Source organism: Agromyces sp. NPDC055658, assembly GCF_053618155.1.
Genome location: NZ_JBSHHD010000001.1, coordinates 110,994 through 166,767 on the forward strand (window position 1 = coordinate 110,994; position 55,774 = coordinate 166,767).

Annotated in this window: 54 protein-coding genes (2 of these 54 only partly in view); 32 read left to right on the forward strand and 22 right to left on the reverse strand. The window is 72.4% G+C overall.

Translation table 11 applies throughout. The features are described from left to right. From ACWGPE_RS00530 to ACWGPE_RS00545, 4 genes are all read left to right on the forward strand, one after another. On the forward strand, positions 1-887 hold the 3' portion of the coding sequence (locus tag ACWGPE_RS00530; protein ID WP_231429136.1) for a glycine C-acetyltransferase. Its footprint begins 298 nt before the window's first position; 887 of the gene's 1,185 nt are visible here — the last part of the coding sequence; its start codon lies beyond the left edge, outside the window; its stop codon occupies positions 885-887. A gap of 116 nt (positions 888-1,003) precedes the next feature. After that, a complete protein-coding gene (locus tag ACWGPE_RS00535; protein ID WP_231429135.1) occupies positions 1,004-1,435 on the forward strand; it encodes an SRPBCC family protein in 432 nt (143 codons plus the stop codon). A gap of 71 nt (positions 1,436-1,506) precedes the next feature. Beyond that, complete coding sequence (locus ACWGPE_RS00540; protein WP_231429134.1) at positions 1,507-2,583, forward strand: LacI family DNA-binding transcriptional regulator; 1,077 nt, start codon at positions 1,507-1,509, stop codon at positions 2,581-2,583. 33 nt (positions 2,584-2,616) lie between these two features. Continuing rightward, a complete protein-coding gene (locus ACWGPE_RS00545) occupies positions 2,617-3,846 on the forward strand; it encodes an amidohydrolase (protein ID WP_452047884.1) in 1,230 nt (409 codons plus the stop codon). 118 nt (positions 3,847-3,964) lie between these two features. On the opposite strand, the gene ACWGPE_RS00550 is transcribed toward ACWGPE_RS00545, so the two are convergent. From ACWGPE_RS00550 to ACWGPE_RS00570, 5 genes are all read right to left on the reverse strand, one after another. After that, on the reverse strand, positions 3,965-5,386 hold the full coding sequence (locus ACWGPE_RS00550) for an MATE family efflux transporter (RefSeq protein WP_452047885.1): 1,422 nt from the start codon (positions 5,384-5,386) through the stop codon (positions 3,965-3,967). A gap of 113 nt (positions 5,387-5,499) precedes the next feature. After that, entirely contained in the window at positions 5,500-6,420 is a 921-nt protein-coding gene (locus ACWGPE_RS00555; RefSeq protein ID WP_275505969.1) for an alpha/beta hydrolase, read from the reverse strand. A gap of 143 nt (positions 6,421-6,563) precedes the next feature. Continuing rightward, a complete protein-coding gene (locus ACWGPE_RS00560) occupies positions 6,564-7,220 on the reverse strand; it encodes a response regulator transcription factor (protein WP_275505970.1) in 657 nt (218 codons plus the stop codon). Beyond that, the gene (locus ACWGPE_RS00565) at positions 7,208-8,938 is read right to left on the reverse strand and encodes a sensor histidine kinase (RefSeq protein WP_231429129.1); all 1,731 of its coding nucleotides are present in this window, start codon (positions 8,936-8,938) and stop codon (positions 7,208-7,210) included. The genes ACWGPE_RS00560 and ACWGPE_RS00565 overlap by 13 nt, the downstream gene beginning before the upstream one ends. A 126-nt stretch (positions 8,939-9,064) precedes the next feature. After that, the gene (locus tag ACWGPE_RS00570) at positions 9,065-9,436 is read right to left on the reverse strand and encodes a YccF domain-containing protein (RefSeq protein ID WP_231429128.1); all 372 of its coding nucleotides are present in this window, start codon (positions 9,434-9,436) and stop codon (positions 9,065-9,067) included. Positions 9,437-9,483: 47 nt separating this feature from the next. Between ACWGPE_RS00570 and ACWGPE_RS00575 the strand changes: the two genes are divergently transcribed. The 3 genes from ACWGPE_RS00575 to ACWGPE_RS00585 all read left to right on the forward strand — a co-directional run bounded on the left by ACWGPE_RS00575 (position 9,484) and on the right by ACWGPE_RS00585 (position 13,089). Beyond that, complete coding sequence (locus tag ACWGPE_RS00575; RefSeq protein ID WP_452047886.1) at positions 9,484-11,538, forward strand: M13 family metallopeptidase; 2,055 nt, start codon at positions 9,484-9,486, stop codon at positions 11,536-11,538. Positions 11,539-11,636: 98 nt separating this feature from the next. Further along, the gene (locus ACWGPE_RS00580; RefSeq protein WP_452047887.1) at positions 11,637-12,542 is read left to right on the forward strand and encodes a serine hydrolase; all 906 of its coding nucleotides are present in this window, start codon (positions 11,637-11,639) and stop codon (positions 12,540-12,542) included. A gap of 13 nt (positions 12,543-12,555) precedes the next feature. After that, entirely contained in the window at positions 12,556-13,089 is a 534-nt protein-coding gene (locus ACWGPE_RS00585; protein WP_452047888.1) for a GNAT family N-acetyltransferase, read from the forward strand. Here the strand turns inward: ACWGPE_RS00585 and ACWGPE_RS00590 are convergent. Both ACWGPE_RS00590 and ACWGPE_RS00595 read right to left on the reverse strand, forming a co-directional pair. Continuing rightward, a complete protein-coding gene (locus ACWGPE_RS00590) occupies positions 13,062-14,624 on the reverse strand; it encodes an alpha/beta fold hydrolase (RefSeq protein ID WP_452047889.1) in 1,563 nt (520 codons plus the stop codon). The genes ACWGPE_RS00585 and ACWGPE_RS00590 overlap by 28 nt on opposite strands. A 73-nt stretch (positions 14,625-14,697) precedes the next feature. Then, a complete protein-coding gene (locus tag ACWGPE_RS00595; protein ID WP_231429122.1) occupies positions 14,698-15,105 on the reverse strand; it encodes an NUDIX domain-containing protein in 408 nt (135 codons plus the stop codon). Positions 15,106-15,195: 90 nt separating this feature from the next. Here ACWGPE_RS00595 and ACWGPE_RS00600 point away from each other — a divergent pair, with 90 nt between their 5' ends. Next, positions 15,196-16,581, forward strand: a complete 1,386-nt coding sequence (locus ACWGPE_RS00600) for a glycine--tRNA ligase (protein WP_231429121.1) — start codon at positions 15,196-15,198, stop codon at positions 16,579-16,581. Positions 16,582-16,588: 7 nt separating this feature from the next. Then, complete coding sequence (locus ACWGPE_RS00605) at positions 16,589-17,299, forward strand: GNAT family N-acetyltransferase (protein ID WP_275505976.1); 711 nt, start codon at positions 16,589-16,591, stop codon at positions 17,297-17,299. Positions 17,300-17,424: 125 nt separating this feature from the next. On the opposite strand, the gene ACWGPE_RS00610 is transcribed toward ACWGPE_RS00605, so the two are convergent. Then, complete coding sequence (locus tag ACWGPE_RS00610; protein WP_231429119.1) at positions 17,425-18,462, reverse strand: LacI family DNA-binding transcriptional regulator; 1,038 nt, start codon at positions 18,460-18,462, stop codon at positions 17,425-17,427. Between the two features lie 217 nt (positions 18,463-18,679). Between ACWGPE_RS00610 and ACWGPE_RS00615 the strand changes: the two genes are divergently transcribed. The 5 genes from ACWGPE_RS00615 (at position 18,680) to ACWGPE_RS00635 (ending at position 28,178) form a co-directional block, all read left to right on the forward strand. Then, positions 18,680-19,966 (forward strand): ABC transporter substrate-binding protein, encoded by a 1,287-nt coding sequence (locus ACWGPE_RS00615; RefSeq protein WP_231429118.1) that lies wholly within the window; start codon positions 18,680-18,682, stop codon positions 19,964-19,966. 98 nt (positions 19,967-20,064) lie between these two features. Next, complete coding sequence (locus ACWGPE_RS00620) at positions 20,065-21,066, forward strand: carbohydrate ABC transporter permease (protein WP_452047890.1); 1,002 nt, start codon at positions 20,065-20,067, stop codon at positions 21,064-21,066. Beyond that, positions 21,063-21,977 (forward strand): carbohydrate ABC transporter permease, encoded by a 915-nt coding sequence (locus tag ACWGPE_RS00625; RefSeq protein WP_275505978.1) that lies wholly within the window; start codon positions 21,063-21,065, stop codon positions 21,975-21,977. The genes ACWGPE_RS00620 and ACWGPE_RS00625 overlap by 4 nt, the downstream gene beginning before the upstream one ends. Continuing rightward, entirely contained in the window at positions 21,974-23,749 is a 1,776-nt protein-coding gene (locus ACWGPE_RS00630) for a glycoside hydrolase family 35 protein (protein WP_452047891.1), read from the forward strand. Before ACWGPE_RS00625 ends, ACWGPE_RS00630 begins: the two co-directional genes overlap by 4 nt. Positions 23,750-23,810: 61 nt before the next feature. Then, a complete protein-coding gene (locus ACWGPE_RS00635; protein WP_452047892.1) occupies positions 23,811-28,178 on the forward strand; it encodes an endo-alpha-N-acetylgalactosaminidase family protein in 4,368 nt (1,455 codons plus the stop codon). Between the two features lie 405 nt (positions 28,179-28,583). Here the strand turns inward: ACWGPE_RS00635 and ACWGPE_RS00640 are convergent, their stop codons facing one another. Then, positions 28,584-29,396, reverse strand: a complete 813-nt coding sequence (locus tag ACWGPE_RS00640; protein ID WP_275505981.1) for a helix-turn-helix domain-containing protein — start codon at positions 29,394-29,396, stop codon at positions 28,584-28,586. 66 nt (positions 29,397-29,462) lie between these two features. On the opposite strand from ACWGPE_RS00640, the gene ACWGPE_RS00645 reads away from it, so the two are divergent. Next, entirely contained in the window at positions 29,463-30,314 is an 852-nt protein-coding gene (locus ACWGPE_RS00645) for a phytanoyl-CoA dioxygenase family protein (protein ID WP_231429112.1), read from the forward strand. A gap of 238 nt (positions 30,315-30,552) precedes the next feature. Then, the gene (locus ACWGPE_RS00650; protein WP_452047893.1) at positions 30,553-31,656 is read left to right on the forward strand and encodes a phospholipase D-like domain-containing protein; all 1,104 of its coding nucleotides are present in this window, start codon (positions 30,553-30,555) and stop codon (positions 31,654-31,656) included. Between the two features lie 24 nt (positions 31,657-31,680). On the opposite strand, the gene ACWGPE_RS00655 is transcribed toward ACWGPE_RS00650, so the two are convergent. Together ACWGPE_RS00655 and ACWGPE_RS00660 are read right to left on the reverse strand one after the other, a co-directional pair. After that, complete coding sequence (locus ACWGPE_RS00655) at positions 31,681-33,072, reverse strand: glutamyl-tRNA reductase (protein WP_376929937.1); 1,392 nt, start codon at positions 33,070-33,072, stop codon at positions 31,681-31,683. A gap of 64 nt (positions 33,073-33,136) precedes the next feature. Further along, positions 33,137-33,859, reverse strand: coding sequence for a hypothetical protein (locus ACWGPE_RS00660; RefSeq protein WP_452047894.1), 723 nt, complete (start codon positions 33,857-33,859; stop codon positions 33,137-33,139). Between the two features lie 338 nt (positions 33,860-34,197). On the opposite strand from ACWGPE_RS00660, the gene hemE reads away from it, so the two are divergent. Further along, on the forward strand, positions 34,198-35,355 hold the full coding sequence (hemE, locus tag ACWGPE_RS00665; RefSeq protein WP_231429108.1) for a uroporphyrinogen decarboxylase: 1,158 nt from the start codon (positions 34,198-34,200) through the stop codon (positions 35,353-35,355). Then, the gene (gene hemG / locus ACWGPE_RS00670) at positions 35,352-36,944 is read left to right on the forward strand and encodes a protoporphyrinogen oxidase (RefSeq protein ID WP_452047895.1); all 1,593 of its coding nucleotides are present in this window, start codon (positions 35,352-35,354) and stop codon (positions 36,942-36,944) included. Before hemE ends, hemG begins: the two co-directional genes overlap by 4 nt. Before the next feature lie 9 nt (positions 36,945-36,953). On the opposite strand, the gene ACWGPE_RS00675 is transcribed toward hemG, so the two are convergent. The 3 genes from ACWGPE_RS00675 to ACWGPE_RS00685 form a co-directional block, all read right to left on the reverse strand. Next, positions 36,954-37,514, reverse strand: coding sequence for a GNAT family N-acetyltransferase (locus ACWGPE_RS00675; RefSeq protein WP_231429106.1), 561 nt, complete (start codon positions 37,512-37,514; stop codon positions 36,954-36,956). A 93-nt stretch (positions 37,515-37,607) separates the two neighbouring features. Beyond that, positions 37,608-38,117, reverse strand: a complete 510-nt coding sequence (locus ACWGPE_RS00680; RefSeq protein WP_231429105.1) for an RNA polymerase sigma factor — start codon at positions 38,115-38,117, stop codon at positions 37,608-37,610. Continuing rightward, positions 38,114-38,653, reverse strand: coding sequence for a hypothetical protein (locus tag ACWGPE_RS00685; protein WP_452047896.1), 540 nt, complete (start codon positions 38,651-38,653; stop codon positions 38,114-38,116). The genes ACWGPE_RS00680 and ACWGPE_RS00685 overlap by 4 nt, the downstream gene beginning before the upstream one ends. A 328-nt stretch (positions 38,654-38,981) precedes the next feature. Between ACWGPE_RS00685 and ACWGPE_RS00690 the strand changes: the two genes are divergently transcribed. The 4 genes from ACWGPE_RS00690 to ACWGPE_RS00705 are packed head-to-tail and all read left to right on the forward strand — an operon-like array spanning position 38,982 to position 40,940. Continuing rightward, complete coding sequence (locus ACWGPE_RS00690; RefSeq protein WP_231429103.1) at positions 38,982-39,440, forward strand: hypothetical protein; 459 nt, start codon at positions 38,982-38,984, stop codon at positions 39,438-39,440. Between the two features lie 18 nt (positions 39,441-39,458). After that, the gene (locus tag ACWGPE_RS00695) at positions 39,459-39,866 is read left to right on the forward strand and encodes a phage holin family protein (RefSeq protein ID WP_231429102.1); all 408 of its coding nucleotides are present in this window, start codon (positions 39,459-39,461) and stop codon (positions 39,864-39,866) included. Beyond that, the gene (locus ACWGPE_RS00700; RefSeq protein WP_231429101.1) at positions 39,850-40,158 is read left to right on the forward strand and encodes a DUF3618 domain-containing protein; all 309 of its coding nucleotides are present in this window, start codon (positions 39,850-39,852) and stop codon (positions 40,156-40,158) included. Before ACWGPE_RS00695 ends, ACWGPE_RS00700 begins: the two co-directional genes overlap by 17 nt. Before the next feature lie 26 nt (positions 40,159-40,184). Next, complete coding sequence (locus ACWGPE_RS00705; protein WP_376929932.1) at positions 40,185-40,940, forward strand: GntR family transcriptional regulator; 756 nt, start codon at positions 40,185-40,187, stop codon at positions 40,938-40,940. On the opposite strand, the gene ACWGPE_RS00710 is transcribed toward ACWGPE_RS00705, so the two are convergent. From ACWGPE_RS00710 to idi, 7 genes are read right to left on the reverse strand one after another with little or no spacing between them, the layout of a single operon-like run. Continuing rightward, positions 40,930-41,817, reverse strand: a complete 888-nt coding sequence (locus ACWGPE_RS00710; RefSeq protein WP_452047897.1) for a prenyltransferase — start codon at positions 41,815-41,817, stop codon at positions 40,930-40,932. The genes ACWGPE_RS00705 and ACWGPE_RS00710 overlap by 11 nt on opposite strands. Continuing rightward, the gene (locus ACWGPE_RS00715) at positions 41,807-42,112 is read right to left on the reverse strand and encodes a lycopene cyclase domain-containing protein (RefSeq protein WP_231429098.1); all 306 of its coding nucleotides are present in this window, start codon (positions 42,110-42,112) and stop codon (positions 41,807-41,809) included. Before ACWGPE_RS00715 ends, ACWGPE_RS00710 begins: the two co-directional genes overlap by 11 nt. Then, on the reverse strand, positions 42,109-42,444 hold the full coding sequence (locus tag ACWGPE_RS00720; RefSeq protein ID WP_275505995.1) for a lycopene cyclase domain-containing protein: 336 nt from the start codon (positions 42,442-42,444) through the stop codon (positions 42,109-42,111). The genes ACWGPE_RS00715 and ACWGPE_RS00720 overlap by 4 nt, the downstream gene beginning before the upstream one ends. Beyond that, positions 42,441-44,006 carry a phytoene desaturase family protein gene (gene crtI, locus ACWGPE_RS00725; protein WP_452047898.1) on the reverse strand — a complete coding sequence of 522 codons (1,566 nt, stop codon included), beginning with the start codon at positions 44,004-44,006 and terminating at the stop codon, positions 42,441-42,443. Before crtI ends, ACWGPE_RS00720 begins: the two co-directional genes overlap by 4 nt. Beyond that, positions 44,003-44,929 (reverse strand): phytoene/squalene synthase family protein, encoded by a 927-nt coding sequence (locus tag ACWGPE_RS00730; protein ID WP_231429095.1) that lies wholly within the window; start codon positions 44,927-44,929, stop codon positions 44,003-44,005. Before ACWGPE_RS00730 ends, crtI begins: the two co-directional genes overlap by 4 nt. Beyond that, on the reverse strand, positions 44,926-45,990 hold the full coding sequence (locus tag ACWGPE_RS00735) for a polyprenyl synthetase family protein (protein ID WP_452047899.1): 1,065 nt from the start codon (positions 45,988-45,990) through the stop codon (positions 44,926-44,928). Before ACWGPE_RS00735 ends, ACWGPE_RS00730 begins: the two co-directional genes overlap by 4 nt. Then, complete coding sequence (gene idi, locus ACWGPE_RS00740; protein ID WP_231432206.1) at positions 45,987-46,544, reverse strand: isopentenyl-diphosphate Delta-isomerase; 558 nt, start codon at positions 46,542-46,544, stop codon at positions 45,987-45,989. Before idi ends, ACWGPE_RS00735 begins: the two co-directional genes overlap by 4 nt. 82 nt (positions 46,545-46,626) lie before the next feature. On the opposite strand from idi, the gene ACWGPE_RS00745 reads away from it, so the two are divergent. Next, positions 46,627-47,208 carry a MarR family winged helix-turn-helix transcriptional regulator gene (locus ACWGPE_RS00745; protein WP_376929927.1) on the forward strand — a complete coding sequence of 194 codons (582 nt, stop codon included), beginning with the start codon at positions 46,627-46,629 and terminating at the stop codon, positions 47,206-47,208. Here the strand turns inward: ACWGPE_RS00745 and ACWGPE_RS00750 are convergent. Next, a complete protein-coding gene (locus tag ACWGPE_RS00750) occupies positions 47,199-47,657 on the reverse strand; it encodes a pyrimidine dimer DNA glycosylase/endonuclease V (protein ID WP_275506000.1) in 459 nt (152 codons plus the stop codon). The genes ACWGPE_RS00745 and ACWGPE_RS00750 overlap by 10 nt on opposite strands. A 74-nt stretch (positions 47,658-47,731) precedes the next feature. Here ACWGPE_RS00750 and hemQ point away from each other — a divergent pair, with 74 nt between their 5' ends. From hemQ to ACWGPE_RS00795, 9 genes are all read left to right on the forward strand, one after another. Continuing rightward, positions 47,732-48,469, forward strand: coding sequence for a hydrogen peroxide-dependent heme synthase (gene hemQ / locus ACWGPE_RS00755; protein WP_231429091.1), 738 nt, complete (start codon positions 47,732-47,734; stop codon positions 48,467-48,469). Further along, entirely contained in the window at positions 48,469-49,548 is a 1,080-nt protein-coding gene (locus tag ACWGPE_RS00760; RefSeq protein WP_452047900.1) for a ferrochelatase, read from the forward strand. Before hemQ ends, ACWGPE_RS00760 begins: the two co-directional genes overlap by 1 nt. Beyond that, on the forward strand, positions 49,545-50,504 hold the full coding sequence (gene hemC / locus ACWGPE_RS00765; protein WP_231429089.1) for a hydroxymethylbilane synthase: 960 nt from the start codon (positions 49,545-49,547) through the stop codon (positions 50,502-50,504). Before ACWGPE_RS00760 ends, hemC begins: the two co-directional genes overlap by 4 nt. Before the next feature lie 14 nt (positions 50,505-50,518). Beyond that, positions 50,519-51,319 carry a uroporphyrinogen-III synthase gene (locus ACWGPE_RS00770; protein WP_231432205.1) on the forward strand — a complete coding sequence of 267 codons (801 nt, stop codon included), beginning with the start codon at positions 50,519-50,521 and terminating at the stop codon, positions 51,317-51,319. Between the two features lie 46 nt (positions 51,320-51,365). Next, a complete protein-coding gene (locus tag ACWGPE_RS00775) occupies positions 51,366-52,361 on the forward strand; it encodes a DMT family transporter (RefSeq protein ID WP_231429088.1) in 996 nt (331 codons plus the stop codon). A gap of 150 nt (positions 52,362-52,511) precedes the next feature. Beyond that, on the forward strand, positions 52,512-53,510 hold the full coding sequence (gene hemB / locus ACWGPE_RS00780) for a porphobilinogen synthase (protein ID WP_231429087.1): 999 nt from the start codon (positions 52,512-52,514) through the stop codon (positions 53,508-53,510). Next, on the forward strand, positions 53,507-54,838 hold the full coding sequence (hemL, locus tag ACWGPE_RS00785; RefSeq protein ID WP_275506005.1) for a glutamate-1-semialdehyde 2,1-aminomutase: 1,332 nt from the start codon (positions 53,507-53,509) through the stop codon (positions 54,836-54,838). The genes hemB and hemL overlap by 4 nt, the downstream gene beginning before the upstream one ends. 109 nt (positions 54,839-54,947) lie before the next feature. Then, positions 54,948-55,328 carry a hypothetical protein gene (locus ACWGPE_RS00790; RefSeq protein WP_231429085.1) on the forward strand — a complete coding sequence of 127 codons (381 nt, stop codon included), beginning with the start codon at positions 54,948-54,950 and terminating at the stop codon, positions 55,326-55,328. Positions 55,329-55,556: 228 nt separating this feature from the next. Beyond that, positions 55,557-55,774 carry the 5' portion of a serine/threonine-protein kinase gene (locus tag ACWGPE_RS00795; RefSeq protein WP_231429084.1) on the forward strand. 922 nt of this gene lie beyond the right edge of the window, so 218 of the gene's 1,140 nt are visible here — the first part of the coding sequence; its start codon is at positions 55,557-55,559; its stop codon lies beyond the right edge, outside the window.

The following is a 55,774-nucleotide window of genomic DNA, read 5'->3' on the forward strand; positions in this document are numbered from 1 at the left end:
GCTACGACGACACAATCCTCTTCTCGTCGTGCTTCGACGCGAACGGCGGGGTCTTCGAGACCCTGTTCGGTCCCGACGACGCGATCATCTCCGACGAGCTCAACCACGCGTCGATCATCGACGGCATCCGGCTCTCGAAGGCGCAGCGGTTCCGGTACAAGAACCGCGACCTCGCCGACCTCGAGGCCCGCCTGGTCGAGGCATCCGGTGCCCGCCGCACGGTGATCGTGACCGACGGCGTCTTCTCGATGGACGGCTACATCGCACCGCTGCGGGAGATCTGCGACCTCGCCGACCGGTACGGCGCGCTCGTCTTCGTCGACGACTCGCACGCCGTCGGCTTCGTCGGCGCAGGCGGTCGCGGCACGCCCGAGTACTGCGGCGTCGAGGGCCGGGTCGACATCACGACCGGCACCTTCGGCAAGGCGCTCGGCGGCGCGTCGGGCGGCTACGTCGCGGCCCGCCAGGAGATCGTCGACCTGCTGCGCCAGCGCGCCCGCCCGTACCTGTTCTCGAACACGCTCGCGCCCGCGATCGTCGCCGGCACGCTCGAGGCGCTGTCGCTGCTCGCCTCCTCGGGCGAGCTGCGCACGCGGCTGAACGCGAACGCGGCCCTCTTCCGCGAGCTCATGGATGCCGCGGGGTTCGAGCTGCTGCCGGGCGAGCACCCGATCGTGCCCGTCATGTTCGGCGACGCCGCGCTCACCGCGCGCATCGCCGACGCGCTGCAGGAGCGCGGCGTGTTCGTCACGGCCTTCTCGTACCCGGTCGTGCCGAAGGGCGCGGCGCGCATCCGCGTGCAGCTCTCGGCGGCGCACTCCGACGACGAGATCCGCCGCTGCGTGGCCGCGTTCGCCGAGGCGCGCGACGCCGTCGCGGCGGGCTGAGGCCGGCGCCGCCGGTGTCGCGTATCTGCAAGACCGGCGCGATCGGCCCGGCGTAGCCTGAATCCCGAACCATGAGCGGAGATCGCCGTTCGGCGACGAAGCGAGGGGAGACGATGATGGCTGGGCACTTCGATGCGGTCTCGAGCATCACGATCGACGCGCCGCGCGAGCGCGTCTGGGCGGTGGTGACCGACCCGGCCGCGGCGCGTGAGTTCATGTTCGGCACCGAGCTCGTGACCGATTGGTCGGTGGGCGGCCCGATCCGCTGGCGCGGAGTCTGGGAGGGGAAGCCCTACGAGGACCACGGCGTCGTGCTCGAGTTCGCACCGCCCGAGCGCCTCGTGCACACCCACTTCAGCCCGCTGAGCGGCGAGGCCGATGCGCCCGAGCACCACCACACCTTGACCTGGGCGCTGCGAGATGCCGGCGGGGCGACCGAGCTGACGCTCACCCAGGACAACAATCCGACGGCCGAGGCCGCGCAGCACTCGAAGGCGATGTGGGACACGCTCGTCGCGAAGGTGAAGGAACTCTCGGAGCAGGCCTGACGCCGCCGTCGCGACGCGGTGCGGCGGCGGGCCCGGACGTCTTCGAATCGATTCGGCCTAGAATCGGGCGCATGCAGCCCGAACCCGCAGCCCCGGCCGCCTCCCGGCCGACGCTCGCCGACGTCGCCGCGAAGGCCGGCGTCTCCGCGTCGACGGCCTCGCTCGCATTCAGCGGGTCCGGCCCCGTCTCGGACGCGACGAAGCAGCGCGTGCTCGACGCGGCCGCCGCGCTGGGCTACGGCGGGCCCGACCCGCGCGCCCGCTCGCTGCGGCAGGGGCGGTCGGGCATCGTCGGCGTCGTGCTCGAGGAGCGGGTGCGAGCGGCGTTCCTCGACCCGGTGAAGATCCAGATGCTCGACGGCATCACCGAGGGCATCGCCCCGCTCGGCGCCGGCCTGCTGCTGCTCACCGACACCGGCGAACCCGGCGAGAACGCCGTCAACATCGAGAGCGCCCCCGTCGATGCGGTCGTGCTCATCGGGTGCAGCCCGCGACTCGCGGTGTCGATCGAGGCGCTCCGGCGCCGAGGCATCCCCGCCGTCGCCATCGAGGGCGACACCGGCGAGGGCCTGCCCGAGATCTCGATCGACAACCACCAGGCCACCCGGCGGGGCGCCGACTACCTGCGCAAGCTCGGGCACACGCGCGTCGCACTCGTGACGCTGCCCTTCGACGCGGCGCGAACGCGCGGGCCGCTCACCCCCGAGCTCGAGCAGTCGGGCACCGCGGCGACCGCACGCGACCGGCTCGCGGGGGCCCGCGAGATCTTCCCCGACATCACCGGCCAGGTCGCCGGGGCGAGCTCGATCGAAGAGGGCCTCGAGGCCGCCCGCGCGCTGCTCGCCGACCCCGCGACGCGTCCGACTGCGATCATCGCGCAGAGCGACCTGCTCGCGGCCGGCGTGATCCGCGCCGCCGAGGAGCTCGGCATCGCCGTGCCGGCCGAGCTCAGCGTCATCGGGTTCGACGGCATCCGCGTCGACGGGCTGCAGCACGACCTGACGACGCTCTCGCAGCCGTCGGTCGCGAAGGGGCGGGCCGCCGGCGAGGCGGTCGTGAGCCTGCTCGCGGGCGAGTCGCCCGAGTCGGTCTGCTTCACGAGCACCCTGCACGTCGGCGACACGACCGCCCCGCCGCCCGCCCGCTGAGGGCAGAGCGAGGGCCGGTCGTAGGCTGACCGCATGAGCCTCGACCTCGCAGCGATCTACCGCGACCTGCACGCCAACCCCGAACTCTCGTTCCAGGAGCACCGCACCGCCGCCATCGTCGCGGAGACCCTGACCGGGCTCGGCTTCGACGTCGTGACGGGGCTCGGCAACACCGGCGTCGCGGGCGTGCTCGCGAACGGCGCCGGCCCGACGGTGCTGCTGCGCGCCGACATGGATGCGCTGCCCGTGCTCGAGGACACCGGACTGCCATACGCCAGCACCGCACGCGGGACGGACGCCGACGGCAACGACGTGCCGGTGATGCACGCATGCGGCCACGACGTGCACGTGACGTGCCTGCTCGGTGCGGCCGAACGGATGGCCGCCGAGCGCTCCCGGTGGTCGGGCACGCTCGTCGTCGTCTTCCAGCCCGCCGAAGAGCTCGGCGGCGGTGCCGAGTCGATGGTCGCCGACGGCCTCTTCGACCGCGTGCCCCGGCCCGACATCGTGCTCGGCCAGCACGTCGCCCCGCTGCCCGCGGGATTCGCGGGCGTGCACGCCGGCGTCGCGATGGCGGCGGCCGACGAGCTGACGGTGCGCGTGCACGGCGTCGGCGGCCACGGCTCGCGCCCCGAGGCGACGATCGACCCGGTGCTGCTCGCCGCGGCGATCACCGTGCGGCTGCAGGGGGTCGTCGCCCGTGAGATCGCCGCGACCGATGCCGCCGTCGTCACCGTCGGGCAGTTGCACGCCGGCACGAAGCACAACATCATCCCGTCCGAGGCGATGCTCGGCATCAACGTGCGCAGCTTCGACGAGTCGGTGCGCACGAAGGTGCTCACCGCGATCGAGCGCATCGCGACGGGCGAAGCGGCCGCCTCGGGCGCCCCTCGTGACCCCGACTTCGACTACGGCGCGCGGTTCCCGGCCACCGTCAACGACGCGGATGCCTCGGAGCGCACCGCCGCGGCGCTGCGCCGTGCGCTCGGCGAGGGGCGGGTGTTCGACCCGGGCGTCGTCTCGGGCAGCGAGGACGTCGGCGTCTTCGCGACCGTCGCGGGCGTGCCGCTCGTCTACTGGTTCCTCGGCGGGTTCGACCCGTCGCTGTTCGACCCTGCCGCGCTCGCCGCGGGGCGACTGCCCGAGAACCTGCCTTCGAACCACTCGCCGAAGTTCGCGCCGGTCATCGACCCGACCCTCGAGAGCGGCGTCGCGGCCCTCGTCGCCGCCGCGCGCGAGTGGCTCGGTGCGTCGGTCGGGTAGACCCGCGGTCGTCTCGATGCGCCTGAAGTGAGTCGTCGCGCCTGAAGCGAGTTGCAACCTCGTTCTCGCGCGAGAACCTCCTTCAGCGGGGCAGCGGGCGTGACCGGCCCGGTCGAGGTCAGGCGGGCGCGCCCGTGACCATCCACCGCTCGCCGCGCGCCCGGAGCCCGAGGGTCACCGCGCGCGCCGCCAGGTAGCCGATGGCGAACGCCGCCATGAGCCAGGCGGGCCCCGCGGCACCCGGCGGGGCCACCGACACGACGCCGAGGGCGAGCGGTACGAACACGGCGAGGTTCACAAGGCCCGTCCAGGCGAGGTAGCGGGCGTCGCCGGCGCCGATGAGCACGCCGTCGAGCACGAAGACGAGGCCGCCGAGCGGTGCCGACAGGCCGAGCACGACGAGCGCCGGCGGCAGCAGGGCGGCCACCTCGGCCGAGCTCGTGAACAGCCCGGGCAGCACCCAGGCGAGCGCGATGAGCAGCGCCCCGATGGCCGCACCCGACCCGATGCCCCACTCGATGCAGCGTCGCAGCACGCGCCGGACGGCCGTGACGTCGCCGGCGCCGAGCCCTCGCCCGACGAGGGCCTGTGCGGCGATCGCGAGCGCGTCGAGCGCGAAACCGAGCGTGAAGTAGATCGTCATCGCGACCTGGAACGCGGCGAGCTCGTTCGACCCGAGCGAGGTCGCCGCCCAGGTGGCGAGCAGCAGCGCGACGCGTAGGCTCGCGGTGCGCACGAACAGCCAGCCGCCCGACTTCGCCCCGCGCAGCACCCCGGCGTGGTGGGGCCACGGGCTCGCCCCCGCCCGGCGCGCGTGCGTCGCGACGACGACGAGGTAGACGACGACCATGCCCCACTGCGCGATCACCGTGCCGACGGCCGAGCCCGCGATGCCCCACCCCGCGACGTAGATGAACACGTAGTTGAGCGCGATGTTGACGGCGAAGCCGATGCCCGCGACCCAGAGCGGGGTCTTCGTGTCCTGCAGGCCGCGCAGGAGTCCGGTCGCCGCGAACACGATCAGCATCGCCGGCAGGCCGCCCATCGAGATCGACAGGTACGTGGATGCCTCGGCCGTGACCTCGCTCGTCGCCCCGAACAGCCCCACGAGCCACGGTGCCGCGAACCACCCGCCGACGGCGAGCACGATGCCGATGCCGAGGGCGAGCCAGAGCCCGTCGATGCCCGACGCGACCGCGCCGCGCAGGTCGCCGGCGCCGAGCCTGCGGGCGACCGCGGGCGTCGTGGCGTAGGCGAGGAACACCATCAGCCCGATGATCGTCTGCAGCACCGCGCTCGCGAGCCCGAGCCCGGCGAGGGGCTCCGCACCGAGGTGGCCGACCATCGCCGTGTCGGCCAGCAGGAACAGCGGTTCGGCGATGAGCGCGCCGAGCGCGGGAATCGCGAGGCGGAGGATGTCGCGGTCGACGGCGCGCCCCGCCGACCGTGCGGCCGCGGAGCTCGCGGCGGGGTCGGTCGGGTCGGTCGACGAGCCCGTGGTGCCGGCGGTGCCCGGTTCGGAGGCGTCGGAGCGATTCATGTGCCCTCGAGCCTACGTCGGGCCGGTGACACGACCGGATGCCGGCCGGGGCGCTCCGGCATCCGGTCGTCTTCGGGAACCGGCGCGGCGCTCGGGCTGCGCACCGGCCCGGCTCACGCGGCGGTGCGCACGCTCCGCTCCTCGCCTCGCTCGATGCGGTCGACCGCGGCGACGCCGCCGCCGACGAAGGCCGTGACGGCGTCGAGCGTGCGGTCGGCCCCGAGCAGCCTGACGTGACCGGATCCGCTGGACAGCAGCATCCTCGACCGGTCGCCGTGCGCTGCGTGCAGCAGCTCGCTCTGCGCGGCGTCGATCTCGCGGTCTTCACGGTCGTGCAGCAGCAGCAGCTCGACCGACGCCGGCAGCGGTGCGGCGAGCGTGTCGAAACGACGCCACGGGTCGGACGCGTCGGGGAAGACCCGCCGGGTGTAGCGCTCGCGCTGGATCGCGGCGGCCTGCTCGCTGAGACCGACGCCGTGCGCGAAGGCGTCGAACAGGTAGCGGCCCGACGACATCGGCGCGAGCCCGACGACACCGCGCGTCGAGACGCCGTCGCGCACCGCGGTCATCGTCGTGAGCGCGCCGAGCGAATGGCCGATGATCGCCTCGAAGCGGCCGTACTTGAGGTGCAGCCGGTTGATCGCCTCCACCCACGAACGGATGTCGGTGCGCCGGCCCGCCGCGTCGCCGTGCGCCGGTGCGTCGAATGCGACGAGGTGGAAGCCCGCGGCGCGCAGCTCGCGGATGATCGGCGCGAACTGCGAGGCGCGGCCGCGCCAGCCGTGCACCAGCAGCACGGTGCGGGGGCCCGTGCCCCATTCGTAGAGCACGCCGTCGCCGTGCGGCAGCGGCAGCGGGTGCCGCTCGGCGGCGAGGTGCACGGGCTGCTCGCTCGGATGCACGACGCGCGACGGGCGCGTGCGCTCGAACATGGGGCCGGCGATGCCCGCGGCGAGTGCGGGCGAGACGCGGTCGGCGGTGCGCACCGCGCTGAGCGCGGCGTTCGTCATCTGGACGGAGGTCGACAGAGCCATGGATGATCCTTCCGGGAGTGGCTCGCGTAGGGGCGCGCATCGCACACTCTCCTCGCGCGTCGCCGCCGCCGACATGGACCCATGTCGCCATTCGCCGCGGCGGCGGCACCCAGAACGGGGGTCGGGGCCTCGCGACGCCTCGCTCAGTCGGCCGCGCCGTCGAGGTACCGGATCACCGCGAGCACCCGGCGGTGATCGTCGGCCGTGACGGGCAGCCCGAGCGCGTCGTAGATGCCCGAGGTGTGCTGCACGATCGCCTTCTCGGTGAGCACGAGCCGTTGCCCGATCCAGGCGTTGCTCCGACCTTCCGCCATGTAGGCGAGCACCTCGCGCTGGCGGCGCGTGAGTCGCCGCACGTCGCCGCCGCCGCGCCCGGCGCGCGAGATGAGCACCGCGACCACCTCGGGGTCGAGCGCCGTGCCGCCCTCGGCGACGCGGCGGAGGTCGTCGCGGAACGCGCCGACATCGGCGATCCGCTGCTTCAGCAGGTACCCGATCCTGGATGCCTCGCCCCCGAGCAGCTCGAGCGCGTAGCGCCGCTGCACGTACTGCGAGAGCACGACGATCGCGATGTCGGGGCGCTCGTTCCGGATGCGGAGGGCCGCTCGCAGGCCCTCGTCGCTGTGCGACGGCGGCATCCGGATGTCGGTGATCACGAGATCGGGCCCGTGCGCGTCGACGGCGCCGAGCAGCTCGTCGGCATCGCCCGCCGCGGCGACGACCTCGAACCCGCCCTCCTCGAGCAGCAGTCGCAGCCCCTGCCGCAGCAGGGTCTCGTCTTCGGCGATCACGACCCGCACGGCAGCTCCGCCCTGAGGCTCGTGCCACCGCCGGGGACGTTCCGCAGCGACATCCTGCCCCCGACCGCATCGATGCGGTCGGCGAGCCCCGCGAGCCCGCGGCCGCGATGCACGCCCGTCCCGCCGACGCCGTCGTCGGCGATCTCGACGGCGAGCACGTCGCCCTCGCGGGTCAGGCTGACCGACGCGGATGCCGCGCGCGCATGCTTGACCGTGTTGGCGAGCCCCTCGGCGACGACGAAGTACGCGACGTTCAGGACGGTCGGCGACAGCGGCGCGTCGAGTCCCTCGGCGCGCAACGTCGTCGGAATCGGCATCCGGTCGACGAGGTCCTCCGCGGCGAGCACCAGTCCGCGCTCGACGAGCGCCGACGGCATCACCTCGTGCACGAGCCGGCGCAGCTCGTCGGCCGCCTCCTCGATGCCCTGACGCAGGTGCAGCGCACGATCGCGGACGGCCTCGACCTGCGCGTCGTCGTGGATGCGCCCCGCCTCGAGTGCGAGCAGCACGAGCTGCACCTGGAGCCCGTCGTGCAGGTCCTTCGCGATGCGGGCGCGCTCCCGGTCGGCCGCCTCGACGAGGCGCACGCGCGAGTGCCGCAGCGCCGTCTGGCTCGCTCGCAGCTCGGTCGTGAGCCGTTCGCGCGCGATCGCGATCGCGGCGACCCGGCCGACGGCCTGCACGCGCTGCTGGTCGCCCACGAGCCTGGCGTCGTACACGATCGCGCCGACCGGGGCGCCGTCGGACTCGATGACGGCGAAGCCGCGACCGGGATCGTCGGGCGGGTCGACGCCGATGCCCTGCTCGTCGACGAATCCCTCGCGCACCGGCAGCCAGTAGACGAGCTCGACGCTCGGATCGCCGAGCGCGCGCGCGATGGCGGACCGCAGCGGCTCGCGTCCGGACTCGGTGCCGAGCCACGCCGCGAGCTCCTCGAGCTCGGCCGTGCGCTCGAAGCCGCCGACGAGCACCCCGACCGTGAAGGCGACGGCGACGCCGGCGATGAGCGCGAGCTGGACGGCGACGACGGCGGGCACCGGCAGGGCGACGTCGAGGCTCGCGCTCGCCGGGATGAGCACGACCGACGCCATGCCGTAGCCGTAGAGCGGCACCAGCACGCGCCGGCGGCCGGGCGACGTCGCGCGCAGCCGCATGCCGAGCACGACCGCCGTCGCGACGACGACGACGAGCCCGGCCCACCGCTGCACCTCGCCGCCGATCGTCGCGAGCTCCGAGTTCGCCGGGATCGCGGGGGCGAACAGGCCCATGCCCCACACGTAGACCGGGGTCTGCAGCACGAGCGCGACGAAGTAGCCCGCGAGCGCGATCGCGCGGGAGGTCCGGTCGGGCAGTCGGCCGGACGGGAAGGCGAGCAGCAGGTGCACGATGACGGCGACGATGACGGTCGCGAAGACGCTGCCGACCACGATGCCGAACTGGATGCCGGTGTTGAGCAGGCCGCCGGCGAGCAGCGAGATGCCGCCGACCCAGATGAGCAGGCCGGTGCGACTGCTCGGCCGTCGGCGCCACGCGATCGTTCCCGCGACGAACCAGACGAGCGCGACGGCGGGGAACAGGGCGATCACCCAGAACTCGGGCGGGATGGGGAGGAGCAGCGCGAACTCGAGCGCGGCGAACAGCACGCCGAGCACCATCATGAGGGTGAGCGCGGCGCCCAGCGATCGTGCGAGCGGGGGCGCCGACCAGTCCGATGCCATGCCCCTCCCGCCCCGCGCCGACCCGGCGCCCAGCCCCATCTTGGCCGAGGCCGTCGGCGAACGGAATGGACCTGGATCGCGTCATCCCCGTCAGGAGGGTCGGGCGAGCGGGGGCGAGCCGACGGCTCAGGCGTCGACGATCTCCTTGCCGAGGGGCGCGAGCGAGACGGGCACGAGCTTGAAGTTCGCGATGCCGAGCGGGATTCCGATGATCGTGATGCAGAGCAGCAGGCCCGTGACGATGTGCTCGAGCGCGAGCCACCAGCCGGCGAGGATGACCCAGATCACGTTGCCGATGAACGACCACGCGCCCGAGGTCGGCTTCTGCACGACCGTGCGGCCGAACGGCCACAGGGCGTACATCGCGATGCGGAACGACGCGATGCCCCACGGGATCGTCACGATCAGGATGCACATCACGACGCCCGCGAGCACGTACGACAGGAACAGCCAGATGCCCGAGAGCACGAGCCAGATGATGTTCAGCAGCGTCTTCATGTCGATCCTCAGCCTATGCGCCGGAAGCCGAGCATAGGCTGTTGCGCATGACCGACGTCGCGCTGCCCTCCGGAATCACGCTTGACGAGCTCGACCCGGGCGTGCGCCCGCAGGACGACCTGTTCCGGCACGTCAACGGCAGGTGGATCGAACGCACCGACATCCCCGCCGACAAGGCGCGCTACGGCTCCTTCTACGTGCTGCACGAGGAGGCCGAGGAGGCCGTGCGCGAGATCATCGAGGAGTCGCAGCAGGCCGAGCCCGGCACCGAGGCCCGCAAGGTGGGTGACCTCTACGCGAGCTTCATGAACGAGGACCGGGCCGAGCTGCTCGGGGTCACGCCGATCGCCGGCCAGCTGCTCGAGGTGTCGCTCGTGAACTCGATCGGCAGTTTCGTCGAGACCCTCGGCCGGCTCGAGCGGCAGGGCGTGTCGGGCTTCGCGCAGCTCTACGTCGACAACGATCCGGGCGACCCCGAGCGCTATCTCGTCTTCGTCGAGCAGGGCGGCATCGGCCTGCCCGACGAGAGCTACTTCCGCGAAGACCGCTTCGAGCCGATCCGCGCGGCCTACCGCGAGCACCTCGAGCGGATGCTGCGGCTCGCGCAGTTCGACGCGGCCGCCGAGCGGGCGGCCCGCGTGTTCGAGCTCGAGACCGAGATCGCGAGGGTGCACTGGAACAACGTCGACTCGCGCGACAGCGAGAAGACCTACAACCTTAAGAGCTGGGCGGATGCCTCGGCGCTGGCGTTCCCCGGCGCCGAGCCCGCGGGTTCGGGGCTGTCGGTCTGGCGCGACGCGATGGGCGTTCCGTCGGGCGCCTTCGACGAGCTCGTCGTGCGGCAGCCGTCGTTCGTGCAGGGCCTCGGCCGGCTGCTGACCGAGGACCGGCTGCCCGCCTGGCGCGACTGGCTGGCCTGGCAGGTCGTGCGCTCGAGCGCGGCCTACCTCTCGAGCGACCTCGTCGAGGCCAACTTCGACTTCTACGGCCGCACGCTCACCGGCACGCCGCAGATGCGCGAGCGGTGGAAGCGCGGGGTCTCGCTCGTCGAGGGCGCCATGGGCGAGGCGGTCGGCCGCATCTACGTCGAACGGCACTTCCCGCCCGCGGCGAAGGAGGCGATGGACGAGCTCGTCGCGAACCTCGTCGCGGCCTACCGCGAGTCGATCGAGGGCCTCGACTGGATGGGGAAGGCCACCAAGAAGAAGGCGCTCGACAAGCTCGCGAAGTTCACGCCGAAGATCGGCTACCCCGTGAAGTGGCGCGACTACTCGACCCTCGAGATCACCGACGACCTCGTCGGGAACGTGCGCGCGACGGCCGAGTTCGAGTTCAAGCGCGAGCTCGGCAAGGTCGGCGGGCCGATCGACCGCGACGAATGGTTCATGACCCCGCAGACGATCAACGCGTACTACAACCCCGGCTTCAACGAGATCGTGTTCCCTGCGGCGATCCTGCAGTTCCCGTTCTTCGACGCCGGCCGCGACGCCGCGGCGAACTACGGCGCGATCGGCGCGGTGATCGGACACGAGATCGGGCACGGCTTCGACGACCAGGGGTCGAAGTACGACGGCGACGGGCGCCTCACCGACTGGTGGACGGCCGATGACCGCGCCGCCTTCGAGGAGCGCACGAAGGCGCTCATCGAGCAGTACGACGCGCTCGTTCCCGCCCAGCTCGCCGACGGCGCGCCCGGGTCCGAGGGTGCCGCGGGCGAGGCATCCACCGAGGGCGGGGCCGAGGCGAACGGGGCGCCGCACGTGAACGGCGCGCTCACGATCGGCGAGAACATCGGCGACCTCGGCGGGCTCGCGATCGCGTGGAAGGCGTACGTGCTCTCGCAGGGCGGCGACGTCGACGGGGCTCCCGAGATCGACGGGTACTCGGCGGTGCAGCGGTTCTTCCTGTCGTGGGCGCAGGCCTGGCAGATGAAGGGCCGCGACGAGGAGGTGGTGCGCCTGCTCGCGATCGATCCCCACTCGCCGAACGAGTTCCGGTGCAACCAGATCGTCCGCAACATCGATGAGTTCTACACTGGCTTCGGAGTGACTGAAGAGGACGCCCTCTGGCTCGACCCTGCCGAGCGGGTGACCATCTGGTAGTCGCAGATCCGAAGTCCGAGTATCCGAACATCTCGAGCGCGCCGCGGCCTGCGGTGGGGGAGCGCCGACCGTCCGAGGAAGAGCGTGCAAGCACCGTGGTGACGTCGTCGCAGGGATCCGAGCGACGCGCACGTCATGCCGATCTGCGCAAGGGCAAGCACCGCACCGAGGAGCCGGGCGAGAACTTCGCCCGCGGGTTCGCCGCGCTCGGCGAGCTCGCGCTCGCCGGGGTGCAGGTCTCGGCCCGCGCGACCGACCTCGCGACCGGCAAGGTGCTGTTCTCGGTCGACGACCACGTCGTGATGCCGACCGCCTCGATCGGCAAGGTGCTGCTGCTCGTCGAGATCGCCTCGCGCCTCGTCGGGGCGAGCACCGAGACGTTCACCGTGCTCGACCGCGCTCCCCGCGACGCGGCCGGCGACTCGGGCATCTGGCAGCACCTGCAGTCGCCGTCGCTGCCGATCGCCGACCTCGCCGCACTCGTCGGCGCGACGAGCGACAACCTCGCGACGAACGTGCTCATCCGCCACATCGGCCTCGAGGCGGTGCGCGCGCGCACCGAGACGCTCGGCCTCACGCGAACCGCGCTGCTCGACCTCGTGCGCGACCACCGCGGGCCCGACGACGCCCCGCAGCTCTCGATCGGCTCGGCGAAGGAGCTCACCTGGCTCTTCGCCTCGCTCGCCCGCGGCGAGATCGTCTCGCCCGAGGTGTCGCAGCGCGTCGTCGGCTGGCTCTCGCTCAACGCCGATCTCTCGATGGTCGCCTCGGCGTTCGGGCTCGACCCGCTCTCGCATCGCACGCCCGACCACGGCGTGCTGCTCATGAACAAGACCGGCACCGACGGGGGAGTGCGCAGCGAGGTCGGTGTGCTGCGGGGGCCGCGCGCGAGCGTCGCCTACGCCGTCTCGATGTACTACGCCGACACGATGCTCTCGTCGCGCCTCGCGGTGCTCGACGGCATGCGCCAGGTCGGCATGGACCTGCTCGAGTTCGTGCACTGAGGTGCTCGCCCGAATGCTGATCCGCACGTACCGCGTGGACGACCGCGCGGCCGTCGACCGGCTTCTCGCCGAGGCGTTCTCGGGGCCTCAGCCCGACGGTTCGCCGGCGGCGTCGCCGCCGATCGAGGTCGTGCTCAACACGGCGCTCGTCACCTCGGTGGAGTTCCTGCCGCACCTCGCCCTCGTCGCCGAGATCGACGGGGCGGTCGCCGGCTACTGCATCACGACGAGGGGGTGGGTCGGCGACGGGCCCGCGCTCGGGCTCGGCCCCATCGGGGTCGATCCCTCAGTGCAGCGGCGCGGCATCGGCTCGGCGCTCGTGCGCGAGACGTTGCGGCTCGCCGCGGAGCACGGCGAACGAGTCGTGGCGCTGCTCGGCGACCCGGCGTACTACGGCCGGCTCGGCTTCGTGCCGAGCGTCGACCTCGGCATCACGCCGCCCGAGCCGGCCTGGGGCGCGTACTTCCAGGCGATCCGGCTCGGCGCGGCCGAGGCGGACGCCCCGGTCGGCGCGTTCCGCTACGCGGCCCCGTTCGACGAGCTCTGACCCGCTCCCGGCTGCTCCGCGGGTTGGTCGGCGGCGTCGGCCGTGGCGTCGGCGAGCTGCCGGATGCCGGTGACCACCGCGTCGACCGTCTCGGTCGCGCCGAGCACCCGGAAGTGACCGGCGACCGGCACCTGCACGTTGGTCGCCCCGTCGAGCGCGCTTCCCTTCGGCACGTGCGGGTCGAACGGCCCGAACACCGAGACGATCCGCGAGTTCACCGAGACGCCGTCGGCGAGCTCGACGATGATCGGCGCATCGGGATCGAACTCGCGCAGGGCCCGGTCGAACATGAATCGCGAGTAGATCGAACCGCCGAACGGCGTCGCGATCGCGACCATGCCGAGCAGGCCGAGCGACGGCGCGTCGTCGTCGAGCAGCATGCGCTTCGCGACGAGCCCGCCCTTCGAGTGGGCGACGAGCACCTGGCCGGCCGCCGGGATCGACACCCGGGCGAGCGCGCGCGAGACGCGGGCGGCGGTCTCGGGGATGTCGAGCAGGTTCGCCCCGAGGCCGTGCACGACGCGCACGCGGTGGCCGCGGGCGTTGAGCGCGTCGCCGAGGAGTCGCAGGAACGACCAGTGCTCGTACACGCCCGGCAGCAGCACGATCGTCGGGAGCGCGGTGTCGCCGCGCGACCATTTCGCGGGCGGCTTCCAGGCACCGAGCACTGCGAGCTGGCGCCATCCCGCGTAGAGGTAGTCGAGCGCCCACCAGCGGATGATCTTCGCCAGGGGCGGCCGCCGGCGGGCGGGCACGACGACGGCGCCGTCAGCAGGCCCGACGACCCGGCCGACCGCCTCGCCCCTCGCGTGGGCGGCGATCAGGTTCGCGACCCGCGCTCCCGCCGTGATCATCGTCTCGTGTCCACGGCCCGGCACCTCGGCGTACCGGCCGTCGCCGACGAGCGATGCGACCCGCTCGGCCCACTCGCGCGGCACGAGGCGATCGCGTTCGCCTCGGATCACGAGGGTGCGGGCCGCGACGTTCGGCAGCGTGAGCTCCACGCGGTGCTCGATGACCGGCGGCAGGCTCTCGAGGTACCAGGAGACCCCCGCCTTCGCGTACGAGACGACGCCGAGCCCGAGCACCTTCGGGTGGGTGAGCGAGAGGTCCTGCAGGAGCCGCAGGGCCTGCTTGCCGGCCGAGCGTTCGCGAGGGTTCACCGTCGGCGCGATGAGCACGATGCGCTCGAACAGCTCGGGATGCCACGCCGCCGCCTCGGCGACGGCCTGGGCCCCCGCGCTGTGGCCGACGAGCACCGGGTCGGCGATGCCCTCCGCCCGCACGAGATCGGCGAGGAGGTCGCCGGCCCCGCGCATCGTGAGCGGCTCGTCGGGCTGGGGCGCGTCGCCGAAGCCCGGGAGGTCGAGTGCGTAGACCGTGCCGCTGCGCCCGAGCTCCGCCGCGACATCCGACCAGTACTCGTGGGCCATGCCGATGCCGTGCACGAGCACGTAGCCCGGGCCGTCGTCGCGACCGCTGCGCGTGATGCGCGTGACGCGGCCTCCGCTGCGGAATACGCGAGTCGACGCCATGCCCCGCAGTCTATGGGGACGGGCGGGGTCCGGACACGGCGCCCCGGCGCTCACTCGGCGGCCGGGACCGTGCTCAGTCGATCAGGCCGGTCGCAGCGAGCCGGGCGAGCACCTCGCGCCCGGCGGGCGGGCAGCGGTCGGCGTCGGCCGTGGTCACCCAGTGCAGGCTGCCGACCTCGGCGGAGGGCGCCGGCGAGGCATCCGTGTCGGTCTGGAAGACCCGCATGCGCACGAGCCGGCCGTCGGGCTCGCCGTGCGCCTGGGTGACGACCTCGAACAACTCGTCGAGGGAGGCAGGGTCGAGTTCGAGCGCGACCTCTTCGAACGCCTCGCGCGCGGCCGCTTCGGCGGCCGTCTCGCCCGCATCGATCTTGCCGCCGGGCATGTAGTAGACCTCGCGATCACGGGCGGTGACCATGAGCACCCGACGGTCGCGCACGAGCGCGATCGCGGAGACGAGGAGGTCGGGCAGCTGGGGCATCCGTTCAAGCCTAGAGTGCCGTCGCCCGTAGGATGGTGGCACCGCCGGGCTGTCCGCCCGAGATCTCCACCCCCGACCATTGGAGCCACCGTGGCCGCACCCAGCCGTCTCGAATCCGTCATCGCCCTCGCCCAGCACCGGGGGTTCGTCTTCCAGGCCGGCGAGATCTACGGCGGTTCGCGTTCGGCGTGGGACTACGGCCCCCTCGGCGTCGAGCTGAAGGAGAACATCAAGCGGCAGTGGTGGCGCTACATGGTCACCCGCCGCGACGACGTCGTCGGCCTCGACTCGAGCGTCATCCTGCCGAAGCAGGTCTGGGTGGCCTCGGGCCACGTGGGCGTCTTCACCGACCCGCTCGTCGAGTGCCTGCACTGCCACAAGCGCTTCCGCGAGGACCACCTGCTCGAGGCGTATGAGGAGAAGAAGGGCCGCGCCCCCGAGAACGGCATGGGCGACATCGCCTGCCCGAACTGCGGCACCCGCGGCGAGTGGACCCCGCCCCGCGACTTCAACATGATGCTGCAGACCTACCTCGGCCCGGTGCAAGACGAGTCGGGCCTGCACTACCTGCGCCCCGAGACCGCGCAGGGCATCTTCACGAACTTCGCCAACGTGCTGCAGGCGGCGCGCATGAAGCCGCCGTTCGGCATCGGGCAGATCGGCAAGTCGTTCCGCAACGAGATCACGCCCGGCAACTTCATCTTCCGCACGCGCGAGTTCGAGCAGATGGAGCTCGAGTTCTTCGTCGAGCCCGGCACCGACGACGAGTGGTTCCAGTACTGGCTCGACTACCGCTGGAACTGGTACGTCGACCTCGGCGTCGACCCCGAGAACCTGCGCCTCTTCGAGCACCCGAAGGAGAAGCTCAGCCACTACTCGAAGCGCACCGTCGACATCGAGTACCGCTTCGGCTTCACCGGCGGCGAGTGGGGCGAGCTCGAGGGCGTCGCGAACCGCACCGACTTCGACCTCTCGACGCACTCCGAGCACTCGGGCAAGGAGCTCAGCTACTTCGACCAGTCGAAGAACGAGCGCTGGATCCCCTACGTGATCGAGCCCGCAGCGGGCCTCACCCGCTCGCTCATGGCGTTCCTCGTCGACGCGTACCACGTCGAGGAGGTGCCGAACGCGAAGGGCGGCACCGACACCCGCACCGTGCTGAAGCTCGACCCGCGCCTCGCGCCCGTCAAGGCCGCCGTGCTGCCGCTCAGCCGCAACGAGAAGCTCTCGCCGCTCGCGCGCGAGGTCGCCGCGTCGCTGCGCCAGTACTGGAACGTCGACTTCGACGATGCCGGCGCGATCGGCCGCCGCTACCGCCGCCAGGACGAGATCGGCACCCCGTTCTGCATCACGGTCGACTTCGACTCGCTCGACGACGACGCCGTGACGGTGCGAGACCGCGACACGATGGAGCAGCAGCGCGTGCCGCTCGCCGAGCTCGAGGGCTTCCTCGCGGCGCGGCTCATCGGGGCGTAGGGCGTTCGTGCCCGCCTCGGCCGAGCCCGTCGACGGCACGACCGCGACCGCGGCGACCGGCGCGGCCGCGGCGACCGGCGCGGCGTTCCCGTTCGACATCGCGTCGATCGAGGGTGCCCCGCTGCGGACCGACCGCATGACGCTGCGCCCGATCTCGCCCGATGACAGCGACGACGTCTGGGAGTACCAGCGCCTGCCCGAGGTGCTGCGCTACATCCCGTGGCCGCCGCGCAGCCGCGAGGACGCGCACGTGCACACGCTGAAGCGCGCCGGCATGCGGGTGCTCGCCGCCGACGGCGACGCGACCCACTTCGCGATGGTGCTGCACGGCGAGCCGTCCGTCGGCGTGCCGGTCGCGGGCGGCGCCGGCGCCGAGGCATCCGCCCCTCGCGACCGCGTGGTGGGCGACGTGATGCTGCGGGTCGGCAGCATCGAGAGCGCGCAGGTCGAGATCGGCTGGGTGCTGCATCCTGCGTTCCAGGGTCGCGGGCTCGCGCGCGAGGCCGCCGCCGAGGTGCTGCGCTTCACCTTCGAGGTCATCGGTGCGCACCGCGTGTTCGCCCACCTCGATGCGCGCAACACCGCCTCGGCCGCGCTGTGCCGCCGGCTCGGCATGCGCCTCGAGGGCACGATGCTCGAGGAGATCCTCGAGGACGACGGCTGGCAGGACAGCGAGCTCTACGCGATCCTGCGGCGTGAATGGATGCCTCGGGGCTGAACCCGCGCCGTCGCCCGGCGCAATGGAGGAACTTCTGCGCGACACGCCGGACCTGACGGCGTGCGATCGGCGTGTCGGGCGGATCGCTCCTCCAGAGCGGACGATGCGGGACGGGACGATGCCCCTCAGCCCGCGTAGGGCGCGGTGCTCGACCGGATCACGAGCTGCGCCGCCACCTCGGTCGACGCCGGCGGCGCGGTCGGGTCGTCGATGCGTCGCAGCAGGTGCTCGACCGCGAGCGCGGCGATGTCGCCGAACGGCTGGGCGACGGTCGTGAGCGCGGGGCTGCAGTACGCGGCGAGGGCGATGTCGTCGACGCCGACGACCGAGAGGTCTTCGGGCACCCGACGGCCGAGCTCGTGCAGGGCTCGGATCGCGCCGAACGCCATCTCGTCGCTCGCGACGAAGACGGCCGTCGCCTCGGGGATGCGGCCGAGCAGGAGCCCCGCCTGATAGCCCGACTCGGGCGACCAGTCGCCGTGGAGGAGCGGCGGCACCTCGCGGCCCGCGGCCTCGAGCGCCGCACGCCAGCCGGCGGCCCGGCCGGTCGAGTCGAGCCACTCGTCGGGTCCGGCGACGTGCCAGACGGTGGGGTGCCCGAGCGACAGCAGGTGCTCGGTCGCGAGCCGGCCCACCTCGAACTGGTCGATCGCGACGACCTCGCTCGACATCGTGCGCGAGCCGTCGATCGTGACGGTCGGGATGCGGCGGGCGATCGTCTCGACCTCGTCGGTGCCGGTCGCCACCGGCACGACGAGCACGATGCCCTCGACCGACTGCCGGTCGAGGCGGGTCATCGCGGCGGCGATCGCCGCAGGGTCGGGCGAGCTCGCCGTCGAGATGTTGACCGCGTAGCCCGCGCGGCGGGCGGCGGACTCGACGCCATGGGTGACGGCGGCGCCAGAGTAGTCGACCGTCGGCAGCACGACGACGCCGATCGTGCGCGTGCGGCCCGACGAGAGCGAGCGCGCGGCGTTGTTCATGCGATAGCCGAGCTCGTCGACCGAGGCGAGCACGCGGTCGCGGGTTGCGGGCTGCACGTTGGGGTGGCCGCTCAGCACACGCGACACCGTCTGCGCCGAGACGCCGGCGTGGGCGGCGACGTCGGCCATGCTCGGCGTGCGCGCGCGTCCGTTCGCGTCGAGTCGCCGCGTCGTGCTCATCTGATGCCCCTTCGCCATGCCAGCCCCCATGCTAGCGAAAACATGCTATCTCGAAGACTGGGTCGATTGTCCCGTTCTTTCGTCAAGAATCCGTGCTTGTTATCGATAACAAGATGTGGCACCATCAGAGCACGCCCCGCGGAACCCGCACCCGAGACCGCGCGGGGCCCGGTTCGTTGCACGACGCATTCCGAGCTCATTCAAAGGAGAGGCAGCAGTGAAGAAGACAGTCATGCGCACGGTGGGCATCACCGGCGCGATCGGCATCGGCCTGGCGCTCGCCGGCTGTGCCGGGGCCGCGCAGCCCGAGCAGTCCGGTCCGGCCGAGGTCACGTTCTGGGGCTGGGCCCCGGGCTACGCCGACGCCGTCGAGGCGTTCAACGCCTCGCAGGACGACGTGGTCGTCACCTACGAGGAGGTCGCCCCCGGCGCCAAGGGCGGCTACGACAAGATGCTCAACGCCGTGACGGCCGGCAACGCGCCGTGCCTCGCGCAGGTCGGCTACGAGACGCTCACGAGCTTCGCCGCGCAGGGCGCGCTCGAAGACGTGTCCGAGTTCGCGAACGAGAGCGAGGGCGAGTTCTCGCCCGCGACGTGGTCGGCCGTCTCGATCGGCGACGCCGTGTACGGCGCGCCCGTCGACCAGGGCCCGATGGCGCTCTTCTACAACAAGGAGGTCTTCGACTCGCTCGGCATCGCCGTGCCGACCACGTGGGCCGAGTACCAGGCCGCCGGCGAGAAGCTCAAGGCCGCGGGCAAGTCGCTCTCGGCGAGCTACCTGAACTACGACTACGCCGGCTTCGACTGGCAGGCCGAGGCGCCGTGGTTCTCGGTCGACGGCGACAGCTGGAACGTCTCGATCGACTCGCCGGAGGGCCAGAAGGTCGCCGACTACTGGCAGGGCCTCACCGACGCCGGCCTCATCAGCCAGGCCCCCATGTGGGACCAGTCCTGGTACACGGGCCTCGGCGACGGTTCGATCGCGACGCACGTCGGCGCGGTCTGGATCGCCGGCATCCTGAAGGGCAGCGCCCCCGACGGCGCCGGCAAGTGGGCCGTCGCCCCGATGCCGCAGTGGGAGGCCGGCGACGACAAGGTCGGCAACGTCGGCGGCTCGGCCACGGCCGTGCTGAAGGGCTGCGACAACCCCGAGGCGGCGTGGACGTTCGCGCATGCCATGAGCACCGATCCCGACATCTACACGGGCCTCATCGAGGCCGCCGCGCTCTACCCGGCGGCGACCGAACTGCTCGACCTGCCGGTGCTCACCGAGCCCGACCCGTACTTCGGCGACCAGGTCATCTTCGACGTCTTCGCCGAGGCCTCGCCGCTCGTCACGACCGGATGGACCTGGGGGCCGAACATGCCCGAGACCGTCGGCTTCCTCGACGACGGCCTGGGCAAGGCCTGGTCGAAGCAGGGCACCTTCGCCGACGCGCTGAAGGGCACCCAGCAGCAGACCGTCGACGCCCTCGAGGCGCAGGGCCTCTCCGTCTCGGAGTAGCCCGCGAGACCCGGGCCGGGGCGGCGAGGATCCGCCCCGGCCCGCACCACCACCGCGCATCACCACCGCGCGCCACCACGAGAACCACGCAGGACGACATGCTCACCTCATCGACCCGGGCGGTCACGACCGCCGGCACCGCGCGCCGCGGGCGCACGGGCGGCCCCGGGCTCTCCGGGCCCGATGCCCCCGCCCCCGGCGGTCGGGCCCCGCGCCGCGCCGCCGGCCGTTGGCGCATCCCGCTGCTCTTCCTGCTGCCCTTCGGCGTGCTGTTCGCCGCGATGTACCTCGTGCCGATCGCCTTCGCGTTCGTGCAGAGCCTGTTCACCCTGCAGCGCTCGGGCCTCGGGCTCGAGGCGCCCACGCTCGAGTTCACGCCGTTCGCGAACTACGCCCGCCTGCTCGGCGATGCCGACTTCATCGCGTCGCTCGGCAGGGTCGCCCTGTTCGGACTCGTGCAGGTGCCCGTCATGCTCGGCCTCGCGCTCGTGCTGGCCCTCCTGCTCGACTCGCGCTCGGCCCGCGGCAAGGGCTTCTTCCGGCTCGCGGCCTTCCTGCCCTATGCCGTGCCCGGCGTCATCGCCGCCGTCATGTGGTCGTTCCTCTACTCGCCCGTGACGAGCCCGATCAACACCCTGCTCGAGCGGGTCGTCGGTACCGGCATCCCCTTCTTCGCACCCGAGGTGGTGCTGTGGGCGGTCGCCAACATCGTCACCTGGGGCTGGACCGGCTACAACATGCTCATCATCTACTCGTCGCTGCAGACGATCCCCGCCGAGACGGTCGAGGCGGCACGCCTCGACGGCGCCGGCGCCTTCCGCATCGCGTGGAGCATCAAGATCCCCATGGTGCGCCCGGCCCTCGTGCTGACCGCCGTCTTCTCGATCATCGGCTCCGCCCAGCTCTACAACGAGCCCAAGGTGCTGCAGACCATCTCGGGCGGAGCGATCAGCAACACGTTCACGCCCCTCATGGCGGCGCAGGCGCAGGTCACCGCCCAGAACTACCCCTACGCGGCCGCGCAGTCGGTCGTGCTCGCGCTCCTCGTCGGCGTGCTCTCGTTCACCTTCTTCAAGCTCATGAATCGAGGCGAGCGATGAGCGCCCCCGCCCTCGTGTCGGCCGAGCGACCGCCGCGTTCCGACCGACCGGATGCCGACCGCCCGGGCCGCTCGCGGCGAGAGGCGAACCTCGCGAGCCGCCTCGGCGTCTTCGCCCTGCTGGGGCTCTCGGCCCTCTACTTCATCGTGCCGATCTGGTGGCTCGTCGTCGCATCGACGAAGCCCGTCGGCAAGCAGTTCTCCGAGCCGGGCCTGTGGTTCGACGGCTTCGGGCTGTTCGACAACATCGCGCTCGTCTTCGCCGAGAGCGACGGCATCTTCGGCAGGTGGATGCTCAACAGCGTCTTCTACGCGGGGACGTCGGCGCTCGTCGGAACGCTGCTCTCGGCGATGGCGGGATACGCGCTCGCGAAGTACGAGTTCCGCGGCCGCGGCGTCGTGTTCGGCGTCATCCTCGCCGCCGTGCTCATCCCCAAGGTCATGTTCACGCTGCCGCTCTTCCTGCTGTTCAACCAGGTGGGGCTGCTCAACAACCCGCTCGCCGTGCTGCTGCCGAGCGTCGTGAGCCCGTTCGGGGTGTACCTCGCCCGCGTGTTCGCGGCGCAGTCGGTGCCCGACGAGCTCATCGAGGCCGGCCGGATCGACGGGGCGGGCGAGTTCCGCATCTTCTTCTCGATCGGCATGCGCATCATGTCGCCGGCGCTCGTCACGATCTTCCTCTTCCAGTTCGTCGAGGTCTGGAACAACTTCCTGCTGCCGCTCATGGTGCTGAACGACAGCTCGCTGCAGCCCGTGACCGTCGGCCTCGTCGGCTGGGCGGGCAGCAACGGGCAGGTGCCGGCCGGCACGGTCGTGGTGGCCGCGCTGCTCTCGGTGGTGCCGCTCATCATCGCCTTCCTCAGCCTGCAGCGCTTCTGGCGCGCCGGGCTCACCGCGGGGGCCGTGAAGTGACCGACACGCAACAGCGCGCCGCGACCGCGCTGCTCACGTACGAGGCGGGCGCCTTCCTGCGCGGCGGCCGTCCGCACCGCGTCCTCTCGGGCTCGCTGCACTACTTCCGGGTGCACCCGGCGCAGTGGCGCGACCGCCTCGAGCGCATGGTCGCGCTCGGCCTCAACACCGTCGACACCTACGTCGCGTGGAACTTCCACGAGCGCCGCCGCGGCGAGGTCGACTTCTCGGGCTGGCGCGATCTCGAGCGCTTCCTCGAGCTGGCCGCCGAGGTCGGCCTCGACGCGATCGTGCGGCCCGGGCCGTACATCTGCGCCGAGTGGGACAACGGCGGGTTTCCCGCCTGGCTCTCGGGCACGCCGGGCCTGCGCCTGCGTTCGAGCGACCCCGCCTACCTCGACGCCGTCGACGCGTGGTTCGACGAGCTGCTGCCGCGGCTCGTGCCGCTGCAGGCGAGCCACGGCGGCCCGATCGTCGCCGTGCAGCTCGAGAACGAGTTCGGCAGCTACGGCGACGACGCCGACTACCTCGCGTGGCTGCACGAGCGTCTGGTCGCGGGCGGCGTCACCGAGCTCGTCTACACGGCCGACGGCCCGACCGAGCTCATGCAGGACGGCGGGAGCGTGCCGGGCGTGCTCGCGACCGCGACGTTCGGCTCGCGCGCCGCGCAGGCGGCGTCGATGCTGCGCGAGCGCCGCGCCGACGAGCCGTTCATGTGCGCCGAGCTCTGGAACGGCTGGTTCGACCACTGGGGCGACCCCCACCACGTGCGGACGCCCGAGGGCGCGGCCGGCGTCGTCGCCGACATCATCGCCGAGGGCGGTTCGCTGAGCCTCTACATGGCGCACGGCGGCACGAACTTCGGCCTCTGGTCGGGCGCGAACCACGACGGCGTGCGCCTGCAGCCGACGCAGACGAGCTACGACTCGCACGCCCCGATCGCCGAGAACGGCGCGCTGACCGAGAAGTTCTGTCGCATCCGCGACGTGCTGCAGGATGCCTCGGGGCTGACGCCGCCCGAGGCATCCCCGACCCCGCCCGTGCTGCCGGCGGCGACGCTGCCCGTGCGGCCGGGTCGCGAGCTGCTCGACGTGCTGCGCGCGGCCGGCGAGCCGGTGCGCGCGGCGAACCCGCCCACGTTCGAGGAGCTCGGCCTCGACGCGGGCCTCGTGCTCTACGAGGCCCGTCCGGTCGTGCCGTCGGGCGGGGCACTGCTCACGATCCGGGGGCTGCGCGACCGCGCCCTCGTGTTCGTCGACGGCGTGCGGGTCGCGGTGCTCGACGCCGAGCAGGCCGCATCGGGCGTGCGGCTCGCGGGGGAGGGGCGGCCCGTCGTGCTCGAGCTCGTCGTCGAGAACCAGGGTCGCATCAACTACGGTCCGCTGCTCGGCGAGGGCAAGGGCATCCTCGGCGGCGTGCAGCTCGACCGACGGCTCGTGCAGCGCTGGGCGGCGCGACCGCTGCCGCTCGACGAGTGGGGCGCGCGCGAGCTGGCCGGGCTGGCGACGGCGAACCTCGCCGTCGACGAGCCGGCCGATGCGTTCCTCGCGTTCCCCGGCTTCGGCAAGGGGTTCGTGTGGGTGAACGGATTCCTGCTGGGCCGCTACTGGGAGATCGGTCCCCAGCAGACCTACTACGTGCCCGCGCCGCTGCTGCGGGCGGGCGAGAACACGATCGCCGTGCTCGAGCTCGAGCGACTCGGCGACGCCGTCGAGCTGCGCGAGCGTGCCGAGCTCGGACCCGAGCAGGAGTACATCGAGACCTTCGACTGAACTGCGCCGTCGGCGCAGGTCGATGTGGACGCGTCGACACGACGCGGGAATGGAGACGAAGATGCCTTCATCACGACCCCCTGGCCGCCTCTGGCGACTCGGGCTGGGGTGCGCCATCGCGGGCGGCGTGATCGCCCCGCTCGGCGCGGTGCCGGCGCAGGCCGCCCCACTCGTGCCCGACGGGTTCGCCGTCGCCGTCGCGGGCGAGACGTTCGCCCTGCAGAGCCGCGATCTCGCGGTGACGGCGTCGGCCGGCTTCCCGCAGGTCGTCGCGTACACCGACCGCGAGTCGGGCGCGACGATGCACGGCAACGACGCGACGATCACGTCGATCACGATCAACGGCACGGCCGAGCCCGTCGAGGTCGCCTCGCGCGTCGACGACGGCGACGCGGTCGACTACGTGCTCACGCCGTCCGCCCTCGACGGCGTCTCGATCGAGGCGCGGCTCTCGGTGAAGCAGAACGTCGTCACCATCGAGGTCACGAAGATCACCGACCCCGACGGCGTCGTGAAGACGCTGCAGATCCCGAACCACCGGCTCGTCACCGTCTCCTCCGACGAGGCCGGCGCCGCGGTCGCGGCGGCGAACCTGTCGGTCGACCGCAACGTCTCGGGCGACGTGTTCCTCCCCGTGACGGCCGGCACCCCCCTCGATGCCGCGCCCAAGGGCTCGAACGCGATCATCGCGAACACGGGCGAGCTCGCCGCGGCGTTCGCGACGAACGCGCTCTACGACACCTCGTCGGGGCCCTCGCAGAAGGACGCCGGCAACTTCTGGCGCCAGGCGGTCGCGGACGGCGACGGCGACGGCGTCGAGGTCGGCATCGCGAGCGGACCGTGGCTCTACCGCGCCCAGGGGTCGAGCGACACCGAGGAGCTGCCGTGGGTCGCGGTCGCGATCACCCCAGACGCCAACGGCGACGACGTCGTCGACTGGCAGGACGGCGCGATCGCGATGCGCGACATCCGCGTCGCCCCGAACAAGGGCGACCAGACCCCCGAGAACGTCATCACGCACATCCCGTTCAACTTCGCCTCGCAGGCGACCCACCCGTTCCTGCGCACCCTCGACGACGTGAAGCGCATCGCGCTCAACACCGACGGCCTCGGCCAGGTGGCCATGCTCAAGGGCTTCACGAGCGAGGGCCACGACTCGGCGAACACCGACTACGGCGACAACTTCAACGAGCGCGCCGGCGGGCTCGACGAGCTCAACGCGGCTGTGAAGGCCGGCAAGAAGTGGAACGCCTCCTTCGGCGTTCACCTCAACGCGACCGAGATCTACCCCGAGGCGAACTCGTTCAGCGACGAGATCGCGAACGAGAACTCGAAGGGCTGGAACTGGCTCGACCAGTCGTACTACATCGACCAGCGCTACGACCGCGTCTCGGGCGAGCTCGACAAGCGCATCGGCGAGCTCGCAGACGCGACCGACGACAACCTCGACTTCGCCTACATCGACGTCTACTACGAGCACGGCTGGCTCGCCCAGACGCTGCAGGACTCGCTCGTCGAGCACGGCTTCCGCGTCGGCTCCGAGTGGGCCGACAAGCTCGCCGAGAACAACACGTGGTCGCACTGGGCGAACGACGAGAACTACGGCGGCTCGTCGAACAAGGGCGTGAACTCGCAGATCCTGCGCTTCGTGAACAACACGCAGTCCGACGTGTGGAACCCGCATCCGTTGCTCGGCACGAGCCACATCGTCGAGTTCGAGGGCTGGACCGGGCAGAACGACTTCCCCGGATTCCTCGAGAACGTGTGGACGGCGAACGTGCCCGCGAAATTCCTGCAGCACCACGAGATCACGCGGTGGGCAGCCGACCGCATCGACTTCGAGGACGGCGTGAGCGTGACCGGCACCTCGGCCGCCGACCGCGTCATCACCGTCGACGGCACCGAGGTGCTGCGCGGTGACACGTACCTGCTGCCGTGGTCGTCGAAGGCGGGCAATGCCGCCGACAAGCTCTACCACTACAGCCCGGCGGGCGGTCAGACCACGTGGCAGCTCACCGACGGGTTCGCGGATGCCTCGTCCCTGCAGCTGTTCGCCCTGGGCGACGAGGGCCGCACGAAGGTCGCCGACCTGCCCGTCACGGGCGGCGCCGTCACGATCGACGCCGAAGCGGGCCGGGCCTACGTGCTCGTGCCCGGTGCGAAGGCGACGGGCGCATCGACGCTGCCGAAGAAGGCCTCGTTCGGCCAGGGCACCCCGGTGCAGGACCCCGGCTTCAACGAGACGGACCTCGACGGCTGGAACCCGCAGGGCGCAGCGACCGTCGAAATCGACGGCCGCGGCCGCCGTGCCGCCGTGCTCGGTGCCGGCGAGGCCTCGATCAGCCAGCGTCTCGGCGAGCTCGCGCCCGGCACCTACGCGGTCTCGGCCGACCTCGGCGTCGCGGCCGGGCGGACCAGGCCGACGACCCTGTCGGTCGACGTCGCAGGCGACGCCGGCAAGGGCGGTTCGACGAGCATCGACAGCTCTGGCGCCGTCAACCTCATGGCGGCCGATGAATGGCGCGACACCACGCTGCAGCGGCTGCGGACCTACATCACCGTGACCGCCGACACCCGGCCGACGCTCACGATCGCCGCGGGTGACGGTGAGGCGCCCGTGCGCATCGACAACGTGCGGGTGGTCTCGAGCGACGACCCGACGGGGCGCGAAGACGTGCTCGTCGACGAGGACTTCGAACAGGTCGACCAGGGCTGGGGCCCGTTCTTCAAGGGCGACGCGGGCGGCTCGACCGACCCGCGCACCCACATCGCGAAGCGCAACGAGCCCTTCACGCAGCAGGGCTGGAACGGCCGCTCGTTCGACATGGTGCTCGACGGCGACTTCTCGCTCATGGCGCACGAGGAGAACCGCGGACTCGTCTACCGCACCTCCGAGTACACCGCGCCGTTCGTGGCGGGGCATCGCTACCGGGTCTCGTTCGACTATCAGAGCGGGGTCGCGGGCGCCTACTCGTTCGTCACGGGCGTCGACCAGATCGCCGACGGTGCGTCCAAGACGGTCGACCTCACCTCGTCGGCGTTCGACGCCGTCCACGAGACGACCGAGTTCGTGCACGAGTTCGACGCACCCGCTTGCGGCGACCCGTACATCGGCCTCCGGCGCAACGCCGTCGGCGGCGCAGGGTCCGACCTCATCCTCGACAACCTCCGCATCGTCGACCTCGGTGAGAGCGAGTCCTCGGGCGCCTGCGCCCGCCTCGCGCTCACCGCGCCCGTGAGCGGCCTCGTGCCGGGTGAGGCCAACGCCTTCACCACCGCCTTCACGAACCATGAGCCCGAGCCCGTGACGCAGGTCGCGACCGAGCTCGTCGCGCCCGAGGGCTGGAAGGTCGCCCCCGTCGGCGCCGCGGAGTTCGCCTCGGTCGCGCCGGGAGCCACGGTGAAGACGACCTGGCGCGTGTCGGCCCCGGCCGACATCGAGCAGGGGAACTACGAGATCTCGGCCTCGACCGGGTACACCGTCACGGGGGGCACGCGAACCGTCGAGGCATCCGTCTCGGTGCCGACCCTGCCGCCGGGACTGATCCCGCAGTCGCGCCTCTCGATCGCCGGGGTCAGCGACGCCGAGCCGGGCACCGGCGACGGCAGCGCGAATGCCGCGATCGACGGCAACGCCGCGACCATGTGGCACTCCGCATGGTCGCAGGTGAACCCCGACACCCCGTACCCGCACTGGATCGCGCTCGACCTCGGCGACAGCTACGCGGTCGACGGGTTCGACTACCAGGTGCGTCGTGGCAACGGTTCGATCAAGCAGTACGAGCTGTATCTCAGCACCGACGGCAAGAGCTGGGGCAGCCCTGTGAAGGCCGGCCAGTTCGCGAGCACCGCCGAGGTGCAGCACCTGTCGTTCGCGGCGACGGACGCGCGGTACGTGAAGCTCGTCGGGCTCAACGCGATCAACGGTGCGGCCTTCGCCGGCGCGAACGAGCTCAACGTCTGGGGCACCCGCGCGGCCGCGCCGACGCCGCTGCCGAAGGACGCGATGACGGTCGTCGACGCCGACTCGGAGGAGACGGAGGGTGAGGACGGCCACGCGACGAACGTGATCGACGGCGACCCGGCGAGCTGCTGGCACAGCGAGTGGCTCAACGCCTCGCCGGCCTACCCGCACCACGTCTCGATCGACCTCGGCGGTGCGCAGGAGCTGCGCGGGATCTCGATCCAGCAGCGTCCGGGCACCGAGCCGAACGGCCGCATCAAGAGCTACGAGGTGTACGTGAGCGCCGACGGCGAGGACTGGGGCGACCCCGTCGCGAGCGGTGAGCTCGCCACCGGCACTGCGCCGCAGCCCGTCATGTTCGACGAGCCGGTGACCGCCGGCTTCGTGAAGGTCGTCGCCACGAGCTCGCACAACGGGCAGCCATGGGCCTCGATCGCCGAACTGGAGTTCTTCGGCGCCGAGTGATCGACCGGCGCCGGGCCGCTTCGCCGCCCCGCCGGCGCCCACCTGCGCGAACGCCCCCGCGATCCTCACCGCGGGGGCGTTCGTGCGTCTAGCCCGCGGATCATGCACTCCGAAGGCGGATTCTTCGACCGGTTGCCCGTGCCTCCCGAGCCGGGCGCCCAGCCGCCGATACTTTCCGTGGTGGCAGCCGCCGCCCGGCGAGCTGCCCGGGCGGCTCGTACTCGATGAGGTGTTGTGTCACGACCGACGGCTCGTGATCGTGCTGCGCGAGCTGCGCCGATTCTCGAACGGGCTCGAGGTCGGACTTCGCGGTGCCCGAGCTCCGTCGAGTGCTCGGCGCGGAACTCTTCGACGTGCTTCCGGCGACGCGGCGCCTCTGGCCCGACGACGAGGCCTAGCCACCGGCTAGCGGCGGTGCCGCCTGCGGAACTCGGCCGGGCCGACTCCGATGCGCTGCGTGAACAGGCGCGAGAAGTAGGCTGCGTCGTCGTAGCCGACACTCGCCGCGACCGCCCGCACTGCGAGGCGGGTGGATGCGAGCAGCCCGCACGCGCGGTCGATCCGGGTGCCGATGACGAGCTCGTTGGGCGTCCCGCCGGTCACCTCCCTGACGTGCTCGCGGAGCGTGCCGACGCTCACGCCCGCGAGCGCGGCTCGGGCCGCGACATCCAGGTGCAGCGCAGCATCGGCCTGCACGGCGGCGACCGTCGCCTCGCTCGCCGTCGGCGAGGCGCGGCGGCCGGCGACCGAGTCGGCGAGGAGGTCCTGCGTGAGGGTCGATGCGTCGAACGCTCCCCGCCAGCCCGGTCGGCCGAGCGCGCCGCGCAGCGCGTCGAATCGGACGGCGAGGTCGGCCGGAAGCGTCACGCCGAGCTGCACGGGCCGGCGCCGGTCGAGCACGCCCAGCCCCTCGAAGGCGGCGACGGTCGCCCCCGTGTAGAGCACCCAGTGCTCGGTCCAGCCTCGCGGCGAGGCGTAGTCGTGCGGACGCTGCGGGAGCACCTGGATCGTCGCCGGCGCCTCGATCTCGATCGTGCCGACGAGCGGGTCGCGGTAGACACCGGCGCCGCTCGTGACGAAGACGATCGCATAGTCGCCGAGCCGGCGTCGACCGCCGAACCCGGGCGACGGGCCTTCGTGCCGACCGGCCCCGAGGCAGGCGAGGCCGTACTCGACGAGCAGCGGGTGCGATTGCGAGTAGAGCGCCCAAGCGGTCATGAAAGTCCAATTCCTTCGTCTCAGGAGTCTATTCCGCGTGCGCTCGCCCGAGTTGATGATGGACGCATGCTGACGTCCAACGGATACGTGCTCGAAGAAACTCCATCACGTCTCGGCGAGCTCGAGCCGGTGCCGATGGCCGAGCGCGGCGATCGCGATGCGCTGTGGGCCCGGCTGCGCCGAGACGGGTACCTCTACCTCACTGGCCATCTCGTGCCGGAGGACGTCCTCGAGTTCCGCCGCTACTACTTCGAGGTGCTCGCCGAAGCGGGCCTCATCGCCGAAGGGTCCGACCCCGTCGACGGCATCGCCGCGCCGCACGACGTCGACCGGGCCTCGTACCGGCGCATCCTGTTCGACGAGATCGTGCCCGGCGCGCAGTACGAGGCGCTCTGCCGGTCGCCGCGGATCTCCGAGTGGTTCGCGTGGCTGCTCGGCGACGACGTGCACCTGCACCGGCGCAAGATCATCCGACACACGAAGCCGGGCGAGCGCGGCATCGGCACGGCCACGCAGGCGCACTACGACCTCGTGTACCTCCGCGAGGGCAGCGACCGCGTGCTGTCGATGTGGATCCCGCTCGGCGACATCCCGCTCGAGCGGGGCGGACTCGCCTACCTCGAGGGCAGCCATCGCCGGGTGATGGCGCAGGAGGCGGCCGGTGAACTCCGCCACCCCGCGGCGTCGATCACCGCCGATCTTCCCGGCCTCGCCGACGAGTACGACGCCCGCTGGCTCGTCGCCGACTACGCCGCGGGCGACGTCATGGTGCACTCCGCGCACCTCGTGCACGCCGGCCTCGACAACGTCGACGCCGAGGGGCGCATGCGCCTGTCGACCGACATCCGGTACCAGCGCCTGTCGGAGCCGATCGACTGGCGCTGGCAGAACCACTGGCACCTGGAGGACGGGCTGTGAGCGGCTCGGCGCCCGCGTGACCGCTCGTGCTCATGCCGGACCGGGGCAGCGGCCCCGTACCGTACGCCCCTGCGGGCGCCGACGGCCGAGCCGTCGTCGATCCTGCGCGGTCGAATCGCCGGAGCATGCACGAGATCCGGCGCCGGTTCCGAGGCACCGGCCTCCGGGCCCGCCCTGATCCGGACGGGCACTCCGCGCGGCATCCTGGGTGAGGATGTCTCAGATAAGGAGGCCCATCATGTCGGTGAGCATCGGCGGCATCGAGCTGCACCTCGGCCCGCGGTCGGTCGGGGGACCCGACGACCTCGACGGCGCGATCCGCGACTTCATCGACGAGGCCGACCACAGCCTCGCGATCGCGGTGCAGGAGATCGACTCGCGCGCGATCGCGGCATCGATCATCGCGGCGAGGGCCCGCGGCGTCCGGGTGCGCCTCATTCTCGAAGGCGACTACCTCACGGAGGAGACCGCACTCGCCGACCCCTGGCGAAGCGCCGGCGACCACGAGGAGAACCGGATCATCCTCGGGGCGCTCCTGAAGGCCAGGGTCGACGTCGTGAGTGACCTCAACCCGAAGATCTTCCACCAGAAGTTCATCGTGCGCGACACGCGCAAGCCGAAGGCCGCGGTGCTGACCGGTTCGACCAACTTCACGCTCACCGACACCGGGACGAACGCCACCTCGAGCCGCGGCGCCGGACAGAACCTCAACCACGTCGTGGTGCTGCACGGGCAGCGGGCCGCGACCGAGTACGTCCACGAGTTCGAGCGCATGCGCTCGGGCACGTTCGGCGACCTCCACGAGCGGGTCGAGCCGAAGCCGAAGGAGTTCGACCTGCCGCACGTGCGGGTCAAGCCGCTGTTCGCGCCGCGGCACGGCCCCGAGATGGAGATCATGAAGCAGATGCTGAAGGCGAGGGAGTCGGTCGACTTCGCGATGTTCACCTTCGCGCAGTCCTCGGGCATCGACGACACGATGATCCGGCTGCGTCCTCTCGTGCAGCGCATCCGCGGGGTGCTCGACCGCGAGCAGGGCGCCGCGAAGTGGGCCGCGACCGCCGGCCTCGCCGCCGGCGACGTCGACCTCTACGTCAACAAGCCGAAGACGGGCGTGCGCAAGCTTCACCACAAGCTCATGGTCATCGACGAGCGCCTGCTCGTCGTGGGCAGCTTCAACTACACCGCCCCCGCCAACACCCTCAACGACGAGAACATCATCGTGATCGGCGACCTCGAAGAGACGGATGCCGCGGCCGAGGCCGAGCAACGCGAACTCGCGGCCTATGCGGTCGGCGAGATCGAGCGCATCATCGCCGATCTGGGTGCCCCGATCCCCGGCTGAGCGCCGGGCGATGCGGCTGCGGGGTCAGCGCGACTCGTCGGCGCGCACGCCGAACACGGCCTCGAGGCCGTCGATCCACGCACGCTGCTCGCCGGCGCGAGCGTATTCGCGTGAGCGCACCATGGGCGTGTGCAGCAGCACGCCGGCCATGTGCCGCAGTGCGGCCTCGACGCGTTCGTCGGCTGCGGGGTCGCCTGTGCCGCGCGAGCGGGCGCGGGTGATCTCGGCCTCGAGCACGCCCTGCACGTGCGCGCGGAGCGCGACGACCGAGGGGGCGAGGTCGAGCTCTTCGCCGACGGCGCCGAAGTTGCGGGCCGCGCGCTCGATGAGCACGCGTGCGTCGTCGGAGGCGCCGAGCTCTTCGAGCGGTGCATGCCGGCGGATGGTCTCGAGGTCGAGCAGCTCGACGCCCTCGACCTCGACGACGTCGGTCGCGACGTTGCGCGGCATGCCGAGGTCGATGACGAGCTGGCGCGCGCCCTGCGCGGCCTCGGGCACGGGGCACCAGGCGCGGAACTCGGCGAGCACGGCGTGGGCCGCGGCATCAGGGCCCGTCGCCTGCGACTCGGGCGCGCCGGAAGCGGCGAGCGCCGCGTGCGAACCCGCGAGCGTCGCCCGGCCGCCCTCGAGCAGCACCCGGTCGACGACGTGGTGGTCGGCGGTCGTGCAGGTGATGATGACGTCGGCGGCCGCCGCGGCGATGGCGTAGCCCGCGTGCGAGACGGCCGTGATGTCGTGGCCGCGTGCGAACTTCGCAGCCCGGCCCGAGGGCGAGTAGACGCGCACGTCGTTCGCGCCGCGGTCGCGGAGCGCCGCGAGCGTCGCCCCGGCGTACTGGCCGGTGCCGACGAGCAGCACGCGCGCGGCCGACCAGTCGGCGACGCGGCTCGACGCGAGCTCGAGCGCGAGGCGCACGAGCGAGCGCCCGGCGCCGCCGATGCCCGTCTCGTTCTTCACCCGGCGGGAGGTCTGCGAGGCGCGCTGGAAGAGCCGCTCGAGTTCGGGGGTCGTGGTGCCCTCGGCGCGGGCGCGCTCGAGCGAACGACGCACCTGGCCGGCGATCTCGCCCTCGCCGACGACGACCGACTCGAGGCCGGCGGCGACCGAGAAGAGGTGGCCGGCGACGGCGTTGCCGTGCACGAAGCCGAAGGTGGACCGCAGCTCGTCGGGCTCGACGCCGGCCGCGTCGCCGACCGCGCGGATCGCCTCGTGCACGGCGGGCACGGGGGAGTCGCCCTCGCGGGTGTCGAGGTCGAGGTAGGCCTCGAAGCGGTTGCAGGTCGCGACGACGACCGCACCCTGGAGCGAGTCATGACGGTCGAGGATGCGCGGCGCGGCGGATTCCGCGTGCGCCGAAAGCCGTTCGAGGGTGTCGAATGCGGCGTTCTTGTGGCTCGCGGTCAGGCAGATGAGCACTCGTAGATTCTACCCGGGGTCGAAAGCGAGGATGACTCGGGGCGCAACAGCCTCGCGTCGCGCCCTACCGGACCCCCGCGAACGCCGCGCCCGGCCGGATCACCGGGATCGCGCCGGTCACGGGCGGCGGCTCGATGCCCTCGGCCCTGAGCGCCTCGCGGTGCAGCGCCTTCCAGCTGCGCACGAGCGCGAAGAACGGGGCGTCGCCCAGGGCGTAGGCACCGGGGCGGGGCGCACTGAAGACGATCGGCAACTCGACGCTCGTGCCGCCTCGGCGAACCCGCAGCACGAGCACGGAGACGAGCGTGCCGCCGATGACCATCGAGTCGGCGCGGATGTTGCGCACCTCGCGCCACGGGAAGAAGACCGCTCGGCGGGGGCGGCGGCCGCCGTTCCAGAACGCGACGCCGAGCTCGTCGACGACGATCGAGTAGCGGGCCGCGAGGCGGATCGGATGCGGCACGTCGACGCGCAGCTCGTTGAGGTCGGCGACGAGCATGCGCGTGCGGATGCCGCAGCTGACCTGGCCGCGCACGCTCGCCTCGAGCGCACGACGCCGGGCACGGCAGCGTCCGGCACGACCGAGGCGGACGAGGAGCCAGATCGCGCAGACGACCGCGGCGGCCGCGATCACGGCGAGCGTGGCCCTGCCGCCCGACACCGACGGCAGCCCGAGCACGACCTCGTCGACGCGGCTGCCGCCGAGGGCGAGGGCCGCGATCACGAGGGCGGCGAAGAGCGCGATGAGGACGGTCAGCTTCGCGCGGTGCGGCGCCTCGGCGTTCACCGGACGCCTCGCAGGCGACCGGCGCCGCGAGCGGCACGCGCGATGGACAGGGTGGACGACATCGTTCGGGACATGCGTTTCTCCGTGGGGGCGGAGGCGCGCCGCCTGGCGGCGCGTCGTCATGCGTGGGTGGCGCACAACGCCTCCGACCATAGCGCGTGGCGCGCCGCGAGCGGAAGAGTCGGTGAGCTTTCCTTCCTATTCGCCTCGGACCCTCTTCTCGCGAGTGCGAGCGGCGATCGGCCGGTGCCCGGCGAGCGTGCTCGGGTAGATCGACGACGCGCTCCGCTTCCACCGCTCGCTGCAGCAGCCCGCTCCTCCCAGCCCGATGCGAGACAATGTCGGGCGTGATCCTCTCCCCGCAGCATCCCCTCTCCGCCGGCCTCACCAGCGACTCGCGACTCGTGCGCGCGTACCGCGGCGAGCGTGCCGACACCACGCCCGTCTGGTTCATGCGCCAGGCCGGTCGCTCGCTGCCCGAGTACCGCGACCTGCGCGTCGGCACGCGCATGCTCGACGCCTGCCTCGACCCGGCGATGGCGAGCGAGATCACCCTGCAGCCGGTGCGGCGCCACGGGGTCGACGCGGGCATCTTCTTCAGCGACATCGTGGTGCCGCTGAGGCTCGTCGGCGTCGACGTCGAGATCCAGCCGGGTCGCGGCCCGGTCTTCACGAAGGGCTACGCGGATGCCGCGGCCGTCGCCGAGCTCACCGCCATCGATCCCGCCCGACTCGACGAGGCATCCGCCCCCATCGCCGAGGCGGTCGCGCTGACGATCGCCGAGCTGAACCGCACGCCCGAGGCGGCGTCGACCGGCGGGAACGCGGCGACCCCGCTCATCGGCTTCGCGGGCGCGCCGTTCACCCTCGCCGCCTACCTCGCCGAGGGCGGCCCCTCGAAGGACCACCTCGCCGCCCGCACGCTCATGCACGCCGATCCCGGTGCCTGGCGGGCGCTCATGGAGTGGACGGCCGAGCTCACCGGCCGGTTCCTGCGCACCCAGATCGTCGCGGGCGCCTCGGCCGCGCAGCTCTTCGACTCGTGGGCCGGCGCGCTCTCGCTCGCCGACTACGAGGCCCACGTCGCCCCGGCCTCGGCACGCGCGCTGAGCTTCGTGCACGATCTCGAGTTCGAGACCGCGGATGGCTCGGGCGCGACCCGGCCGGTCCCCGTCGTGCACTTCGGCGTCGGCACGGGCGAGCTGCTCGGCGCCATGAAGGAGGTCGGGGTCGACGTCGTCGGCGTCGACTACCGCGTACCGCTCGACGTCGCCGCTGAGCGCGTCGGCGCGGGGGTGCCGCTGCAGGGCAACCTCGACCCGGCGCTGCTCGCCGCGCCGTGGCCGGTCCTCGAGGCCGCGGTGCGCGAGGTCCTCGCCAAGGGAACGGTCGCGCCCGCGCACGTCTTCAACCTCGGCCACGGCGTTCCGCCCGAGACCGACCCGACGGTGCTCACCCGCGTGGTCGAGCTCGTGCACGAGGCGGGCGCGTCATGAGCGACCTGGCGGGATCCGGAGACGCGGCGCGTCGCGACGACGAACCCGCTCCTCGGCGCGACGCACAGGCGGAGTCTCCGAGTCCGGTGACCGCGGCCGACGTCGTGGTGATCGGCGGCGGGGTCGCCGGCATGGTCGCCGCGCTCGAGTGCGCGAAGATCGGCCTGCGGGTCGCGCTGCTCGAGCGTCGCGACGCGCTCGGCGGATGCGTCGGACGCATCGAGCTCGACGGCCTCACGCTCGACTCGGGCGCCGAGTCGTTCGCGACGCGCGGCGGCACGGTCGCCGAACTGGTCGCCTCGCTCGGGCTCGACGACGAGGTGGTCGACCCGAACCCGGCGGGCGCGTGGCTCGTCTGGAGCGGTGCGGCGAACGATGCGCTCGACGCCGCGCCCCTCCCGAGGACCGGCGTGCTCGGCATTCCCGCGAATCCGCTCGGCGACGACGTGCGCCGCATCATCGGATGGAACGGCGCGGCCCGGGCGTATGGGGACCGGCTCATGCCGATCCTGCGGATCGGTCGCGCCCGCAGCCTCGGCGAACTCGTGCGCTCGCGCATGGGATCGGCCGTGCTCGACAAGCTCGTGACGCCGATCTCGGCCGGCGTCTACTCGGCCGACCCCGACCTGCTCGACCTCGACGTCGTCGCGCCCGGCCTCAACGAGGCGATGACCCGCATGGGGTCGCTGTCGGGCGGCGTCGGCCAGCTCGTCGAGCAGCGCAAGGCGGGCGGTGCGGTACGCGGCCTGCGCGGGGGCATGCACACCCTCGTCGATGCGCTCGTGCGCGAACTCGAGCGATTCGACGTGACGGTGATCACCGGTGCGGAGGCCACCTCGATCGAGCGCGTCGGCGACGCGGGGTGGCGGGTGCGCGCGACGGTGTCCGACGCCGACGCCGACGCCGACGCCGACGCCGACGCCGACGCCGACGCCGATGCCGATGCCGATGCCGAGCTCGACCTCGTCGCACCCGACGTGGTGCTCGCGGCGCCGGCGCACACCTCGCTCCGCCTCCTCGACGAGGCCGTCGAGGGCTGGGAGTCGACGGGCGACTGGCCGCACGCGGCCTCGGTCGAGCTCGTCACGCTCGTGCTCGACGCGCCGGCGCTCGACGCGTCACCCCGTGGCACCGGCGTGCTCGTCGCCGCCGACACCTCCGGGGTCGCCGCAAAGGCGCTCACGCATTCGACCGCGAAGTGGAGCTGGCTCGCCGAGCGCGCCGGTGGGCGCCATGTGGTGCGGCTCTCGTACGGGCGGGCCGGTCAGCCGAACCCGCTCGACGGCCTCGCCGACGACGCGGTCGCGGCGCTCGCGCTCGCCGACGCGAGCCGGCTGCTCGGAGTGCCGCTCGACGCGGGGATGCTTCGCGCATCCGGCCGCACCGAGTGGCGCGACGCCGTCTCGCACGCCGCCATCGGGCAGCGCGATCGCGTGCGCGCCCTCGAGGACGCCGTCGCAGCCGAGCCCGGCGTCGAGGTCACCGGCTCGTGGGTCGCGGGAACCGGGCTCGCCTCGGTCGTTCCGCACGCGCGCGAGGCGGCGGCGCGCATCCGCCACCGGGCGGTCGGCCGGCGCGAGCAGGGCTGACGCGGCCGCTCAGGCGAGGGTCGCCGCGAGCTGCTCGGCCGTGAGCTCGCGGTCGGAGTAGACCAGCCGGATCGCCGACGCGTCGGGGTTGCCCGCGTCGGGCGCGCGGTGGCGGAGTGCGAGCCCGACCTTCTCGGCGACGCGCGCCGAGGCGAGGTTGTGCTCGAGCAGGTAGGCGACGACGGGCAGCTCGGGCCGATGCGCACGGGCGTCCTCGACGGCGGCGAGCGAGAGCTCGGTCGCGTACCCCTGCCCGTGCGCCTCGGGCCGGAATCGGTAGCCGAGGTTCCAGAAGGCGCCGCCGGTCGTCGCTCCACCCCGAACCGCACAGCCGCCGTGCCCGATCACCGTCGACGGGTCGGCTGCGGTGCGCACCGTCCACGCGGCGAAGCCGACGGTGCGCCAATCGGTGAGCCAGCGGTCGAGCACCCGCCTCGTCTCGTCGAGGCCGGCGTGCCGGCCCGACGGCAGGTGCCGCCACGTGCGCTCGTCGCCGTAGATCTCGTGGAGCGGCCCGAGGTCGGCGGCGACCGTCTCGTCGAGGAGCAGGCGGGCGGTGCGTCGGGTCATGCGAGGGAGTCTAGAGGCGCGCGCCGACGAGCACCGCGGCCGGAACAACGACGAGGCTGCGCCCGCGACGTCGTGAACAGGTCGGGCCTCGCGCTACGGCGCGTCGTCCAGAGCGAGACGCAGCGTGGCGCGTGCGCGACTGTAGCGGCTGCGGATGGTGCCGGCGGGCCGGCCGAGGTGGCGAGCGATTTCTGCCAAGCTGAAACCGTCCCAGTGGTGGAGCCGGATGATCTCGGCATCCAGGGGCGCGAGGGCCCCGAGGGCTCGGTGGACATCGTCGTCGCGTGCTGGCACGTGGGTGCCGTCGGTGAGTGCCTGGTCCCGCAGGCGGTCCATGAGCGCTTGTCGCCGAACTCGACCTCGGCGGCTGGTGCCGAGCACCCGCCGGGCGATTCCGTACAGCCACATGCGCGCTTCCTGGTCATCGTCGGGGAGGACGTCTGCGCGTCGCCAAGCGACGAGCAGGGTCTCACCGAGGAGATCCGGCGCTTCCTCGTACGGACAGCGTCGCTCGAAGTACGCGAGCAGCGCCGGTGCTTCACGTCGCACCACGCACTCGACCCGGCCCTGCAGTCGCCGTATCACCGTGGAGTCCGCGGTCATCCGCGGTACTCCAGCGCATCGAGATCGTCCGTGCACACCCGGCTGATCGCGCCGAGGTGCGGCTCACCATGACTGAACGGCTGGTTCGGTGGCGCCGTCCCCCAGACGATGCCGGGCACCACCTCGTCGAGGTCGTGAATGATCTGATCCTGGATCGCCTTCCATTCCTTGTCGTCCGTCGTCGGCACAACGCCGAGTCGGCTCTCGATGCTCGTCGCGAATGCCTCGGAGTCGGCTGTCGCCCAGTAGTCGCTCACCGCAGTGAACTCATCACCGGTGAGACCCTCGAGGTCGAGGTAGAGCGCGCATTGCTCGCCACGATCCGTTTCGCCGACAGAAACATACGGAAGTCCCGACATCGGGCGCATCGCTCCGTCAGTGAGGGTCGAGAACGGCGGTACCGAGAGCAGGTACGTGTCGAGATCGGTCGCGGCCGCGAGCCCGCCGGCGAGCGCGAGCCCTCCGCAGAGTGTGATGACGGGCAGCCACCAGCGGCGTCGTCGGGATACCGACTGAGCCGTGAGCTCGTCGATCACCGCGTCGAGCGCGACCGGAGTCGGTCGCGCAGGATCGGCGTACTTCAGTCGGCGATCCAGATCCTGATCCATGGGCTTCTCCCTGCTCTCATCATGAACATGGCCGGGAGTCGCCCATGTGTTGCACGCATCGAACCGACCACCGAGACGCGTTCACGTGCACGGGCGCTGCGACGTCGCGAGGGCGGGCAGGCAGTTGACGTCCGAACGAGGCCCGATCGCATAGCCGGAACGGAATATTTCGACGCAACCCCCTTGCGCGCCTCGGTGCGGGGTCTACGCTGGAGGGGTCGCTGTGGGCGGATCAGCGGGGGAAGACGGGGTGCACATGAAGGGCAAGATCCTCTTCGTCGTAGGGCTGGGAGTCGGCTACGTGCTCGGCACGCGGGCCGGTCGAGAGCGGTACGAGCAGATCAAGCGGGCCGCAGAGGGCGTGTGGAACACGCCGGCGGTGCAGCAGGGCGTCGACCAGGTGAAGGGATTCGCGGCCTCGAAGGTGGGCGATCTCTCCGACTCGGTGCTCGACGGCGTGAAGTCGTTCATCGGCAATGCCACGCGCGGGTCCGGCGCCACCAAGACCGACGTCGGCGATGCCGCCGCGAAGGCCAAGCGCGGCGTGTCCGACGGTGCGAAGGCTGCGAAGTCGGCGGTCGACGGGGTCGCCGACACGCTGAGCGACGCGATCGACTCGGCCGCCGAGGTCGCAGAGGGGGCGGCGAAGCCGTCGAAGCCCGCGCCGAAACGCACCACGTCGCGCGGCGGCAAGCCCGCGGCATCCGATTCCTAGACGGGAGGCGACCGCGCGATGGCCGCACCGACGAACGACGAACGCTCGCTCTTCACGCTGATCGGCGAACTGCCCGACACGATCTCGAACCTCGTGCGGGCCGAGATCGACCAGATCAAGGCCGAGGTGACCTACAAGGTCAAGCACTTCGGCATCGGCTCGGGCTTCTTCGTGGTGGCGCTCATCGTGCTGCCCTTCCTGATCTTCACCCTGCTCGCCGCGGCGATCTTCGCGCTCGCGCTCGTGATGCCGGCGTGGGCGGCCGCGCTCGTCGTGTCGGGCGTGCTCGTGCTCGTCATCGCCGTGCTCGTGTGGATCGGCATCGTGAACTTCCAGCGGGGCTCCGAGCCTCTCGAATCGGTCGAGAGCCTCAAGGCCGACCTCGACGCCCTGAAGGGAACGGGTGACTATGACCGCCGCTACTGACGCACCCCGCCCCTCGAAGCGCGAGTCCGCGCAGCGCGAGCGCAACCTCACCCGGGTGCAGGCGCGGGTCGCCTCCCGGCAGGCGCGCGACGAGTTCGCCCGCACCCTCGACGCCCTCGAAGACAAGCTCAACGTGCCGAAGCAGGTCGGCATCCGGGTCGACCGGGCGAAGCTGTCGCTCAAGGCGTTCTACGACGAGCAGCCCGGGGTCGCGATCGCGGCCGCCGTCGGCGTCGCCGCCGCCGTGGGCGGCCTCGTGTGGCTCGTCGTGCGATCGAAGCTCGGCGACTGAGCGGTGCGAGAAGCGGGCCGGCACCGGTGACGACGTCCTCAGCGGACACCGCCGTCGAGCGGGTCGCCGACGCGATCCGCTCGGAGATCCTGAGCGGGGCGATCGCGCTCGGCTCGCCGTTGCGCGAGGAGGCGCAGGCCGAGCGCCACGGGGTCTCGCGGCACACGGTGCGCTCGGCGTTCCAGCGGCTCGTGGCCGAGCGCCTCGCCGAGGCCCAGCCGTACCGCGGCGTGCGGGTCGTCAGCTTCGATCGCGATGAGATCCGGGCGCTGCAGCAGCTGCGCGCCGCCCTCGAGGGCGAGGCGGTGCGCATCATCGCCGAGCGGTACGGCGACACGTGGCCTGACGAGCTGCTGGCGCCGGCGGTCGACGTGCTCGAGCGGTTGAGCGGGTTGACGAGCGAGCGCGGCGAACGTCCTGAAGCCGAGTCGCATGCGGTCGCGGGCCTCGATGCACGTCCTCCGGCGTCGGGCGCCGCTCGACCGGCGGACGGGGACGTCGACTGGCTCGAGGTCGAACGGCTCCACGCCGACTTCCACCGCGCGATCGTCGCCGCGTCGGCGAGCCCGCGCATCATCGAGGCCCATGACGCGCTCGGCAGCGAGCTGCTGCTGTTCCTGCTGCACGTGCGCCCGCACTACACGCTCGAGGCCATCATCGACGAGCATCGCGAGCTCCTCGTCGAGATCCAGGCGCAGGGTCCAGAGGCGATGCGCGAGCATCTCGGTCACTCGACCGACCTGCTGCTCGGCCAGATCGACGGTTCCGACGTCACGGCGTGATCGCGGCGTACCAGATCAGCAGCAGCGTCACGACGAAGCCGACGGCGTAGTTGATGCCGAGGAACCGCTTCCACCCCGCGTTCGCACGGCCCGACGTCGCGTCGGTGACGTCGACGAAGGGGGCCGCCGCCACGATGTAGGGCACGACGAGCACCGCGGCGAGCGGGCCCGGCCACGACGTCGCGAGCATGAGCACCCCGGCGACCGCCCACAGCGCGATCGCGAGGCGAACGGTGCGGCGCGCCCCCATCGCCGTGGCGATCGAGGCGATTCCGCCCGCCCGGTCGGGCACGATGTCCTGCACGGCTCCGAAGGCGTGGCTCGCGACGCCCCACGCCAGGAACGCGAGGAGCAGGGCGACGAGCGGTGGCGTGAACGCGGCCCCTGCCAGGACGAGCCCGTAGACGGCGGGCCCGACGAAGTGCACGCTCGAGGTGAGCGAATCGAGCCCGGGCACCTCCTTGAAGCGGAGGCCCGGAACCGAATACGCCGCGACGGCGAACAGGCACACCGCGAGCACCGCCGACGCCGCGAGACCGCCGAGCAGCACGAGCACCACGACGAACGGCAGGCAGGCCGCGATCGCCGCGATGATCGTCAGCCGGTGGCGTCCGGGCACGAGCAGCGCGCCCTCAGCGCCCCCCTTGCGCGGGTTCGCGGCATCCGACGCGTAGTCGAAGACGTCGTTCACCCCGTACATCGCGAGGTTGTACGGCACGAGGAAGAAGAGCGTGCCGACGACGAATGCGGCATCGACCTCGCGAGTCGTGAGCAGGTACGCCGCGGCGAACGGGTACGCCGTGTTCACCCAGCTGAGCGGCCGCGACGCGGTGACGAGATCGGCGAAGGCGCCGCGCCGGCGGACGTCAGCGAGCATGGCGAGGCCCGTCGAGGAGGTTCCAGAGCCCGCTGAGCAGCAGCACGCCGGCGATCGGGTAGGCGAGGTCCTCGACCGGGGCGAGCCAGATGCGCACCCCCCAGATGTGCGCGTCGCCGTAGTCGAAGAGCCCGGCGGCGATCATGACGGAGTCGAAGAGGACGGTCAGCACGACGAGGATGCCGCCGCTCGCCAGGACCGCCTCCCAGTGCCGTCGGGGAGCGCGCGGTGCCCCGACGGCGGCGACGGCGATCGCTGCGGCCAGGAACGCCGCCGAGAGCACGAGATAGGTCATCGTCGGCGATCCTCCCGCGTCGAGGCGAAGCGCAGCGCCGCCGTGTAGAGCACGAGCGTCAGGTACGCGAGGAACGCGAGGAACACGAGTTCCTCGATCGGCAGCTCGGGGGCGAGCAGCACGCCAGTGCTCACCGCGTTCTCAGCCCGATGGAAGATGCCGAGCGCGATGCCCGCGAGATCCCATGCGAGGAAGAACGCCACGCCCGCGGCGACCACCACGGCCGCGCGTCGCGACCGACCGGGGGCGGCGAAGACGAGGCGGAACCGCACGTCGACGAGCGCCAGGCACGCGATGCTCGCGGCGAGCGCACCGAGGTAGGCGAAGCTCATGCGGGCACCCGCCCGCCCTGCGGCTCCGGCAGGCGCGCGGCGCCGCGCTCGCCGCGCACGGCCTTGGCGACGAGCTCCGCGCTGATGAGGCACATCGGCAGGCCGATCCCGGGCACCGTCGTGGCCCCGGCGAAGTAGAGCCCGCGGACCTTCTTCGACGCCGTCCGACCGCGTAGGAACGCGCTCTGCCGCAGCACGTGCGCCGGCCCGAGCGCCGAGCCTCGCCACGAGTTGAGTTCGTCCGCGAAGTCGCCGGGTCCGACGGTCCTGCGGACCAGGATGCGGTCGGCGAGGTCCTCGATGCCCGTCCACGCCGCGATCTGCGCGATCGCGGCGTCGGCGACCCGTTCGATCGCGGGGTCCCCTCCGCCGTCGACGCCCCCGCGGCCGAGGCGCGGGTCGGCCGGCACCGGCACCAGCACGAACAGGTTCTCGTCGCCGGCCGGGGCGACCGAGGCGTCGGTGGCGCTCGGCCGGCACACGTACAACGACGCCGGGTCGGGTACCGACGGCGACGGGCCGAAGATGCGCGCGAAGTTGTCCTGCCAGTCGGCGGTGAAGAGCAGGTTGTGGTGCAGCAGCTGCGGCAGGCGCCCGCGGACGCCGAGCATCACGAGGACGGCTCCGGGACCGGGGTCGGCGCGCCGCCACGACGCGGCCGACCGGCTTCGGTGCTCGGGCGCGAGGAGGGCGGTCTCGGTGTGGTGCAGGTCGGCCGCCGAGACCACGAGGTCGGCCGTCTCGACGCGCGGCAGGCCGCGGGCGTCGAGCACGCGGATGCCTCGTGCCGTTCCGTCTTCCACGACGATGCCCGTCACCCGGGAACCGGTCACCACGCGGGCGCCGGCTTCCTGGGCGAGCGCCGCCACGCGATCGATGAGCTCGCCGAACCCGCCGCGCGGGTAGAGCACGCCGTCGTCGAGGTCGAAGTGGCTCATGAGGTGGTACATGCTCGGCGCAGCCGCCGGGGACGTGCCGAGGAAGACCGCCGGGTAGCCCAGGATCTGGCGGAGCCGCGGGTCGCGGAAGCGCCGGGCGATGAAGCGGTCGAGCGGTTGGAAGAGCAGACGCCCCAGGCGCCCGGCATGGCGGAGCACCGGGCGGGCCGCAATGGACGCGGGTGAGGAGAAGTCGTTGTAGAGGAAGTGGTCGACGGCGAGGCGCGCGGTCGACCCGGCCGAGTCGAGGTACCGCTCGAGCTCGACGCCGGCACCGGGTTCGATCGACTCGAACACGGCGGTCGCCCGCCGTCGGTCGGCGTGCAGGTCGAGCGGCGCGGGATCGTGCTCGAAGAACACGCGGTACCCCGGCTCGAGGCGCACGAGGTCGAGCTGCGCCTCGGCGCTCGTGCCCATGAGCCGGAAGAAGTGCTCGAAGACCTCGGGCATCAGGTACCAGGACGGACCGGTGTCGAAGCGGAAGTCCCCTGCCTCCCACCGGCCGGCCCGCCCGCCGATCGCGTCGCGCGCCTCGTGCACCGTCACGTCGTGGCCGTCGCGCGCGAGGAGGGCGGCGGTGGCGAGCCCGGCGATGCCGGCGCCGATGACGACGACCCGGCTCACGGCCGTGCCCCGTGCGCGAACGCGCTGGCCTCGGCCGGGGTGCCCGGCCGAGGCATCCCGCGTCGTGGCCGGACGACCGAACGGAGCAGCAGTGCGAGCTTCCTCGGCGAGGGGACGCTGACCCGTTCGCGGACGAGCCGCGGCGCCGGCGTCCGCCGGAGCCGCGCCGAGAGCTCGGAGAAGAGCCCGTGCGCCGCGGCGACCGCCCGACGGCATCCGCCCGGCAGCTCCGCGATCACGCCGCCCGCGATCGCGAGGTCGCGGTCGATGTCGTCGAGGACCCGCGACTTCTGCGCCTCGGTGAGATGGGCCGGGTCGATGCCCGGAAGGTAGCGGCGTCCGCGCTCGCCGAAGTCGTCGGCGAGGTCGCGCAGGAAGTTCAGCTTCTGGAACGCGGCACCGAGGTGCCGCGCGCCGCGCTGCCACCGCAGGTCGCGCTCGGCGTCGGCCGGCAGGCCCTCGCTGAACGCACGCAGGCACATGAGCCCGATCACCTCGGCCGAACCGTACACGTACGCGTCGAGCTCGTCGGCGTCGAAGTCGACCGGGTCGAGGTCGCGGCGCATGGACGCGAAGAACGGCCGCGTCGACTCGACGCCGAAGCCCGTCGCGCGGGCCGTCTGCGCGAACGCGTCGACGACGAGGTTCGCGCTGTAGCCGCAGCGGATCGCCCGCTCGGTCTCGACCTCGAGGGCATCGAGCACGGCGCGGCGCTCGTCGCGGTCGAGCCCGGCCTCCTCGGCCGGACCGTCGACGATCTCGTCGGCGATCCGGACGAGCGCATAGATGGCGGCCACGTGCGTGCGCACGGCGCGCGAGCAGAGCCGGCTGGCGAGGCCGAACGAGGTCGAGTACTCGGTGATCACGCGCGCCGAGCCGAGCCGGGCCGTGCGGTGGTAGAGGTCGAGGCCCGTCGGGGTCATCGCTCTCGCCCCACGCATCCCGACGCCGTGGCGAGGAGGCCGGCACGGAGGGCGCTCGGGAAGTCGCCGAACTCGATCGCGGCGACCGCCTCGGCGTGGCGTTCGCGGATGACGGCCTCGACCCGCGCCCGGGCCCCGGTCGACTCGATCACCTCGCGCAGTCGGGCGGCGGCCGCGTCGTCGAGGTCGGGTCGTCCGAAGTCGTCGGCGACCGTGCGCCACGCCGGGTCGTTGCGAGCCCACGCGATCAGCAGCGTCTGCTTGCCCTCGCGGAGGTCGCCGACGACCGACTTGCCCGTCACCGCCGAGGTGCCGAACACGCCGAGCACGTCGTCGCGCAGCTGGAACGCCACACCCAGGTGCCGGCCGACTTCGCCGAGCCGGTCGACCGCGTCGTGGGGCGCGCCGCCGAGCAGGGCGCCCGCCTGCAGCGGCGCGCTGAACGAGTACCACGCCGTCTTGCGCTCGATCATCGCGATGATCTCGTGCCGCGTGGGCGAGGACGTCGCCTGCCGCACGTCGGCGTGTTCACCCGCGGCGGTGAGGAAGACGCAGTCGTCGAGCACGTCGAGGAGCGCGGCACGGACACGGTCGGGCGCTTCGACCTCGGCGACGATGCGGTGCGCGGCGCTGATCAGCAGGTCGCCCGCGAGGATCGCCGCGGCCTCCCCGTAGTCGCGAGCCCGGCCGACGGCGAGTCCGCGTGCGCGGGCCTCGAGCATGAATCGGCCGGTCACGTTGGGTGCGCCGCGGCGCACGAGGTCGTGGTCGATGACGTCGTCGTGCATGAGGAAGGCCGTGTGCAGGAGTTCGAACGCCAGCGCGAGCCGCACCGCCTCGCCATGGCCCGCTCCCGCGTATGCGGCGTGCGCGGCGAGCACGAGTTCGGGGCGCAGCCGCTTGCCACCGGCCGCGCTGTCGCGTGCCGCCGTCCAGAGTTGCGCGTACTCCGCGTCGTGCGCGACCGCCCGGGCGATCCGCGTGGCGAAGAAGGCCTCGATCTCGTCGTCGATGTCGGTGATCGCGGCGCGCGGCGCCGCGTCGAGGGCCACGCCCGTCATGACGCGAGCACCCGCGGCTCGACGGCCGCCCCCGAGAGGAACGGCAGCAGCCGCGCCTGCAGCACGAGCCACGGACTGAATGCCCACGGGGCATCGTCGACGGCTGCGGCGAGGCGGGCGGGATCGACCCACGCGATGTCCATGACCTCGTTCGGGTGCGGATCGGGCGTCGAGCGGGTGCGGGCGGTGTAGACCGGGCAGAGCTCGTTCTCGACCACGCCCGACGCGTCGACGGCGCGGTAGTGGAAGGTGGGAAGCACGGGTTCGATGTCGTCGAGCTCGAGGCCGAGTTCGAACTCGCCGCGGCGGCGGATCGCATGGAGGAGGGTCTCCGAGGGGGCCGGGTGCCCGCAGAACGAATTCGTCCAAACGCCGGGCCAGGCCTGCTTCGAGAGCGCCCTGCGCGTGACCAGGAGTCTGCCCTGCCCGTCGAAGACGTGGCAGGAGAAGGCGAGATGTCGTGCGGTGTCGGCTCCATGGACGCTCGCCTTCGGAGCTCGACCGATGGGCCGGTCGTCGGCGTCGAGCAGGACGACCTCTTCGATCTGGGTCACTGTCACGGCGACTCCTCGTTCTATCTGCCTTGGCAAGAAGCTAGCTTAGCGAACTATATGCCGAGTTGGCTAGAATCACGACATGGCAGATGAGTCCGCCTCGTGGCGGGAGGTCGCGCGAGGCATGCACGACCCCCGCATCTCGGACCGCGACGGCGACCTCGTCGACCGCTCGGGCCTCGACGACGCCGAGGTCGACCAGGTCGTGCGCGTCATGCGGAGCCTGCGCGGCTGGCACGAGACGCAGCGCCGCATGAGCGAGGCCTCGCGGCGCTACATGAAGCTCAACGAGACCGACATGCGAGCGATCCGCTACCTCATCGCCGCCCGCAACCAGGGCGAGATCGCGACGCCGGGTGCGCTCAGCGCCTACCTCGGAATCTCGAGCGCCTCGACCACGAAGCTCCTCGACCGGCTCGAGCACGGCGGCCACATCGTGCGCGCACCGCACCCGACCGATCGTCGTGCGCTCGCGATCTCGGTGACGGACGCGACCCGCGTCGCGGCGCGCGAGTCGGTCGGGCGTCTCCACGCCAGGCGCTTCGCCGTCGCCGCCGCGCTCACCCCCGCCGAGCGGGAGACGGTGATCCGGTTCCTCGACGCGCTGAGCGCGACCGAGCCCGACGAGGTGACCGAGCCCGAGCCGGACCCCGATCAGGCCTGACCGGTGACCTCGGGCGTTGCACCTGCTCGCTCCCACGACGCGACCGGGCCGTCGACGACCGTGAACAGCGGATGCGGGTCGGGCGTCACGACCGCCGACCAGCGTTCGGCGACCTCGGGACTCCGCGCCGCGAGCTTCGCCCGCAGGTGCCGCCACTCCAGGTCGAGCTGACCGCTCGTCACCTCGATGGGTGCCGCCGCGCCGCGCCGGTGCACCTTGGTCGTGTCGAAACGGTAGCCCCGGGCGCTCGCCTCGTCGGCGACGGCGGCGAGGTAGTCGCCGATCGCCTCCAACGGCCGGCTCGCCTCCCGGAACCGTTCGAGCTGCGGGTGCCGCGTGTATCCGCGGGTGGCGCCCTCGAGCACCGCCTGCGCGAGCAGCGTCTCCCGCCAGCAGGCGGTGAGGCCCTGGCGGTCGAGGTACCGGGGGTGCAGCGACCAGATCCGCATGGCAGGCAGCCTATGCGCCGACCGGCGGACGGACCGCTTTTGGCCGTTCGCTCCGGAAGGGGGAGACTGGAGACATGTCTTCCCCCGCTGCCGAAGCGGCAGCCGACGCGTTCCACACCGATTCCGACGCAGCGCAGACGCTCGAGGGGTACACGGTCTTCGCCGTGCTCCGCCGCGATCCCGCTCGTCCCGACGACTTCGACGGCCACGACGTCCCCCGCGTCGTGTCCGAGCTCGACGGCGTGATCTCGCTGATCGAGAACGAGGGCGTGACCCTCCGCGGCATCTACGACGTCTCCGGCCTCCGTGCCGACGCCGACGTCATGCTGTGGCTGCACGGCCCGACCGCCGAGGGCCTGCAGTGGGCGCTCCGCGAGCTGCGCCGCGCCCGGCTGCTCAAGGCGCTCCTGCCGACGTGGAACGCCATGGGCGTGCACCGCGACGCCGAGTTCAACAAGGCGCACGTGCCCGGGTTCCTCCGCGGCCTCGAACCCAAGGGCTGGCTCACGGTCTACCCGTTCGTGCGCAGCTACGACTGGTACCTGCTCGACCCCGCCGAGCGCAGCCGCATGCTCGCCGAGCACGGCCGCAAGGGCGCCTCGTTCCGCGGCGCCATCGCGAACACGGTCGCCGCGTTCGCCCTCGGCGACTACGAGTGGCTGCTGCCGATCGAGTCCGACGAGCTCACCGAGCTCGTCGACATGATGCGCGAGCTCCGCGCCACCGACGCGCGCATGCACGTGCGCGAAGAGGTGCCCTTCTACACCGGTCGACGCATCTCGACCGCCGAACTCGTGGAGGTCCTGCAGTAATGGCGCACTACGACGCGATCCTGCTGTCGTCGTTCGGCGGGCCCGAGGGGCAGGACGACGTGATCCCGTTCCTGCGCAACGTGACCGCCGGCCGAGGCATCCCCGACGAGCGCCTCGAAGAGGTCGCCCACCACTACCGCCATTTCGGCGGCGTGAGCCCGATCAACGAGCAGAACCGGCAGCTCAAGGCCGCACTCGAGGCGGAGCTCGCGAAGCGCGACATCGACCTGCCGGTCTACTGGGGCAACCGCAACTGGGCGCCGTACTTCGGCGATGTCGTCGCCGAGGCCGAGCGCAACGGCCACACCGAGCTGCTCGGCCTCGTCACGAGCGCGTACACGAGCTACTCGGGCGTCGGCCAGTATCGCGAGGACTTCCAGAAGGCGACCGCGGGCACGGGCGTCGCGATCGACCGGGTGCGCGAGTACTTCGACCACCCCGGCTTCGTGCAGCCCTTCATCGAGGGTGTGCGGGATGCCGCGGCGGAGCTCGCCGCGGAGGGCGTCGCCGCCGACCGCACCCACATCATGTACGTGACCCACTCGATCCCGACGCGCGCGTCGCAGGAGTCGGGCGCCGGCTTCGAGGACCGCGTCGGCACGGGCGAGGGCGGGGCGTACGTCGCCCAGCACCTGGCCGTGGCGCAGGTCATCAACGAGGCGGCCGCGTCGTCGTCGCCGTGGTCGCTCGTGTACCAGTCGCGCTCGGGTGCCCCTTCGACGCCGTGGCTCGAGCCCGACATCAACGACGCCATCGAGGAGCTCGCCGTCGGCGGGCTCACCGACGCGATCGTCATCGTGCCGTTCGGCTTCGTCTCCGACCACATGGAGGTCATGTGGGACCTCGACAACGAAGCCGTCGAGACGGCGGGCGAGCACGGGCTGAAGGTCCGTCGCGTCCCCACCCCGGGCGTGCACCCCGCGTACGTCGCGGGCCTCGTCGACCTCGTGCTCGAGCGCGTGAACGACGTGCCCGAGGCCGAGCGCCCGCACCTCACCGCCCTCGGCCCCTGGCCCGACCACGCGCGCGTCGCCGGCGGAGCGGTGCTCGATCCCGCCCAGGAGGCGACGTCGCGATGACCGCCGTCATCCGGGTCGGCACCCGTGGCAGCGCGCTCGCCATGGCGCAGACGCGCCAGATCTCCGAGCGCATCGCGAAGGCCGCGAACGCCGAGATCGAGCTCGTGCCGATCACGACGCAGGGCGACACGTCGCGGGCCTCGCTCGCGTCGATCGGCGGCACGGGCGTGTTCGCCGCGGCCCTGCGCGAGGCCCTGCTCGCGGGGGAGTGCGACCTCGTCGTGCACTCGTTGAAGGACCTGCCGACCGCCGAGCACCCGGGCCTGCGGCTCGGTGCGGTGCCCAAGCGGGTCGACGCGCGCGACGTGCTCTGCGCACGCGACGGGCTCACGCTCGACGAGCTGCCCGAGGGCGCGCGGGTCGGCACGGGCTCGCCGCGCCGCATCGCGCAACTCCGCGGCGCCCGCCCCGACCTCGAGGCGGTCGACCTGCGGGGCAACGTCGACACCCGGCTGGGCCGGGTGCACGGCGACGACGCCGACCTCGACGCGGTCATCCTCGCCGCCGCCGGACTCGGGCGCCTCGGCCGATCGGACGTCGCGACCGAGCACTTCTCGCTGGGCGACTGGCCGACCGCACCGGGCCAGGGGGCCCTCGCGATCGAGGTGCGCCGCGAGCGCGGCGACCGCGACCTGGAACGCGCGCTCGAGACGATCGACCACCGTGCGTCACGGGCGACCGCGCTCGCCGAACGTCTCGTGCTCGCCGGGCTCGAGGCCGGATGCGCCGCACCCGTCGGGGCGACGGCCTTCGTCGAGGACGAACTTCTGTTCCTGACGGCGAGCGTGTACAGTGCCGACGGGACGCGACGACTCACGAGCTCGCACGCGACCACTCCTGACAGCCACTCGGCCGCCGATCTCGCGGTCGCAGCGCACGACGTCGCAGACCGCGTCGTCGCAGAACTCCTCGGCAACGGCGCCGCAACCCTCGTTCCCCCAGAGGAGCAGCCGTGAGCGAATTCGAACCGATGACGGGCGCGATCAACCTGCCCGCGTCGGCCGGCGGCGCCAAGCCGCTCGCCGGGTGGCGCGTGCTCGTGCCGCGCGGCGGTCCGTGGGGCGACGGCGTCGCCGCCGCGCTGCGCGCCCGCGGCGCCTCGCCGATGGTCGCCCCGCTCATCAACTTCGCACCGGCCGACGACCAGCCGGCCCTCGAGGCCGCACTCGCCAAGCTCGCCGCAGGCGGCTTCGACTGGCTGACGATCACGAGCGCGACGACCGTCGACGTGCTCTCGTCGTACGGCGCCGTGATTCCCGAGACGACGAAGGTCGCAGCAGTCGGCGAGACGACCGCTGCCGCGCTCGGCGCCGCGGGGTACCACGCCGACATCGTGCCGTCGGAGGAGAACTCGGCGCGCGGCATGCTCGAGGAATGGGAGGCCGCGACCGGCGGGGCGAAGGGGCTTCGCGTGCTCGCGCTCCGCTCGGCGATCGCCAAGCAGGTGCTCTCGATCGGCCTCGAGCGAATGGGCCACCACGTCGAGGCGGTCGTCGCCTACCGCACCATCGGCGTGCCGGTCTCGGCCAAGGTCGCCGAGGACGTGCGGGCCGGCCGCGTGAACGCCGTGCTCGTCACGTCGGGCAGCGTCGCCGAGCAGGTGCAGGACCAGCTCGGGCCCCTGCCCGAGTCGACCCTCGTCGCCGCCATCGGCCCCCAGACGAAGAAGGACGCGGCGAAGGTCGGCCTGCGGGTCGACGTCGTCGCCCGCGAGCGCTCGGCCGAGTCGCTCATCGACGCCGTCGTCGACGCCGCCACCGCGCTCGCGTGAGGCGCCGAGCGCGGGCTCGCAGCACTGCGTCGCCGCGGGAGACGCGATGACGCGGACCGACTCGCCCGAGGCATCCACGTCGCTCGAGACGCGGCCGCGCCGCCGCTGGGTGCCCGTCGTCGGCACCCTCGGGGTCGTGCTGGCGGTCATCGGCGCCGCCGCGTTCGCGACCAAGGGCATCGTCGTCAAGCTCGCGCTCGCCGAGGGCGTCGACTCGCTCACCACGCTGACGTGGCGAATGATCGTCGCCGTGCCGGTGTTCGCGACGGTCGGCCTCGTCGGCGTGCTCCGCCACCGGGGCAACCGCACGCCGACGGGGGAGCGGGTGCTCGACGTCGCCTCGGCGCTGCAGGCCGCCGGCGTGGGGGCCATCGGCTACTACCTCGCGAGCCTCCTCGACTTCACCGCCCTCGAGTACATCTCGGCGCAGCTCGACCGGCTGATCCTGCTGCTCTATCCGTTCTTCGTCGTGCTGTTCGGCGTCGTGTTCTTCCGCCGCAAGGTCACCCGCGTGATGATCGTCGGGCAGGTGCTCAGCTACCTCGGCATCGCCGTCATCTTCTGGCGCGACCTGAGCCTCGCGGGCGACCACGTGCTGCTCGGCGCGACCCTCGTGCTCGGAGCGGCGATCGCGTACGCCGTGTACCAGATCCTCGCGAAGCCCCTCATCGACCGCATGGGGGCTGGGCTCTTCACCTCGATCGCGATGAGCGGGGCGGGCGTCGCGATCGTCGTGCACTTCGCGGTGACGCACCCGATCACCGACCTCGCGGTTCCCGGCGAGGCGTGGCCGCTCGTCATCGCGATCGGGCTCGTCTCGACCGTGCTGCCCGCGTACTGCATCTCGGCGGCGATCGGCATGATCGGCTCGGAGCGCACGGCTGTCATCGGCAACGTCTCGCCGGTCATCACGATCGTGTTCGCCGTGTGGCTCCTCGGCGAGCCCTTCACCGTCTGGCACGCCGTCGGCACTGCCCTCGTGCTCGTCGGCGCCTGGATCTTCGCGATGCCGCGTCGTCCGCGCGCGCGAGTCGGCGGATAGCGCCGCCGAACCACCTTTGCGCGCCTGAGTCGGGTTCGAACACGACTCCCGCGCGCGAACCCGACTCACGCGTTTCGCCGACCCGCCCGAACGACGTGGGGCGCGTGCTCGTCGAGCGTGCGCCCAGCCGGGCGCGCGTAGGCTGGTCCGGTGAGTTCCGCGCCCCTTCCCCGCGTCCGACCGCGCCGGCTCCGCGAGACGCCGGCCCTGCGCCGCCTCGTCTCCGAGACCCGCCTCGACCCCGCCGACCTCGTGCTGCCGATCTTCGTGCGCGAGGGCGCGGCGGCCCCCGTGCCGATCGGCTCGATGCCGGGGGTCGTGCAGCACTCGCTCGAGAGCCTGCCGCAGGCGGTCGACGAGGCCGCGGCCGCCGGGCTCGGCGGCGTGATGCTCTTCGGCGTGCCCGCGGTGCGCGACGCCCGCGGCTCGGGCGCGACCGACCCCGACGGCATCCTCAACGTCGCGACGCGCGTCGCCGCCGAGGCATCCGCCGGCCGCCTGGTCGTGCAGACCGACCTCTGCCTCGACGAGTTCACCGACCACGGGCACTGCGGCGTGCTCGACGAGCGCGGTCGTGTCGACAACGACGCGACCCTCGAGCGCTACACCGCCATGGCGCTCGCCCAGGCGCGTGCCGGCTCCGAGCTGCTGGGCCTCAGCGGCATGATGGACGGCCAGGTCGCCGCCGTGCGCGAGGCGCTCGACGACGCCGGCCGGCAGGACGTCGCGATCCTCGCCTACTCGGCGAAGTACGCGAGCGCGTTCTACGGTCCGTTCCGCGACGCGGTCGAGTCGACGCTCGAGGGCGACCGCCGCAGCTACCAGCTCGACCCCGGCAACCGCCGCGAGGGCCTGCGCGAGGCGATGATCGACATCGACGAGGGCGCCGACGTCGTCATGGTGAAGCCCGCGGGCGGCTACCTCGACGTGCTCGCCGACGTCGCAGCCGCGAGCGAGGTGCCCGTCTGGGCGTACCAGGTGTCGGGCGAGTACGCGATGATCGAGGCCGCCGCCGCGCACGGCTGGATCGACCGCAAGCGCGCCGTCGTCGAGTCGGTGCGCTCGATCAAGCGCGCCGGCGCCGACGCCGTGCTCACGTACTGGGCCGTCGAACTGGCCGAGTGGATCCGGAAGGGGGACGCCGCGTGACCGCGACCAACGCCGAACTGTTCGCCCGCGCGCAGGCCGCGATCCCGGGCGGGGTGAACTCGCCCGTGCGCGCGTTCCGCTCGGTCGGCGGCACCCCGCGCTTCTTCGTCTCGGCGAAGGGCGCCTACCTCACCGACGTCGAGGGCCGCGAGTACGTCGACCTGGTCGCCGGATGGGGGCCCGCGATCCTGGGCCACGCCGACCCGCGGGTCGTGCAAGCGGTGCAGGACGCCGCGGCGCGAGGCCTCTCGTTCGGCTCGTCGACCCCCGCCGAGACCGAGCTGGCCGAACTCGTCGAGGGCCGAGTCGCACCGGTCGAGCAGCTGCGGCTCGTGTCGACGGGCACCGAGGCGACGATGAGCGCCATCCGCCTCGCCCGGGGATTCACCGGCCGCGACCTGCTCGTGAAGTTCGCCGGGCACTACCACGGCCACTCCGACGGCCTCCTCGCCGAGGCGGGGTCGGGCCTCGCGACGTTCGCCCTGCCCGGCTCGGCCGGCGTTCCCGCCGAGATCGCCGCGCTCACCCTCGTCGTGCCCTACAACGACCTCGACGCGCTGCGCGCCGTGTTCGCCGAGCACGGCGACCGCATCGCCGCCGTCATCGTCGAGGCGGCGGCCGCCAACATGGGCGTCGTGCCGCCCGCGCCGGGCTTCAACCGCGCGCTCGTCGACCTCGCCCACGCCAACGGCGCGCTCGTCATCAGCGACGAGGTGCTCACCGGATTCCGCGTGTCGGAGGCCGGCTGGTGGGGCGTCGAGGCGCGGCACGAGGCATCCGCCTACACGCCCGACCTCATGACGTTCGGCAAGGTCATCGGCGGCGGCATGCCGGTCGCGGCCCTCGGCGGCCGCGCCGAGATCATGCAGCGACTCGCCCCGCTCGGCCCCGTCTACCAGGCCGGCACGCTCTCGGGGAACCCGGTCGCGGTCGCCGCGGGCATCGCGACGCTGCGCGCCGCCGACGCCGCGGTGTACGCGAGGCTGGATGCCGCGGCCGAGGCGATCAGCGAGGCCGTGACCGCCGCGCTCGCCGCGGAGGGTGTCGCCCACCGGGTGCAGCGCGCCGGCAACCTCTTCAGCTTCGTGTTCGGCGAGGACGTCGCGGGCGACGAGGTGCGCGACTACGCGACCGTGCAACGGCAGGAGTCGTGGCGCTACGCCCCGTTCTTCCACGCGATGCTCGACGCCGGCGTCTCGCTGCCGCCGAGCGTGTTCGAGGCCTGGTTCGTGACCGCTGCCCATGACGACGTCGCGATCGGGCGCATCGTCGAGGCGCTGCCGGCCGCGGCTCGGGCTGCGGCACGCGCCGTTCCGTCGGTCGGGTAGCGACGAAGGAGCGTCCCGAGGCCGCTGAGCGGCGGGTTGCGATGCACCTCTTCCGGCGTCGGGCGCGACTCGACCGGCGGTTGTCCCAGGTTTCGGGCAGGATGGGAGTATGGCGAAGCTCCGCGTGCATCACGACCGGGTCGAGGTCCACCTCACCGCGGCCGAGAAGTCGCTCGCGCTCCGTGCCGACGACCTCGTGGTGCAGCGCGACGACATCCGGTCGGCGACCATCACCGACGACCCGTGGATCTGGATCCGCGGCATCCGCCGACGCGGCACCGAGGTGCCCCTCGTCATCGCCGTCGGCGTGTGGAAGTACCACGGCGGCAGCGACTTCGTGATCGTCAAGGGCAAGCGCCAGGCCGTCGTGCTCGAGCTGGCCGACGGCGAGTTCGCCCGCATCATCCTGAGCACGAACCACGCGGCCGAGCTCATCGACCGCCTCCGACTCACCCCCGTCGACGACCCCGCCGACGGCGCCGGCGAGTAGTCGCCGCGAGGCTCGGCGACCCGGTCGTGGCGCGCCCGCGTCATCTCGTCGCGCCCGGATTCGGCGGCACGACCGCCCTCGTTTAGGATGTCCCCCGGATGCCGCGGCCCTGCCGCGCCGCCGTCCGGGGGATGTTCGTCGCCGTCGGCGGTCTCGGCGAGGCGTCCGTCACCCGAACCCGACCGGCCCCGCCGGTGACCCGAACAGCTGGCAGGAGGGGCGCAGCTCGTGGCGAAACGCCTGCCCTCGGCACCACCCGTGCTCTCCGGGTACAGCTACGTGCGACCCCTCGGCACCGGGGGCTTCGCCGACGTGTTCCTCTACGAGCAGGACCTGCCCCGCCGCGTCACCGCCGTCAAGGTGCTGCTCGTCGACGTCGTCGACCCCGACGCCCGCCGCTCGTTCACGGTCGAGGCCGACGCGATGGCCCGGCTGAGCGCCCACCC

Excerpts from the sequence above, each read along its gene's own strand:
- hemC (WP_231429089.1), top strand. The coding sequence starts at position 49,545 with ATGACCGCCGTCATCCGGGTCGGCACCCGTGGCAGCGCGCTCGCCATG.
- ACWGPE_RS00730 (WP_231429095.1), bottom strand. The coding sequence starts at position 44,929 with ATGACCCCGACGGGCCTCGACCTCTACCACCGCACGGCCCGGCTCGGC.
- ACWGPE_RS00745 (WP_376929927.1), top strand. The coding sequence starts at position 46,627 with ATGGCAGATGAGTCCGCCTCGTGGCGGGAGGTCGCGCGAGGCATGCAC.
- ACWGPE_RS00640 (WP_275505981.1), bottom strand. The coding sequence starts at position 29,396 with ATGACCGCTTGGGCGCTCTACTCGCAATCGCACCCGCTGCTCGTCGAG.
- ACWGPE_RS00620 (WP_452047890.1), top strand. The coding sequence starts at position 20,065 with ATGCTCACCTCATCGACCCGGGCGGTCACGACCGCCGGCACCGCGCGC.
- hemE (WP_231429108.1), top strand. The coding sequence starts at position 34,198 with ATGTCGGGCGTGATCCTCTCCCCGCAGCATCCCCTCTCCGCCGGCCTC.
- ACWGPE_RS00570 (WP_231429128.1), bottom strand. The coding sequence starts at position 9,436 with ATGAAGACGCTGCTGAACATCATCTGGCTCGTGCTCTCGGGCATCTGG.
- ACWGPE_RS00540 (WP_231429134.1), top strand. The coding sequence starts at position 1,507 with ATGCAGCCCGAACCCGCAGCCCCGGCCGCCTCCCGGCCGACGCTCGCC.
- ACWGPE_RS00645 (WP_231429112.1), top strand. The coding sequence starts at position 29,463 with ATGCTGACGTCCAACGGATACGTGCTCGAAGAAACTCCATCACGTCTC.
- hemQ (WP_231429091.1), top strand. The coding sequence starts at position 47,732 with ATGTCTTCCCCCGCTGCCGAAGCGGCAGCCGACGCGTTCCACACCGAT.
- ACWGPE_RS00675 (WP_231429106.1), bottom strand. The coding sequence starts at position 37,514 with ATGACCCGACGCACCGCCCGCCTGCTCCTCGACGAGACGGTCGCCGCC.
- ACWGPE_RS00610 (WP_231429119.1), bottom strand. The coding sequence starts at position 18,462 with ATGAGCACGACGCGGCGACTCGACGCGAACGGACGCGCGCGCACGCCG.
- ACWGPE_RS00770 (WP_231432205.1), top strand. The coding sequence starts at position 50,519 with ATGACGGGCGCGATCAACCTGCCCGCGTCGGCCGGCGGCGCCAAGCCG.
- ACWGPE_RS00700 (WP_231429101.1), top strand. The coding sequence starts at position 39,850 with ATGACCGCCGCTACTGACGCACCCCGCCCCTCGAAGCGCGAGTCCGCG.
- ACWGPE_RS00555 (WP_275505969.1), bottom strand. The coding sequence starts at position 6,420 with ATGGCTCTGTCGACCTCCGTCCAGATGACGAACGCCGCGCTCAGCGCG.
- ACWGPE_RS00710 (WP_452047897.1), bottom strand. The coding sequence starts at position 41,817 with ATGCTCGCTGACGTCCGCCGGCGCGGCGCCTTCGCCGATCTCGTCACC.
- ACWGPE_RS00550 (WP_452047885.1), bottom strand. The coding sequence starts at position 5,386 with ATGAATCGCTCCGACGCCTCCGAACCGGGCACCGCCGGCACCACGGGC.
- ACWGPE_RS00635 (WP_452047892.1), top strand. The coding sequence starts at position 23,811 with ATGCCTTCATCACGACCCCCTGGCCGCCTCTGGCGACTCGGGCTGGGG.
- ACWGPE_RS00695 (WP_231429102.1), top strand. The coding sequence starts at position 39,459 with ATGGCCGCACCGACGAACGACGAACGCTCGCTCTTCACGCTGATCGGC.
- ACWGPE_RS00650 (WP_452047893.1), top strand. The coding sequence starts at position 30,553 with ATGTCGGTGAGCATCGGCGGCATCGAGCTGCACCTCGGCCCGCGGTCG.
- ACWGPE_RS00680 (WP_231429105.1), bottom strand. The coding sequence starts at position 38,117 with ATGACCGCGGACTCCACGGTGATACGGCGACTGCAGGGCCGGGTCGAG.
- ACWGPE_RS00760 (WP_452047900.1), top strand. The coding sequence starts at position 48,469 with ATGGCGCACTACGACGCGATCCTGCTGTCGTCGTTCGGCGGGCCCGAG.
- ACWGPE_RS00545 (WP_452047884.1), top strand. The coding sequence starts at position 2,617 with ATGAGCCTCGACCTCGCAGCGATCTACCGCGACCTGCACGCCAACCCC.
- ACWGPE_RS00590 (WP_452047889.1), bottom strand. The coding sequence starts at position 14,624 with ATGGCGTCGACTCGCGTATTCCGCAGCGGAGGCCGCGTCACGCGCATC.
- ACWGPE_RS00535 (WP_231429135.1), top strand. The coding sequence starts at position 1,004 with ATGGCTGGGCACTTCGATGCGGTCTCGAGCATCACGATCGACGCGCCG.
- ACWGPE_RS00750 (WP_275506000.1), bottom strand. The coding sequence starts at position 47,657 with ATGCGGATCTGGTCGCTGCACCCCCGGTACCTCGACCGCCAGGGCCTC.
- ACWGPE_RS00735 (WP_452047899.1), bottom strand. The coding sequence starts at position 45,990 with ATGACGGGCGTGGCCCTCGACGCGGCGCCGCGCGCCGCGATCACCGAC.
- ACWGPE_RS00565 (WP_231429129.1), bottom strand. The coding sequence starts at position 8,938 with ATGGCATCGGACTGGTCGGCGCCCCCGCTCGCACGATCGCTGGGCGCC.
- ACWGPE_RS00690 (WP_231429103.1), top strand. The coding sequence starts at position 38,982 with ATGAAGGGCAAGATCCTCTTCGTCGTAGGGCTGGGAGTCGGCTACGTG.
- hemG (WP_452047895.1), top strand. The coding sequence starts at position 35,352 with ATGAGCGACCTGGCGGGATCCGGAGACGCGGCGCGTCGCGACGACGAA.
- ACWGPE_RS00625 (WP_275505978.1), top strand. The coding sequence starts at position 21,063 with ATGAGCGCCCCCGCCCTCGTGTCGGCCGAGCGACCGCCGCGTTCCGAC.
- ACWGPE_RS00715 (WP_231429098.1), bottom strand. The coding sequence starts at position 42,112 with ATGACCTATCTCGTGCTCTCGGCGGCGTTCCTGGCCGCAGCGATCGCC.
- ACWGPE_RS00775 (WP_231429088.1), top strand. The coding sequence starts at position 51,366 with ATGACGCGGACCGACTCGCCCGAGGCATCCACGTCGCTCGAGACGCGG.
- ACWGPE_RS00790 (WP_231429085.1), top strand. The coding sequence starts at position 54,948 with ATGGCGAAGCTCCGCGTGCATCACGACCGGGTCGAGGTCCACCTCACC.
- ACWGPE_RS00720 (WP_275505995.1), bottom strand. The coding sequence starts at position 42,444 with ATGAGCTTCGCCTACCTCGGTGCGCTCGCCGCGAGCATCGCGTGCCTG.
- ACWGPE_RS00595 (WP_231429122.1), bottom strand. The coding sequence starts at position 15,105 with ATGCCCCAGCTGCCCGACCTCCTCGTCTCCGCGATCGCGCTCGTGCGC.
- ACWGPE_RS00575 (WP_452047886.1), top strand. The coding sequence starts at position 9,484 with ATGACCGACGTCGCGCTGCCCTCCGGAATCACGCTTGACGAGCTCGAC.
- ACWGPE_RS00585 (WP_452047888.1), top strand. The coding sequence starts at position 12,556 with ATGCTGATCCGCACGTACCGCGTGGACGACCGCGCGGCCGTCGACCGG.